Annotated in this window: 51 protein-coding genes (2 of these 51 cut by a window edge); 26 read left to right on the top strand and 25 right to left on the bottom strand. The window is 64.9% G+C overall.

All coding sequences use genetic code 11. The features are described 5' to 3' along the window. Both QM588_RS20770 and QM588_RS20765 read left to right on the top strand, forming a co-directional pair. On the top strand, positions 1-706 hold the 3' portion of the coding sequence (locus QM588_RS20770) for a HoxN/HupN/NixA family nickel/cobalt transporter (protein WP_283316176.1). Its footprint begins 416 nt before the window's first position; the window shows 706 of its 1,122 coding nt (coding positions 417-1,122); its start codon lies off the left edge, out of view; it ends in the stop codon at positions 704-706. 53 nt (positions 707-759) lie between these two features. Then, entirely contained in the window at positions 760-1,863 is a 1,104-nt protein-coding gene (locus QM588_RS20765; RefSeq protein WP_283316231.1) for a lipase family protein, read from the top strand. Here QM588_RS20765 and QM588_RS20760 read toward each other — a convergent pair. From QM588_RS20760 to QM588_RS20745, 4 genes are read right to left on the bottom strand one after another with little or no spacing between them, the layout of a single operon-like run. Next, positions 1,860-2,675 carry an SDR family oxidoreductase gene (locus QM588_RS20760; RefSeq protein WP_283316175.1) on the bottom strand — a complete coding sequence of 272 codons (816 nt, stop codon included), beginning with the start codon at positions 2,673-2,675 and terminating at the stop codon, positions 1,860-1,862. The genes QM588_RS20765 and QM588_RS20760 overlap by 4 nt on opposite strands. Next, positions 2,672-4,279, bottom strand: coding sequence for a bifunctional 3-(3-hydroxy-phenyl)propionate/3-hydroxycinnamic acid hydroxylase MhpA (gene mhpA, locus QM588_RS20755; protein ID WP_283316172.1), 1,608 nt, complete (start codon positions 4,277-4,279; stop codon positions 2,672-2,674). The genes QM588_RS20760 and mhpA overlap by 4 nt, the downstream gene beginning before the upstream one ends. After that, a complete protein-coding gene (locus tag QM588_RS20750; RefSeq protein WP_283316170.1) occupies positions 4,276-5,211 on the bottom strand; it encodes a fumarylacetoacetate hydrolase family protein in 936 nt (311 codons plus the stop codon). Before QM588_RS20750 ends, mhpA begins: the two co-directional genes overlap by 4 nt. Continuing rightward, the gene (locus tag QM588_RS20745; RefSeq protein ID WP_283316167.1) at positions 5,208-6,341 is read right to left on the bottom strand and encodes a VOC family protein; all 1,134 of its coding nucleotides are present in this window, start codon (positions 6,339-6,341) and stop codon (positions 5,208-5,210) included. Before QM588_RS20745 ends, QM588_RS20750 begins: the two co-directional genes overlap by 4 nt. Before the next feature lie 124 nt (positions 6,342-6,465). On the opposite strand from QM588_RS20745, the gene QM588_RS20740 reads away from it, so the two are divergent. Next, the gene (locus QM588_RS20740) at positions 6,466-7,110 is read left to right on the top strand and encodes a TetR/AcrR family transcriptional regulator (protein WP_283316164.1); all 645 of its coding nucleotides are present in this window, start codon (positions 6,466-6,468) and stop codon (positions 7,108-7,110) included. Positions 7,111-7,126: 16 nt separating this feature from the next. Here the strand turns inward: QM588_RS20740 and QM588_RS20735 are convergent, their stop codons facing one another. From QM588_RS20735 to QM588_RS20720, 4 genes are read right to left on the bottom strand one after another with little or no spacing between them, the layout of a single operon-like run. Next, on the bottom strand, positions 7,127-7,960 hold the full coding sequence (locus QM588_RS20735) for an SDR family NAD(P)-dependent oxidoreductase (RefSeq protein WP_283316161.1): 834 nt from the start codon (positions 7,958-7,960) through the stop codon (positions 7,127-7,129). Beyond that, entirely contained in the window at positions 7,957-9,480 is a 1,524-nt protein-coding gene (locus QM588_RS20730; protein ID WP_283316159.1) for a flavin-containing monooxygenase, read from the bottom strand. Before QM588_RS20730 ends, QM588_RS20735 begins: the two co-directional genes overlap by 4 nt. A 15-nt stretch (positions 9,481-9,495) precedes the next feature. Further along, positions 9,496-10,605, bottom strand: coding sequence for a PDR/VanB family oxidoreductase (locus QM588_RS20725; protein ID WP_283316158.1), 1,110 nt, complete (start codon positions 10,603-10,605; stop codon positions 9,496-9,498). Then, a complete protein-coding gene (locus QM588_RS20720) occupies positions 10,602-11,516 on the bottom strand; it encodes a metal-dependent hydrolase (RefSeq protein WP_283316156.1) in 915 nt (304 codons plus the stop codon). The genes QM588_RS20725 and QM588_RS20720 overlap by 4 nt, the downstream gene beginning before the upstream one ends. Before the next feature lie 102 nt (positions 11,517-11,618). Between QM588_RS20720 and QM588_RS20715 the strand changes: the two genes are divergently transcribed. The 3 genes from QM588_RS20715 to QM588_RS20705 are packed head-to-tail and all read left to right on the top strand — an operon-like array spanning position 11,619 to position 14,177. Continuing rightward, a complete protein-coding gene (locus tag QM588_RS20715; protein ID WP_032385878.1) occupies positions 11,619-12,203 on the top strand; it encodes a TetR/AcrR family transcriptional regulator in 585 nt (194 codons plus the stop codon). Between the two features lie 20 nt (positions 12,204-12,223). Next, the gene (locus QM588_RS20710) at positions 12,224-13,279 is read left to right on the top strand and encodes an ABC transporter substrate-binding protein (RefSeq protein ID WP_283316153.1); all 1,056 of its coding nucleotides are present in this window, start codon (positions 12,224-12,226) and stop codon (positions 13,277-13,279) included. A 10-nt stretch (positions 13,280-13,289) separates the two neighbouring features. Further along, on the top strand, positions 13,290-14,177 hold the full coding sequence (locus QM588_RS20705; protein WP_283316152.1) for a siderophore-interacting protein: 888 nt from the start codon (positions 13,290-13,292) through the stop codon (positions 14,175-14,177). A 15-nt stretch (positions 14,178-14,192) separates the two neighbouring features. Here the strand turns inward: QM588_RS20705 and QM588_RS20700 are convergent, their stop codons facing one another. Continuing rightward, positions 14,193-14,804 carry a TetR/AcrR family transcriptional regulator gene (locus QM588_RS20700; protein ID WP_283316151.1) on the bottom strand — a complete coding sequence of 204 codons (612 nt, stop codon included), beginning with the start codon at positions 14,802-14,804 and terminating at the stop codon, positions 14,193-14,195. 138 nt (positions 14,805-14,942) lie between these two features. On the opposite strand from QM588_RS20700, the gene QM588_RS20695 reads away from it, so the two are divergent. Genes QM588_RS20695 through QM588_RS20675 form a run of 5 tightly spaced genes read left to right on the top strand, consistent with a single transcriptional unit; the run spans position 14,943 to position 19,628 of the window. Beyond that, positions 14,943-16,370 (top strand): flavin monoamine oxidase family protein, encoded by a 1,428-nt coding sequence (locus QM588_RS20695; protein ID WP_283316149.1) that lies wholly within the window; start codon positions 14,943-14,945, stop codon positions 16,368-16,370. Next, a complete protein-coding gene (locus QM588_RS20690) occupies positions 16,352-16,831 on the top strand; it encodes an SRPBCC family protein (protein ID WP_222064988.1) in 480 nt (159 codons plus the stop codon). Before QM588_RS20695 ends, QM588_RS20690 begins: the two co-directional genes overlap by 19 nt. Continuing rightward, positions 16,828-17,763 carry a carbohydrate kinase family protein gene (locus QM588_RS20685; protein WP_032384200.1) on the top strand — a complete coding sequence of 312 codons (936 nt, stop codon included), beginning with the start codon at positions 16,828-16,830 and terminating at the stop codon, positions 17,761-17,763. The genes QM588_RS20690 and QM588_RS20685 overlap by 4 nt, the downstream gene beginning before the upstream one ends. Continuing rightward, positions 17,763-18,425: a class II aldolase/adducin family protein gene (locus tag QM588_RS20680; protein ID WP_283316147.1), complete on the top strand. Its 663-nt coding sequence runs from the start codon at positions 17,763-17,765 to the stop codon at positions 18,423-18,425. Before QM588_RS20685 ends, QM588_RS20680 begins: the two co-directional genes overlap by 1 nt. A gap of 3 nt (positions 18,426-18,428) precedes the next feature. Continuing rightward, positions 18,429-19,628 carry an MFS transporter gene (locus tag QM588_RS20675; protein ID WP_283316146.1) on the top strand — a complete coding sequence of 400 codons (1,200 nt, stop codon included), beginning with the start codon at positions 18,429-18,431 and terminating at the stop codon, positions 19,626-19,628. Here the strand turns inward: QM588_RS20675 and QM588_RS20670 are convergent, their stop codons facing one another. The 5 genes from QM588_RS20670 to QM588_RS20650 all read right to left on the bottom strand — a co-directional run bounded on the left by QM588_RS20670 (position 19,629) and on the right by QM588_RS20650 (position 26,227). Continuing rightward, positions 19,629-21,206, bottom strand: a complete 1,578-nt coding sequence (locus QM588_RS20670) for an acyl-CoA synthetase (RefSeq protein WP_283316144.1) — start codon at positions 21,204-21,206, stop codon at positions 19,629-19,631. A 134-nt stretch (positions 21,207-21,340) separates the two neighbouring features. Next, positions 21,341-21,970 carry a TetR/AcrR family transcriptional regulator gene (locus QM588_RS20665; protein WP_336620088.1) on the bottom strand — a complete coding sequence of 210 codons (630 nt, stop codon included), beginning with the start codon at positions 21,968-21,970 and terminating at the stop codon, positions 21,341-21,343. 28 nt (positions 21,971-21,998) lie between these two features. Further along, positions 21,999-24,173 (bottom strand): 3-hydroxyacyl-CoA dehydrogenase NAD-binding domain-containing protein, encoded by a 2,175-nt coding sequence (locus QM588_RS20660; protein WP_283316141.1) that lies wholly within the window; start codon positions 24,171-24,173, stop codon positions 21,999-22,001. 25 nt (positions 24,174-24,198) lie between these two features. Next, complete coding sequence (locus QM588_RS20655) at positions 24,199-25,356, bottom strand: acyl-CoA dehydrogenase family protein (RefSeq protein WP_283316139.1); 1,158 nt, start codon at positions 25,354-25,356, stop codon at positions 24,199-24,201. Positions 25,357-25,528: 172 nt separating this feature from the next. Then, entirely contained in the window at positions 25,529-26,227 is a 699-nt protein-coding gene (locus tag QM588_RS20650; RefSeq protein WP_283316137.1) for a FadR/GntR family transcriptional regulator, read from the bottom strand. Between the two features lie 192 nt (positions 26,228-26,419). On the opposite strand from QM588_RS20650, the gene QM588_RS20645 reads away from it, so the two are divergent. From QM588_RS20645 to QM588_RS20620, 6 genes are all read left to right on the top strand, one after another. Next, complete coding sequence (locus tag QM588_RS20645) at positions 26,420-27,790, top strand: SLC13 family permease (protein WP_283316135.1); 1,371 nt, start codon at positions 26,420-26,422, stop codon at positions 27,788-27,790. A gap of 142 nt (positions 27,791-27,932) precedes the next feature. Beyond that, positions 27,933-29,132, top strand: coding sequence for a CaiB/BaiF CoA transferase family protein (locus tag QM588_RS20640; RefSeq protein ID WP_283316132.1), 1,200 nt, complete (start codon positions 27,933-27,935; stop codon positions 29,130-29,132). After that, on the top strand, positions 29,129-30,631 hold the full coding sequence (locus tag QM588_RS20635) for a carboxyl transferase domain-containing protein (protein WP_283316131.1): 1,503 nt from the start codon (positions 29,129-29,131) through the stop codon (positions 30,629-30,631). The genes QM588_RS20640 and QM588_RS20635 overlap by 4 nt, the downstream gene beginning before the upstream one ends. 94 nt (positions 30,632-30,725) lie before the next feature. Continuing rightward, positions 30,726-31,475, top strand: coding sequence for an IclR family transcriptional regulator (locus tag QM588_RS20630; RefSeq protein ID WP_135044691.1), 750 nt, complete (start codon positions 30,726-30,728; stop codon positions 31,473-31,475). Positions 31,476-31,541: 66 nt separating this feature from the next. Beyond that, complete coding sequence (locus QM588_RS20625; RefSeq protein WP_135044689.1) at positions 31,542-32,717, top strand: 4-hydroxybenzoate 3-monooxygenase; 1,176 nt, start codon at positions 31,542-31,544, stop codon at positions 32,715-32,717. 111 nt (positions 32,718-32,828) lie between these two features. Continuing rightward, entirely contained in the window at positions 32,829-34,313 is a 1,485-nt protein-coding gene (locus tag QM588_RS20620) for an amidase (protein ID WP_135044687.1), read from the top strand. Between the two features lie 18 nt (positions 34,314-34,331). Here QM588_RS20620 and QM588_RS20615 read toward each other — a convergent pair whose 3' ends face one another. Then, positions 34,332-35,414, bottom strand: a complete 1,083-nt coding sequence (locus tag QM588_RS20615) for an NAD(P)H-binding protein (protein ID WP_283316124.1) — start codon at positions 35,412-35,414, stop codon at positions 34,332-34,334. A 56-nt stretch (positions 35,415-35,470) separates the two neighbouring features. Here QM588_RS20615 and QM588_RS20610 point away from each other — a divergent pair, with 56 nt between their 5' ends. Both QM588_RS20610 and QM588_RS20605 read left to right on the top strand, forming a co-directional pair. Then, on the top strand, positions 35,471-36,271 hold the full coding sequence (locus tag QM588_RS20610; protein WP_283316123.1) for an alpha/beta fold hydrolase: 801 nt from the start codon (positions 35,471-35,473) through the stop codon (positions 36,269-36,271). After that, complete coding sequence (locus QM588_RS20605; RefSeq protein WP_245154268.1) at positions 36,268-37,428, top strand: PP2C family protein-serine/threonine phosphatase; 1,161 nt, start codon at positions 36,268-36,270, stop codon at positions 37,426-37,428. The genes QM588_RS20610 and QM588_RS20605 overlap by 4 nt, the downstream gene beginning before the upstream one ends. Here the strand turns inward: QM588_RS20605 and QM588_RS20600 are convergent. From QM588_RS20600 to QM588_RS20580, 5 genes are all read right to left on the bottom strand, one after another. Continuing rightward, positions 37,405-37,764: an STAS domain-containing protein gene (locus QM588_RS20600; RefSeq protein WP_283316119.1), complete on the bottom strand. Its 360-nt coding sequence runs from the start codon at positions 37,762-37,764 to the stop codon at positions 37,405-37,407. The two genes, QM588_RS20605 and QM588_RS20600, sit on opposite strands and share 24 nt — an antisense overlap. A 67-nt stretch (positions 37,765-37,831) precedes the next feature. After that, entirely contained in the window at positions 37,832-39,163 is a 1,332-nt protein-coding gene (locus QM588_RS20595) for an MCE family protein (protein WP_283316118.1), read from the bottom strand. A 138-nt stretch (positions 39,164-39,301) separates the two neighbouring features. Beyond that, positions 39,302-39,757 carry a hypothetical protein gene (locus QM588_RS20590; protein ID WP_283316117.1) on the bottom strand — a complete coding sequence of 152 codons (456 nt, stop codon included), beginning with the start codon at positions 39,755-39,757 and terminating at the stop codon, positions 39,302-39,304. Positions 39,758-39,825: 68 nt separating this feature from the next. Beyond that, positions 39,826-41,073 carry a DUF6745 domain-containing protein gene (locus QM588_RS20585; protein WP_283316116.1) on the bottom strand — a complete coding sequence of 416 codons (1,248 nt, stop codon included), beginning with the start codon at positions 41,071-41,073 and terminating at the stop codon, positions 39,826-39,828. A gap of 142 nt (positions 41,074-41,215) precedes the next feature. Then, the gene (locus QM588_RS20580) at positions 41,216-42,196 is read right to left on the bottom strand and encodes a sugar-binding transcriptional regulator (RefSeq protein ID WP_027494675.1); all 981 of its coding nucleotides are present in this window, start codon (positions 42,194-42,196) and stop codon (positions 41,216-41,218) included. Between the two features lie 122 nt (positions 42,197-42,318). Between QM588_RS20580 and QM588_RS20575 the strand changes: the two genes are divergently transcribed. From QM588_RS20575 to QM588_RS20560, 4 genes are all read left to right on the top strand, one after another. Then, the gene (locus QM588_RS20575; RefSeq protein ID WP_027494674.1) at positions 42,319-43,173 is read left to right on the top strand and encodes an MIP/aquaporin family protein; all 855 of its coding nucleotides are present in this window, start codon (positions 42,319-42,321) and stop codon (positions 43,171-43,173) included. Next, a complete protein-coding gene (glpK, locus tag QM588_RS20570) occupies positions 43,170-44,687 on the top strand; it encodes a glycerol kinase GlpK (RefSeq protein ID WP_032367858.1) in 1,518 nt (505 codons plus the stop codon). The genes QM588_RS20575 and glpK overlap by 4 nt, the downstream gene beginning before the upstream one ends. Then, entirely contained in the window at positions 44,684-46,390 is a 1,707-nt protein-coding gene (locus QM588_RS20565; RefSeq protein WP_283316112.1) for a glycerol-3-phosphate dehydrogenase/oxidase, read from the top strand. Before glpK ends, QM588_RS20565 begins: the two co-directional genes overlap by 4 nt. Positions 46,391-46,558: 168 nt before the next feature. Further along, positions 46,559-48,073 (top strand): alkaline phosphatase D family protein, encoded by a 1,515-nt coding sequence (locus QM588_RS20560; RefSeq protein WP_283316228.1) that lies wholly within the window; start codon positions 46,559-46,561, stop codon positions 48,071-48,073. A gap of 17 nt (positions 48,074-48,090) precedes the next feature. Here the strand turns inward: QM588_RS20560 and QM588_RS20555 are convergent, their stop codons facing one another. Beyond that, entirely contained in the window at positions 48,091-48,648 is a 558-nt protein-coding gene (locus QM588_RS20555) for a TetR/AcrR family transcriptional regulator (protein WP_283316111.1), read from the bottom strand. Positions 48,649-48,751: 103 nt separating this feature from the next. Between QM588_RS20555 and QM588_RS20550 the strand changes: the two genes are divergently transcribed. After that, positions 48,752-50,218: an FAD-dependent oxidoreductase gene (locus tag QM588_RS20550; protein WP_283316109.1), complete on the top strand. Its 1,467-nt coding sequence runs from the start codon at positions 48,752-48,754 to the stop codon at positions 50,216-50,218. On the opposite strand, the gene glgX is transcribed toward QM588_RS20550, so the two are convergent. Further along, positions 50,149-52,191, bottom strand: coding sequence for a glycogen debranching protein GlgX (glgX, locus tag QM588_RS20545; RefSeq protein ID WP_283316107.1), 2,043 nt, complete (start codon positions 52,189-52,191; stop codon positions 50,149-50,151). The two genes, QM588_RS20550 and glgX, sit on opposite strands and share 70 nt — an antisense overlap. A gap of 122 nt (positions 52,192-52,313) precedes the next feature. Between glgX and QM588_RS20540 the strand changes: the two genes are divergently transcribed. Beyond that, complete coding sequence (locus QM588_RS20540) at positions 52,314-54,689, top strand: ATP-binding protein (protein WP_283316106.1); 2,376 nt, start codon at positions 52,314-52,316, stop codon at positions 54,687-54,689. A gap of 8 nt (positions 54,690-54,697) precedes the next feature. Here the strand turns inward: QM588_RS20540 and QM588_RS20535 are convergent, their stop codons facing one another. Both QM588_RS20535 and QM588_RS20530 read right to left on the bottom strand, forming a co-directional pair. Beyond that, positions 54,698-55,084, bottom strand: a complete 387-nt coding sequence (locus QM588_RS20535; RefSeq protein ID WP_032367853.1) for a DUF5313 family protein — start codon at positions 55,082-55,084, stop codon at positions 54,698-54,700. Next, positions 55,081-55,533, bottom strand: coding sequence for a MarR family winged helix-turn-helix transcriptional regulator (locus QM588_RS20530; RefSeq protein ID WP_027494667.1), 453 nt, complete (start codon positions 55,531-55,533; stop codon positions 55,081-55,083). Before QM588_RS20530 ends, QM588_RS20535 begins: the two co-directional genes overlap by 4 nt. A gap of 210 nt (positions 55,534-55,743) precedes the next feature. Between QM588_RS20530 and QM588_RS20525 the strand changes: the two genes are divergently transcribed. Further along, a complete protein-coding gene (locus QM588_RS20525; protein ID WP_032385902.1) occupies positions 55,744-56,730 on the top strand; it encodes an alpha/beta hydrolase in 987 nt (328 codons plus the stop codon). 4 nt (positions 56,731-56,734) lie between these two features. Here the strand turns inward: QM588_RS20525 and hglS are convergent, their stop codons facing one another. After that, positions 56,735-57,671 carry the 3' portion of a 2-oxoadipate dioxygenase/decarboxylase gene (gene hglS / locus QM588_RS20520; protein WP_283316102.1) on the bottom strand. It continues 449 nt past the right edge of the window, so 937 of the gene's 1,386 nt are visible here — the last part of the coding sequence; its start codon lies beyond the right edge, outside the window; its stop codon occupies positions 56,735-56,737.

Genomic DNA, 57,671 nt, shown 5'->3' with positions numbered 1-57,671 from the left:
CGGGGTCGGCGGCATCATCGGCACGTTGGTGTCGGGAACCTTCCTGTACCTGATCGCCGCGCTGAACATCGCGGTCCTCGCCGGCATCGTCGGAGTCTGGCGGCGTGCGAAACGCGGTGACGTCACCGAGGCCGGGCTCGACGAGCTGTTGGCCAAGCGCGGCTTGATGAATCGACTGTTCCGGGGCCGCTACGACAAGATGATCAACCATTCGTGGCAGATGTACCCACTCGGCCTGCTGTTCGGGCTCGGTTTCGATACCGCCACTCAGGTCGGTCTACTCGCGATTGCCGGCACCACCGCTATCGCCGGCGGGCTCCCACCGATGGCCATCATCGCGCTTCCGGTCCTGTTCGCGGCCGGCATGACGACGATGGACACCATCGACGGCATCTTCATGTCCAAGGCGTACGGCTGGGCGTTCGTGACGCCGGTCCGCAAGATCTACTACAACATGACGATGACGGGCCTGTCGGTCTTCGTTGCGTTGGTGATCGGGACGGTCCAGCTGCTGACGCTGCTTGCCGAGCAGTTCGAGCTGACCGGTGGCCTGTGGGACGCACTGGCCGTCATCGACCTCAACCTCGCCGGCCAACTCGTCGTCGGCACATTTTTCGTTGTCTGGATCGGCGCGGTCGTGTATTACAAGGTGGCGCGCATCGACGAACGCGGTGGCGCACACTCGAATGCAACGGAGAACCAGTGATCGCTCGTCGTCGGATCGGTGCCCTCGCAGTCGTCGCAGCACTCGCCTCCACCATGGCGAGTTCGACCTTGCTCGCGGCCCCGGCTTCCGCAGCACCGACGATCACCCAGAACATCGGCGACGTCGTCTCCAGTCGCGCTCTACCGCAGGAATTCTGGATCCCCGGCTCGTCCTCGGCCGAGGTGCTCACCTACGTCACCACCGACACGTTCGGCGAAAAGGCCCTGAGCACCGGCACCGTTTTCCTCCCGCAGGGCACTGCGCCCGAGGGTGGGTGGCCGGTGATCTCGTGGGCCCACGGCACCTCCGGGCTCGGCGACTCGTGTGCGCCGTCGGTCGCGGGACCGGCGTTGGCGCAGCGAGATCTGCCGTACCTCGGTAACTGGCTCGCGCAGGGATACGCCGTTGTGGCCAGTGACTATGCCGGCCTCGGCACCGAAGGATTGCAGGCATATCTGGACGGGCGGACCACGGCGCACAACGTGGTCGACATGGTGAAGGCGGGCCGCAACTACAGCGACCAACTCTCGCGCAAGTGGGTGACGGTCGGACAATCCCAGGGCGGCGGCGCAGCGATCTACACCGCGCGCTACGCAACCGAATTCGGTGGACCGGATCTGGACTATCGCGGCGCAGTGGGTACCGGAACTCCCGCGTACATCGAGAAGCTCGTCTCGATCGGCGGACCGGGGATGCCGCCGGTGGCGCTCCCGGCCGGTCTGACCGCGTACGTCGTGTACATCGCTGCGGCTCTTCGCTATTCGCACCCCGAGCTGGGCCTGGACGATATCCTCACCCCCGCCGGAAAGAAGTACGCGGATCTGGCCGAGACGGCCTGTGTCGCGGACCTCGAGGAGCAGCTCGAGGGCGTCAAGGTCGGTGATTTCTTCACTGCGCCGTTGACCAGCCTGCCGAATTTCACCGCAGTACTCGACGACTACATGGCCATGCCCGAGGCCGGCTTCGACAAGCCGTTCTTCATGGGTCACGGCCTACGGGACACCGATGTCCCGTTCCCGACCACCGCCGCCTACGTCGCCAGGCTCACCGCCAACGGTCAGCCGGTGACCTTCCGACCCTACGACGCCGATCACAGCGGAACGCTCGTGCAATCACAGGCCGACACGATTCCGTTCGTCGCAGGGCTGTTCCGCTAGGTCACGGGTCGCTCGCTGGGCAGTCCGTATGCCCGGGCGGTGAACTTTTCGAGCACGGTGCGCGGCAGCAGTCGCTGCGCCATGAACACTGCGGGAGCATTGCTGCCGACGGCGTAGAGGGGTCGAGTCCTCTTGTCCTCGACGGCTTTCAGGACCGTCTCGGCCACGGTGTCCGCCGAGATGCCTTGTGCCTCTTTGGCGTCGAGGTGCGAGATCACTGTCGTGAAATCGCGCAGATACGGCGAATGCGGTCCGCAGTACTTGGTGCGGCGGGCGGAGAGTCCGGTGGCGATGGAGCCGGGCTCGACCGTGGTGACGTCCACCCCGTAGGGCGCGAGCTCGAAGCGGGCCGCTGTCGAGAAGCCCTTGATCGCTGCCTTGGTCGCGGCGTAGGACGAGCGGTAGGCCAACGGGAAGCTGGCCAGCATCGAGCCGATGTTGACGACCTTGCCCCGACGGCGTTCGCGCATCCCCGGCAGTACGGCTTGCATGAGCTCGACGGCACCGAACACGTTGAGCTGGAACAGCCGGGTGACCGCCTCGATGGGGAGTTCCTCGACGGGGCCGCACTGGCTTTCGCCCGCATTGTTGATCAGAACATCGATCTCCACGTCGGCCAGTCCGTCGACGAACGTCCGGATGGAGTCCGGGTCGGTCAGATCGAGATCTCGGTACTCGACCCCGGGGATGGGGTCGACCACGGTGGAACAACTGCGGCTCGTACCGATGACGCGGTAGCCGCGAGCGAGCAGTAGTTCGGCGACGGCTTGGCCGATACCGGACGTGGCTCCGGTGACAAGTGCGGTATTCATCTGCGCCTCTTCGTTGCGGTGTTTCTGGTTCTCGGGGTGGCTACTGCCGCCGTGGGAGTGGTTCGATCGATTCGTCGCAACCTGGTGCTCGGAACTCGGGTGTGCAAGGCCGGCACCGACTTACCCGCCGCCATGACGGTTCGGTCCGGTCGTACGACAGCCGCTACCGCGTGACCGCGCCGCAACCACAGCCCGAGCTCGGAGGAGGCCGCGACCTCGACGACGACAGCGCCACGACGATCGATCTCGCGTCGCTGTTCGACGGTCAACGGGGTCGTCGAGACGAAGAGAAACTGTCCCGGCGCGATGCTGTCCAGTCGGGCGCCGTTGTCCAGGGAGCTGTTGGGGCACAGCGCGCCTATCACCGAACGGATCTGCGCTGCCGGACGCTGGACGAAATCGGAACGGGTGAGCGGGGGAGTGGCGCTGTCGGACACCTTCGCTCCGATGAGGGGCAGGTGGCCGAGAGCCGGTGCGAGCGTGGTGCGCAGAATTCCGGTCAGTCGGCTGCCACCGGTCATTGTCCAGCCCATGGCGACGGCCATCCGAATCATGGCCGTGGCATGAGTCTTTCGCTCGATTTCGTAACTGTCGAGTGCCGAATCGGAGACGTGCCCGTCGAGGGCCCCGGCGATCTTCCAGACCAGGTTGCGCGCATCGCGCAGACCCGCGCCCATTCCCTGTCCGATGAACGGTGGAGTCAAGTGCGCCGCGTCGCCGAGGACGAACACACGTCGATCTCGCCAACGGCCGGCGACCTGCGCCCGAAATGTGTACTCGGCGCTCCGAATCAGCTCCATGGCGGGGTCGTCGACGTGCCGCAGCCACGGCGCAATGAGCGGCCGGACGGCCGCGAGATCCCCGAACTCGTCGAGGGTTTCGCCGTCGAGCATCCGAAACTCCCAGCGGTAGCGGGTGGAGCCGATCCGCATGTACGTGGCGGATCGTTCGGAGTCGCACACCTGGTGAACGCCGTCCCACTGATCGAGCTCGGCATCGGTGGCGATATCGATGACCAACCACCGCTGCGCGAACCCGAGATCCTCCATCTTCGACCCGATGGACCGGCGCACGATGCTGTTGGCACCGTCGCAGCCCAGTACGTAATCCGCGGTCACCCAGTGTGGGGTTCCGTCCTCGGTGGATGTGTACGACACTCGGACGGCATCTTTCAGGTTCTGCACGTCGGTGATCTCGCATCCGCCGCGCATCTCGATCGTGTCGTATCGGGCGATGTGCGTGCGCATGAGGCGCTCGAGGTCCGGTTGATCGAACATGTTCGCCTGGGGATAGCCGTGCGGTCTGTCGTCGGGATCGCGTTCGAACTCTGCCAGGGTGCGCAGGTCCTTGGTGCACAGTCGCAGTCCGCGACCCGGGCGTGAGATGTCGGCGAAATCCTCTGCGACACCGATGTCGTGCAGAATCCGGTACACCTCGTCGTCGAGATGCACTGCGCGCGGCTGTGGATAGACGTCGGCCCAGCGGTCGAGTACCAGGCAGGAGATACCGTACTGCGCCAGCAGCAGAGCGGCCGTCATGCCCGTCGGACCGGATCCGACGATGACCACCGGGTGGTGCGTGCCGTCGGATCCGCGTTCGGTCATCGGTACGAGACCCGGGTGCGCTGCACTCCCAGGTCGAGGGAACCGTCGGGAGTCGAGCACGTCAGTTCGAGAACGTCGCCGTCCTGCAGGAAGTCGGGATTCTTGGCCTGCTTCTTGAAGAACACCTTCCATTTGAGCGCCGGCGGGATCAGAGATCCGATCATCTCGATCGGCTTGGCCGGAGCCTTCAGCGCAGTACCACCGGGAGTGCCGGTGAGCAGCAGGTCGCCCGCGTCCAACCGCTGGAAATTGCTCAGCGCCTTCAGCGATTCGACCGGCCGGTAGATCATGTCCGCGACCGTACTGTCTTGTCGCACAGTCCCGTTGACGCGTAGCGTCAGAGTCAGCTCGCCGAACCGGTCGAATTCTCCGGCCTCGAGAAGAAGTAGTCGTGGGCCGACCGGCGTGAACGTGGGGTACGACTTACCTTCGTAGAACTGGGTTTTCGGTAACTGGACGTCTCGCGCAGACACGTCGTTGGTGATGACGAGTCCGGCGACGTACTCGGCCACGTTGCTGGCGTCGATCTTGGTGCCGACGGTCAGCGTCTTGCCGAACACGAGGCCGATCTCGATTTCGTAGTCGAGGAGTTTCACGTGCGTCGGCTTGACGATGTCGTCGGTGGGGCCGCTGATCGAACCGGACGTCTTCCGAAAGAACGTCAGTGGCACCGTGTCGGGGTTCATTCCCGAGTCCTTGACGTGTGAGACGAAATTGGTCATGTTCGCCACCACGCGGCACGGTGCGGTGACCGGGGAGACGAGCGAAAGAGTCTCCACTGCAACCACATCGGTGCCGGTACGGGCCGCATTCACAGCGGCGCGATCGGCGAGAAGCTCGGCGGTCGTGGTTGCCGACGTGTCGATGCGCGACGCCCCGGCCGGGGTCTCGACCCACCAGGCGTCGGCGGTGCGTAGTACAGCGATGCTCATGAGGAAGCCACTTTCATCAGGCCGCGAAGGCGTTCGGTGTCGAACTCGTTGTCGGTGCGTAGGGAGGACAGGATCGATTTGAGTTCGTGCAGAGAGGCTTTGCTCGGGGCGATACCGAGAAAGTCCTTGGATGCCGGTGGGCCCCATTGGGCGAGGCCGGATGCCGTCATCGGCGCCCAGCCGGGTTCGAGCGAGCTGTCGAACATGTCGCCGTCGCTGAAATGCTCCACCAGGAAACCGTCGGGATCGCGCCAGTAGTCGAAGATCTGACTGCCCTGGATGTGTCTGCCGATGCCCCAGGAGTGCTTGTACCCACGCTCGGTGAGGAATTCCCCACCGGCGGCGATGGCGTCGATGTCGGTCACCTGGTAGGCCGAGTGCACGTAGCGATTCGACGGGCCGAGAGTCATGGCGAGCGTGTGGTGATCGGACGGGATGCTGCCCCGATCGCAGCGGATGAAGCTCATCACCGGCCCACGGTCGCGTTGGCCGTCGTAGTAGAGGAAATCGCTGACGATCAGACCCAGGTGGTGCAGGTACCAGTTCAGGTTCTCCAGATAGTCCACTCGCTGCAGCACCACGTGCCCGAGCCGTTGGACGCGCGCCGGCTGACGCGGTGGTCGCTGGGTGGCGTTGATCCGGTTACGTGGATCGCCGAAGTTGTAGGTGTGCGCGTCCTGGCCCGGCAGTTCGGGATGTTCGGTGTAGCCCGACACGATCTGTACTGGCTGTCCGCCCGGATCGGTCAGAGTGACGGCGATGCCGCCGAGAGTGTCGGGCAGTCGGTGCACGCGCTGCCCCGTGGCATCGGCGAGGCGAACGACGTCGGCGTCCTCGGCGGCAGCGAAGGCTGCGCCGACGAACCGCGTTCGCTTGCCGCGGCGAATTATCACGCACGGTGAACCGACGTGCGTGCCGCGCAGGTGAATCTCTTCGGACGTGCGCAGTGAGACGGTGAAACCGAATGCGACCGCGAATGCCTCGGCCTTGGCCAGGTCGGGTTTGCGGAACTCGAGCCAGGCGATGTCGCGCACCTTGATGATCGGATCGGTGGCTTTGCCCGGGTGTTCGCCTGGAAGCGCGCCCTGATCCACATGCATGTTCTTGTGGCCGTCGACGTCGTGTCCCATCAGCCCTCCCTCGTTGGTGACACTATCGTCACCTATGACTAATCGGTCAGTCAAGAGTGTTGACAAATTCGTCAGCGGTGAGGAAGGGTCAAGGCGGCGACAAGTGCACTCAGGAGTAGGGACCATGACCGAAACCCCGAATCGCCTCGAGCGACGTAAAGCACGCACGCGCGGTGCCCTCATCTCTGCGGCGCAGAGCTTCATTGCCCGCGGGGAGTTGCACGTACCGATTGCCGAGATCACTCAGGCTGCAGACGTCGGCATGGGGTCGTTCTACAACCATTTCGAGAGCCGAGAGCAGCTGTTCCAGGCCGCGGTCGACGGTGCCCTCGAGCTGTTGGGCATCTACCTGGACTCGCTGAGCGACACCGAGGACGATCCTGCGGAGGCATTCACCCGGTCGTTCCGCATCGCCGGCCGACTGTTCCGGCAACAACCGGATCTGAGCCGAGTGCTCATCCACTCCGGGCCGGAGTTGATCACCTCGAAGCACGGCCTCGGCCCGCGGGCCTCGCGTGACATCGAAGCCGGAGTACTGAGCGGGCACTTCCGCGTCCAGGACACCCAGCTGGCTCTGGCTCTGGCAGCGGGGGCACTGCTGGGCATGGGGCAACTACTGCTCGAACAGCCGGAACGCAGCGACGTCGATGCCGTCGACAACATGGCGCACAGTGTGCTGCTCGCCCTCGGAATGTCCGACGCGGATGCACGCGGGCTGTGTGCGCGGACCCTGCCTCCGCTGGACGCGGTTCCGAGCGTCGACGCGTAACGGGCCCGTCCGGGTGTCAGTGCGCCCGGCTGTGTTCGAGGTCGCGAATGATATCGCCGACTGCGTTGTCACGCAGTAGCTTCCACTCCAGGATCGGGTCGAGGATCCCACGGAACCAGAAGTACGGTGCCCACACTGCAGGGGCGATCAGCCGTGCTCGACGCGTACGGACCGCGTCGACCAGGAGGTCCGCCGCCCGTGGGGACGGGAGTCGACGGCTCAACGGCCAGGGGAGAAATGCACCGATCCGCTGCCCCATCGGATCGTTGTCGAGGGTGTGGCGCGCCAGATCGGTGTCGACCACCCCGAAGTACGCCAGACCGGCCGATGCGCCGACCGCTGCGAGTTCGATGCGTAGCGCGCGGCCCAGTTGTTCCACGGCTGCCTTGCTGACCATGTAGGCAGACCCGCCCATGCCTGGAGTGAATGCAGCACAAGACGATACGAGCAAAATGTGTCCACCGCTGGTCACGATCTCGTCCGCCGCGGCGCGGACGATGGTGAGCACACCGCCGAAGTTGACCGCCATGACGGAGTCGAATACCGCGCGGTCGACGGTCCTGATGGTGGCAGGCGGCGGTGTGATGCCGGCGTTGGCGATCACGATGTCGATCCCGCCGAAGGCGCGCACCGTTGCCTGCACGCACTCCGTCATCGCCTCCGGATCCGTGACGTCCCCGGTCAACAGCAACACCCGTGCAGAGCGCGCCGCGTCGGTCGGGAAGTGAAGATCCACCACGGCCACGGACGCACCGGCGCCCACCAGTTTTGCTACGGTCGCGGCACCGATGCCGCGTGCACCGCCGGTCACCAGTGCGACCTTGCCGGTGAGATCCATGTGGTGCTTCATGCGGACTCCTTGGTGACGGCGAGTGTGCCCGGCACATCGACAGTGGCACTGCGGCAGCAATAGTGGTCGAGTTCGATGGTCGACATACGACGGGTGAAGTTGCGTACCGAACCCGGCCAGTAGGTGACGTTGCGGCCCGATGGGCTCAGGTAGTAGCTGCTGCACCCACCCGAGTTCCACACCGAACCGGCCAACCGTTCGTCCGTATAGTCCGCGAATTCCGTTTGTGCAGTGCGGGTGACGTCGATTGCGGCCAAGCGCTTGTCGTCCATCGCCCGAAGTGCTGCAAGAACGTAGTTCACCTGTGCTTCGATGGTGACGACCTGCGAGGTGTACACCACGGCGTTGGGGCCGAGCACCATGAAGAAGTTCGGAAAACCGTGCACCGTCGTCCCTCGATACGACGACATCTCCCCGTCGGGCCAGGTCTGCGCCAACGACCGACCGCCTCGACCGACGATGCGCCGGAAGCCCGAATGCCCGGCGACGGTGAAACCTGTTCCGAGAACGATGGTGTCGACCTCGTGGACGGTTCCGTCGGTCGTGACGACGCCCTCGGGCACGACGCGAGAGATGGCGGTGGTCTCGACGGTGACGTTGTCGCGGCACAGGGCGGGGTAGAACTTGTTCGAGAACGTCGGCCGTTTGCAGCCGAATGTGTAGGTGGGAGTGAGCTTCTCGCGGAGTACGGGATCCTTCACCTGTCTGCGTAGGTGAGCCCGGCCCAGTGCAGTCAACGGCGTCAGCAGGCCGCGGTGCCGAATCAGGCCGGGCACCAGAGCTTCCTGGAACAGATCGAACGTACGACGCATGGCGCGCTGAGCCGCCGGAAACTTCCTGAGCGCGGATCTGCCGGACTCGGAGATGGGCCGGTCCGGGTGGGGAAGGATCCACGTGGGCGTGCGTTGAAAAATCGTCAGATGTGCGGCCGACGGAGCGAGTCGGGGTACGAACTGCACCGCCGATGCGCCGGTGCCGATGACGGCGAGACGCTTACCCTCGGCCGAATGGTCATGGTTCCATCGGGCCGAATGAAAGACGTTGCCTCCGAACGATTCCAGACCGTCGATACTCGGAGTGGCGGGTTCACTGAACGGGCCGAGGGCTCCGATCAGAATCCGAGAAGTCCATGTTCCGCCGCTCGTTCGCACGATCCAACGCGCCCGGTCGTCGTCCCACGTCGCGTCGAGCACCTCGTGTCCGAATCGGATTCGATCCCGGATACCGAACCGGTCGGTGCAGTCGTTGAGGTACTGCTCGATCTCGGGCTGCAGCGGATACAGGCGGGTCCAGTCCGGGTTGGGTGCGAACGAGAACGAATACAGCGCCGAGGGAATGTCGCACTGGGCGCCGGGATAGGTGTTCACGTGCCACGTCCCGCCGACCGCGCTGTCACGCTCGAAGATCAGAAAGTTGCCGCGGCCTTCCTGTTCGAGCCTGATCGCAGCTCCGAGACCGCCGAAGCCGGCACCGATGATGGCGACGTCGATGTGCGGCGCGGCAGAGTCGTTGTCGGTCATGATGTGTGGCTCCTTCTACAGATCGAGAACGACGACGTCGCCGTCGACCGCGGCGCGTGAGACGCACAGGGTGAGTGAGTTCTCGCGTTCGGTGCGGCTCAGCACGCGATCGCGATGGTCGACGCGTCCGCCGGTGAGGCCGACGACGCAGGCACCGCAGAAACCCTGGCGGCACGAGAACGGCTGATCGGGACGAACTCGTCGGAGGGCGTCGAGGGCGGTGTCCTGTGCGCCGACTTCGACGGTGTCGCCGGACCGTGCGAGCTTCAGCACGAACGGACGGCCGTCGACCACGGGGGCGGGCGCGAACAGCTCGGTGTGGAACTCTCGAACCGCGGTACTTCGGGCGGCCTCCTCGCGCAGCCGGCGCGAGAGTGCCGCGGGGCCGCAGACGTACAGGGCCGAGGATCCCGTCCCGAGATCGACGATGTCCGACGGACTCGGAAGTCCGTCCACATCATCGGTTTTGATGATCACGTGACCGCGGGAGGTGAGAGCCGACTGCTGCAGTTCGGCGACGAACGGCAGACTCGCACGAGATCTGCCGTGGTAGTAGAGGGTCCACCGTGTGCCGTCGGCGACGGCTCGCTCGATCATGGACCGAATGGGCGTGATGCCGATGCCGGCCGCGACGAACAAGTAGTGCTCGGCGGCGGCCATGGGAAATGCGTTGCGGGGTCCGCGGACTCGGAGGGTGTCTCCGGGAACGAGACCGTGGATTTCGGTCGAGGCCGTGCCGCCGGGGATCCTGCGGACACCGATGCGATATCGATCTCCTCCGGCCGGCCGACCTGCGAGCGAATACTGCCGAACCGAGCCTGCCGGTGTGGTGACGTCGATGTGTGCACCGGGCAACCAGGTCGGCAATGCGCTTCCGTCGCTGCGAAGCAGTAGAAGTGAGCGCACGTCCTCGGCCTCGTCGACGATCTCGTCGATGGTGGTCTCGAATTCGTAGCCGACGCATCTGCGCGGGCGCGCCGGGGACAAGGCGGTCACGACGGACGAGTCGGTGACCAGTCTTGCGTACACCCGAGACGCCGCAGCGATGGCTCGGAGACCACGGCCGGGGTCGGTCACCGTGATCTCACCCAGATGGCTGTGCCTCGAGGCTGTTTCGGTGGTCACTGCTGGGCCGCCAGTGCTGCAGGTGACGTCGCGAGATAGCGCACCGCCTTGTCGATATCGCCCATCTTCGACGGGTGAAAACCCGGTCGGATGTACAGGGCGAGTTGGACGAACAGAAACGACAGGCCCGGTATCAGTTGCTTGCGGGATGCTCGTGCGAAGGCGAGGGGCCAGGGGGTGCGAAGTCGGCGCTTCCCGGTGCGCGGGGTGGCCACCGCGTTCTTGTACAGGTACGCGGCGGTGCTGAACCAGAGCACGGCCAACCCCGCGCTGGCTATCACCGCGGTGCGGGCGCGGCGAAATCCACCCCCGTCGACGTAATGGAAGGCGTCGAACGCCACGTTGCGGTGTTCGAGTTCCTCGGCCCCGTGCCAGCGGAGCAGGTCGAGCATCGTCGGGTCGACGCCGAGGCGGTCGAATTCGGTGTTGTCCAAGAGCCATTCGCCCACTACTGCGGTGAAGTGCTCGGCTGCGGCATAGATGCCGAGACGCTCGTTCATCCACGCTTTGCCTGCGCGGCCGATGAGTCCGTGATCGCCGAACACGACGCCCACTGCAAATCGAATGCGCTGCAAGATCGGCTCGATGTCGACTCCGTGCGCGACGAGGTACGTACGAAAGCTCTCGTGCGAGGACGCGTGCGTGGCTTCTTGTCCGACGAATCCGACGACCTCCTCGTGCAGTCTGCGGTCGTCGATGTACGGAAGCGCGAGTGCGAACACGTCTGCCATCGCCCGTTCGCCCTCGGGCAAAACCAGATGCATGACGTTCCAGAAGTGCGTGGCGTACCACTCGTGCGGAATGTACTGCAGCGGAACGCCGGTCCAGTCGAACGTCACCGCGCGAGCCACGATCGCGTAGGACTCGTCCAGGTGGCGCGCGTTCGGGTCGATCGCTCTGTCACGAGACATTCGAGCTCCATTCGTCGAAATGCTGATGCGGTGATGCTACATAGCAACAGATAGTGTTGCAATGTTGCATTCAGTCATCGAGGGTGCCGTTAAGATCGGACGATGCATCCAGACGGTGACGACGGGCCGATCCTCGATGCCGCGTTGGAGTTGTTCGGCGAGGTCGGCATCCCCAGAACGACCATCGGGGACGTGGCCAAGCGCGCCAAGATCAACCGGGTGACTGTTTATCGCCGCATCGGATCCAAGGACGAGCTGGTACGGGCGGTCATGGCCCGTGAGTCGACGAGACTGTTCGTCGCGGTGGCGGCAGCGGCGGCCGAACAATCGTCACGGGCGGATCGTGCCGCACACGGATTCGCGACGACGATCGAGTCGGTGCGAACCAACCCCGTCCTGCTCAAGATGTTCGACTCCGAGAGTGCGCTGGTACTCGAACAGTTGACGACCAATGCGTCGACCCTGCTCGCGTCCGCAATAGACGCTGCCGCCCAGATCGCCCGGGGAGGGCTGGACTCGGACAGTTTCGCAGTACCCGACGCCCCGGAAATCGTGGTCCGCGTCGTACATTCGATTCTGCTGACTCCGGCAGCCGGCGCTGCACTCGAGACGTACGACGATCTGCTGGCCTTCGCGCACCGCAGCATCGTGCCGTTGCTGGTCAGCGGTGACCACCGCAGCACGTAGTTAGGCTAGGCTGCCCAGTCATGCCTCGATTCTTCGCGTTCCACGGCCGCGCGACCGGCCCGTCCAGACGTTCCGCCGGTGCGCGGCTGTACACGCTCGGCGGCGCTCTTTCCCTGGCCGCGATCGCTCTGGTCGGGTGCTCGACCGCCACCACGGAACCGTCGAGTCCAGGCGAGACTGCGAGCACCAGAACTGTGCAGGACTACTTCGGCCCGGTCGAGGTTCCCGACCGACCCGCCCGGGTCGTCGCCGCCGATCCCATCTCGCTGGCCTTGATGCTGTCGCTCGATGTGAATCCCGTGGCCGCGTCCTTCAACCCGCTGGCGCTACCCGCGCACGTCGACGAGCGCATCGGCGACATCGCGAACATTGCGGGTGAGGGTGGCGGCTTCGATCCCAACGTCGAGGGAATTCTGGCTCAGGACCCCGACCTGATCGTGGTGGTCGCCGGGTACGACGGCGAAGGCGAGAAGGCCTGGAACAAGGAGATCTACGACAAGCTCGCGGCCAGCGGAGTGCCGACCTACGGCTTCGCCTACAACGACGGGGTGTCGCTCGAGGATGTCTCGCACGGGGTAGCGGCCGTAGGGGATGCGCTCGGAAAGCAGAGCCAGGCAACGGACCTCATGCAGGGGCTGACCGATCGCATGGCCGCGCTGAAGCAGCGGGTTGCCGACGCGGGCCTGGCCGACAAGCCGGTCTCCGCTGTTCGATTGAGCGAGCGCGGGGAGTACTCGATTCGCGTCGGCACGGGTGAGAGCATCGCCTTCCGCGGTGTGGGCATGGCGCAGCCCGAGGGCCAGCAGGATCCCAGTGTGTTCCGTATCGACATCACCGACGAGACGCTGAACATTCTGAACTCCGCCGACACCCTGTTCGTGTACACCGACCAGGGTGCCGACAGTGAACGGGACGCGATCAGTGCTGCACCGCTGTGGTCGACACTGCCTGCGGTGCAGCAGAATCGGGTGCACTGGGTCTCGGCGAGCGTGTGGAATTCGTCGGACCCGATCGGCCTGAACAGGATCATGGACGACATCGAAACGATGTTCGTCGAGCCGGCAGAGCAGAGCTGAACGCCCTGTCATGGCCGGTCGACGTGACGAGGGTGGATATCTCACCGCACGGGTAGTCCAATCGAAACGATTGTCACCGTCGCTGATTCGCGTCGTGTTCGATGCTTCCGCTGCACGCGGGTTCGAGTCGAGCGGAGTGCCCGACGAAATCGTGCACCTGTGCTTTCCGGCCGACGGAGAGGACGTACCGCCCGAGATGACCCGACGCGACGGCGTTCTCGCGCACCATGACGACGTGGTTCGTGAATGCCGCAATTACACCGTCCGGTGCTGGGACGAGAACCGGATCACGATCGACTTCGTGGACCACGTCGGCGGCGTGGCCGCGGACTGGGCTCGATCGGCCGAACCGGGTACGGCGCTGGGGATGTGGGGAACACGGTCGTGGTACGAGCCGCCCGCCGACACGGAGTGGATGTTGTTGATCGCCGATCTACCGGGGCTACCCGCTCTGTGCCGTGCTCTCGAGCAGCTGCCTGCCGGACTGCGCGCGCATGCGATCGTCGAGGTGGCTCACGACGACGACGTGTTGGACGTTCGATCGGCAGCCTCGGTGACGATGGACTGGAGGGTAGCCGGAAACGGGCGCGCACCATCGCAACTCGTCGATGCTGTGCGCACGTTCCGAGTTCCGGCAGGAAACGGGTACGTCTGGTTCGGCGGGGAGGCGTCGGTGGGTAGAGGCGTACGGAAGTACTTCCGCAGTGAGGTCGGCTTACCTGCTAGCCGCATGGCCATCGTCGGCTACTGGCGAGACGACAAGGAAGCATGGATCGAACGCTATGAGAGAGTGGCCGATTCACTGATCGACGACTACGAGCGAATGGCGGCCACCGGCATGGGAGAGGCCGAGGCCGAGATCCACTGGGACGAGATCCTCGAGCGCGCTGGTTTGTAGCAACGCGGGCTGTGGTCAGGGTGCCCGATCGTACGAATCCAGAACCCGAAAAAGTGCGTCTCGCAACGCAGTTCGATTGCCACCCGGTGTCGGCCTTGCGATCTCGTGCAGGGTGTAGCCGTCGATCAAAGCCAGGAAATGCCGAGCCGGTAGATGTGGTTCCGGGATGCCGAATGCTCCGAGCGCCGCCTCGGCCGCTTCCTCGATCATCCGCATGATTCGGTGTACCGAATCCGTCAGCTCGGGTCGTCTGCGTACGGCGAGGTATGCCTCGAACTGGACGAGGGAGTCGTCGTCCTCGGGGGAGGACAGCATCGAGACGAGGTCCATGATCGCGTCGGCGAGATCGTCGCGAGTGAGCCCGCCGGTGTGCGCGACGTCGAGTAGAGCCGTCACTTTCGCTGTCACGTTCTCGGCGATTCGAGTGATCGCGGCATCGATGAGTTCGCCGACCGAGCCGAAGAAATAGCTGGTGGTCGACGGCGGAAAGCCGGCGGCGTCGGCCACGGACCGAAACGAGACACGTTCGAGTCCACGCGTTCCGATCACGCCGATGGCAGCGTCGACCAGCGCGTCGCGGCGCTCCTGGCCACGTGCGTATCGAGTCTTTCGGCGCTCGTCGGTCATCGATACAACGTAGCCGGGGCGCTGTCGTATACCCCCATCGCAGTGCTTTCCAGCAGGCGCTTTCGATCAATCCTGGCCGAATGGCCAATATTGAGCTACTGTCGCCGCTACATCGAACAGCCCTGACAAGGAGCACCCATGACCGACATTCCGGAAGCCTCGCGTGTGGACGTAGTGGTCGTCGGCGCAGGACTCGCGGGTCTGACCGCCGCCAGGGAACTGACGGCCGCGGGGTTGATCGTCCAGGTCCTCGAGGCCAGAGACCGGGTGGGCGGGCGGACGGTCAACTATCCACTCGGTGAGAACGCGGTGGTCGAGACCGGCGGACAGTTCGTCGGTCCGACGCAGGACCACATCCTCCGCTTGGCCGCGTCGGTGGGCGTCGGGACGTTCCCCGCGTACGACATCGGATCGAGCATGTACGTCAAGAACGGACGCGCCCGACGCTTCGACGGCGGGGTCCCGCCGGACCTGGCGGCACTTCCGGACGTCGGGATGCTGGTGGCGCGAATCGATCGGGCCGCCGGGCAGATTCCCGTGGGCAGACCGTGGGCTGCACCGCGTGCGACCGAGTGGGACACCCAGACTCTCGCCACCTGGGCCCGGAGGCACGCGGCCACCGACGGTGGAGTGGAGCTACTCGACATCCTGCTCGGTTCGGTGTTCGGTGGCACATCCGCCGACGTGTCGGCGCTCTTCGGCCTGGCGTACATCGCCGGGGCGGGCAACGAGTACACCCCCGGCACCGTCGACCGGTTGATGAGTGTCGCTGGGGGAGCGCAGCAGTGGCGATTTCTCGGTGGCTCGCAGGCGATCTGCATCGAAATGGCGTCGCAACTCGGTGATTCGGTCCGCCTCGATACTCCCGTGCGCCGCGTGGAGCAGTATCCGGATCGTGTGGTGGTGCACAGTGATACCGAATCGTGGGTGGCCCGATCGGTCGTTGTTGCGATTCCGCCCGCTCTGGCTGCCCGAATCGACTGGAGCCCAGCGCTGCCCGCACCTCAAGACGCACTGTTCCAGCGGATGAACTTCGGCGGATTGGCCAAGTGTGAGGCCGTGTATCCCGAACCGTTCTGGCGCGCGAGCGGGCTCTCCGGCCAGGCACTCTTTCGCGACAGCGACGTACCGGTGTCCTCGATGTTCGACAACTCGCCTCCCGACGGAAGCCACGGAGTGCTGATGGGGTTCGTCGGCACCTGGGGCGCAGCCTGTCGAGGAGGTCGAAACTGGTCCGAGGGCAACGAATCCGAGCGACGTGGTGAGGTTCTTCGGGCATTCGCCTCCGCGGTGGGGCCGCGCGCACTGGAACCGACCGAATGGATAGAACTGGACTGGACCCGCGAGCAATGGACCCGTGGTGGTCCCACCGCGGTGTTGACGCCCGGCGTCTCGACCGGACTGGGCCGGTGGCGCGACACCGCGTTCGGTCGGGTGCGGTGGGCCGGTGCCGAACACTCCGACTATTGGAACGGATACATGGACGGTGCTGTGCGATCGGGTGAAAAGGCGGCAGCAGAAATACTTTCGACCGAAGGAGAACTCTCGTGGAACAACGCTTCGTAGTCTCGGCCCATCGCACCCTGTCGGTGAGCCCGGAGGAAGTGTGGGCACTGACCAGTGACACCAGACGCTACGCGGAATGGGTCACCGACGTTCGGGCCGTCACCACGCATCACGGCAGCGCGCGCACCGGCGGTGTCTACACCGAGGAGGTGGCGACGCTCGGTCGCTTCACCAGTCACGCCACATGGACGGTTCGGCACCTGGAACCGAACCGACTGCGGATCGATTCGGGAGAAGGATTCGCGCCGCTGACCAACGTGGCCAACGTATTTCGCTTCGCACCGCTCAGTGACGCAACCTCCACCGCAATGACCTTCGAGTTCTGGTTCGATGTGGCTCCGGGCTGGCTGGGACGTATTGTGCGGCCGATCGCGACCGCCGGGATGTCCGCACGATTCGACGTCTCGATGTGCAACCTCGAGGCGCTGATCCTCTCCGAGCGAACCGCGTCGATCCGATGAGAGAACCGGCGGAAGTCCTCACTCTCGGGGTGCACGTACTCGACACTCTGGTTCGTCCGGTGACCGAGATACCCGACGGTCAGCAGGCCGTACTGGCGGAGCAGATCGCGCTATCGGCCGCGGGCACCGCCGCGGGAACGGCGCTGGTGCTGTCCCGACTGGGTGCCGCGGTACACACCGCAGGAGTTGTCGGTAATGATTCGGCAGGCGCGTTTCTCCTGCAGCTTCTCGCCGATGACGGGGTGGACGTCTCCCTCGTTCATCGCATGGACGGGGTGCAGACCTCGGCGTCGGTGTTGCCGATCAGGCCGGACGGATCCCGGCCGGCTCTGCACGTGATCGGAGCCAACGGCTATCTGGCTCGACATGTTCCGTGGAACATGTTTCACAACGTCGACTTCCTTCACCTCGGCGGACCCGAGTTCTTCGGACCGGACACCGCGTGCGACATCGCACGCCGCGCCCGCGAGGACGGCGTCGTCGTCACTGTCGACAGCCTGGCACCGTCCGTTCCGGAAGGACTCGGTGCGTTCGCCGCCGCGCTGCCCCACGTGGACTACCTGCTGCCCAACGACGAGCAGGTCCTCGGCTGGACCGGCTGCGCCTCTGTCGAGGACGGGTGTCGTCGACTGCTCGAGCTCGGAGCGTCCTGCGTGGTGGCCACCGCGGGGGCGTCGCCCACTCTCGTCGTCACGGCCGACGGGGCCGTCGAGGTCCCCGCATACTCCGTGGACGTGGTGGACACCAGCGGATGCGGAGATGCGTTCTCGGCCGGGTTCGTTCGTGGACTGTCCCTGAATCTGAACATCGTCGAGTCGGCCGAACTGGGCAATGCGACCGCCGCGCAGGTGGCTCAGGGCCTCGGTACCGACTTCGGCACCTACGACCTCGACTTCGTCCGAAAGTTCGCACGTACCTGCAGGACCATCTGATGCCGGCCGACGTGGACGAGCTACGGCAGTCCGTCGCCGAGACCGCCCGGCAACTGGGCCGACGGGGCCTGGTTCTCGGCACCGCAGGCAATGTCAGCGCACGCGCGGGTGATGTGGTGGCGGTGACGGCGACCGGACTGGTGTTGGCGAACGCCACGGTCGAGGACGTCACGCTCGTCGGTATGGACGCAGTCGTACGTGCAGGTGCGTGCGAGCCGACCTCGGAACTCGGCCTGCACCTCGGCATATACGCGTCGTCCGAGGTGCAGGCGGTGGTGCATGCGCATTCTTCTGCAGCCGTTGCTCTTTCGCTCGTCGCGGACGCACTGCCGCCCGTGCACTACGCGCAGCTGGCCCTCGGCGGCAGGGTCCCGGTGGTGCCGTTCGCGCCGTTCGGTACGGCCGAGCTCGCCGACGCGGTGGTGGCGGCGATGCGTTCGAGGTCGGCGGTGATCATGGCCCATCACGGATCGGTGGCCACCGGTCACGATCTCGGGGCCGCGCTGTCGAACATCGAACTGCTCGAATGGCTCTGCGGGGTATATCTATCGGCCGCGTCGGTGGCCCGCCCACGTGCTCTCACCGACGCACAACTGGCGGCAACTCTGGACGAGGTGGTGCGTCGGGCCTACGGAACAGCAGCACCCGTGCGAAGAGACTGACCGATGGCCACCCGGGTGCGCCCGCTCTGGATTGCCGTGTTCTCCATGGCGTGGCTGGGCTATTGGATGGCCGATCTGGTTCCGCTGCAGCTGCTTCTACCCGAGCGGTTGCAGGAGATCGATCCGCAATCGAAGGTGTTCGACTTCGCCGTGATCAACGCGGTCTCTGCCGTGGTGCTTCTGATCGGTCTGCCTGTGTGCGGGTCGCTGTGCGATCGCACTCGCAGCAGGTTGGGGCGACGGCGCGTCTGGTTCGGCGGCGGTGTCCTGTTCTTCGCCGGTGCGTTGGTGGTCACCGGGCTGCAGAACACCGTCTTCGGAATCGGGGCGGCGTGGTCGGTAGCGATGCTCGGATTGAGTGCTGCAACAGCAGGGTTGACGGCCGTGGTGGCCGACCGTGTGCCGGACGAGCAGCGTGGAACGGTGTCGAGTGCGATCTATGCGCCACAGGCACTGGGCGTGGTGGCGGGCCTGGCCCTGGTGTCCACGCTCGCCCTATCGGTACTGGGCGGGTACCTCTGCGTGGCGATCGCCCTGGTGATCTGCGCGGTGCCGTTTCTGCTGTCGTATCGCGAAACCGACTCACCGACAACGCTGTTGAGCCTACGCAGCATCGTGGCCTCGCTGCTCGATTCGTTGCGTCACCGCGACTTCGCGTGGGCCTTCGGGGGTCGAATCCTGGTCAACGTGGCGAACTCCCTCGGCACCTGCTACTTGCTGTTCTTCCTCAGCGACGGCCTTCGAGTCGCCGATCCGACGGCATCGCTGCTCGAGGTCACCGTCGTCTATCTGTTCGCCTGTGTGCTGTGCACGTTCACCTTCGGTCCGTTGTCGGACAGGATGCGTCGCCGAAAGATCTTCGTGGCGGTTGCGGCATCGATGCAGGCCGTTGCCGGCTTCGTCCTGGCGGTACATCCCACGATGGACGCGACGTTCGTCTCGGCTGCGTTGCTGGGCGGCGGATTCGGCGCGTACATGGCCGTCGATCAGGCACTGGTGACCGGGGTTCTTCCGTCCGCCGACAGTCGGGCGACCGATCTCGGCGTGATGAACATCGGGGCGATCGTTCCACCTGCCATGGCTCCGCTGATCGCGAGCGTGTTCCTCTCCACCGTCGGTGGGTACCCGGCTCTGTTCGCGGCAGTGGGGGTACTGGCCGCACTCGGGGCAGCCGTGACATGGCAGGTGAAATCGGTTCGGTGATCACAGAGTTCGTGTCGTGCCCGGGCGCGAATCCGTCGCGGTTCCGAGCGCTTCCTTCGCGACGTAGGCGTCACGCAGGTCGCGCTTGAGGATTTTGCCTGCCCCGCTCATGGGAAGAGCCGTGACGAACTCGATGGTGCGCGGAGTCTTGTATCCGGCAACGTAGGTGCGGGTGTGCTCGCGCAGTTCGGTCGTAGTGGGTGAGGGTCCCTCGGCCAGAACGACACACGCATGGACACGCTCGCCCCATTCCTCGTCCGGAACGCCGATCACAGCGCAGGCCAGAACGGCGGGATGACGACTGAGCGCACTCTCCACCTCGGCGCTGTAGACGTTCTCACCTCCGGTGATGATCATGTCCTTCAGGCGGTCGACGACGAACAGGAATCCGTCGGAGTCGAGGTAACCCACGTCGCCGGTGTGCATCCAGCCGTCTCGAACGGCAGCCGCTGTCTCCTCCGGCTTGTTCCAGTAGCCCAGCATCACGTGTCCACCGCGGACACAGATCTCGCCGACCGAGCCGGTGGGCATCTGCTCGTTGTCGGGTCCGAGAATCTCGATCTCGGAGTGCGGGGCCGCGCGACCGGCCGATCCGATGCGTTCTCCCACATGATGTTCCGGCCACAAAAGAGATGCGACCGGCGCAAGCTCGGTCATGCCGTAGGCCTGCGTGAGGCGGGCCTGCGGAAGCCTGGCCAGGGTCCGCTCGAGAACGCCGGCGGAGATGGGCGATCCTCCGTACAGGACGCGGCTCAGCGACGAGGTGTCGAACTCGCTCAACGTGGGGTGGTCGACGAGCAGCTGAATCATGGTCGGCACCAGCAACACGTCGGTGACGGAGTGCCGCGCAATTGCGCCGAGGACGGCGGTCGGCTCGAAGAACGGAACCATGACATGGGTGCCACCGAGCATGACCTGACCCACCCATGCGGCCAGATCGGCGAGATGGAACATCGGGGCGGCATGGAGAAGAACCGAGGCGTCGTCGAGCAGCTGTCCGGTGGCCACCGTCCCCAGGCCGGAGGTCACCAGATTCGCGTGCGAGAGCATGACGCCTTTGGGGAATCCTGTGGTGCCGCCGGTGTAGAAGAGGCCGGCCAAGGCGTCACCACTGCGCCGTACATCGGGAACGGGATCGTGGGATGCCACCAGACCCACGTACGACACCATGCCGTCAGGGGTGGAGCCGTCACCGCAGTAGACGACGGTGGCCAAGTCGGGACATGACGCGCGTAGAGCCGGAACCATCGCGCCGAAGGTGTCGTCGACGATCAGAACCTTCGTCCGAGAGTCGTTGAGCGCATAGGCGACTTCGACGGGGGACCACCGGATGTTGACGGGATTGAGGACGGCATCGGCCCACGGGACCGCGAGCAGGTATTCCGAGTATCGGTCGCTGTTGAAGGCGAGCATTGCCACTCGATCGCCGCTCTCGACGCCGACGGAATGCAGGCCGGCCGCCAATCTCGCCACACGATCGATCTGTTCCGAGAAGGTGCGCACACGATCGCCGAACACCGTTGCTGCGCGATCGGGCGTGGTGGACGCGGATCGATGGAGGCCTTGAGTGAGATACATGGCGAGGTCCCTTGTGCGAGAGGGGGCGACATGCGCCCGAGTGAATACGGTCACAGTTCCACCTTGTTGGCACGGTGTCAATAGTAACGGCATGGAAGGACGCCTGGCCGTATACATCGAAAAGAATTGCCCGGCTAACGATCTGGGGCGTCGTCGAGAGACTGTGCAGTCGCGAGAACGGTGACGAGTACGTCCGTCAGTAGTACTTCCACCTGGTCCCGGGTCAGCGTGCCACGCACCAGCCACTCGCGGCCCGCTGCCTTCACCATGCCACCGAACGCCCGCACCGCCGACGTTGCGATGCGTCTGTCGCCGCGGCGTGTCTCGAAAGCCGTTGCATCCAGCACACGTTCGGCAGCAAGGTCGTCGGCCTCGTCCAGAATGTGCGCCACCTGCTCGTCGACGCCCGAGCCGCTCGCCACCGACACCCATGCAGTGCCGTGCGTTTCTATGACGCCCACCAGCCAGTGCACACTCCCGCGGGCCCTCTCCTCGACCGAGCCCGTGGGCAAGTGCACGTCCTCGATCGGTGGCACGGTGACCAGGAAACGAACACACTCGAGGTACAGATCGCGTTTGCTGCCGATGTAGTGGTGGATGAGCCCGCGTGCAACACCCGCAGCCGCAGCCACGTCGGCCATCGAGACCTCGGCGTACGGCTTGTCACCGAACAATCGAACGGCGGCGGCCAGAATCTGCGTCCGGCGCTCGTCCGGTTCCAGTCGGTTCCACTTGGGTGTACTTGCAGCCGGCATGGTTGTCATGATCGCACCGAACCGAGCGAGCGCGATCTCAGAGGTACCGCTCGGTGCGTGAACGCAGCGACCTCGGTACGACGAACCTGTCGCCGTACCGCGCCTGCAGCTCGTCGGCTCGGTGCACGAATCCCGGGAGTCCGCCGTCGAACTGATTGACGAACTGCAGCACACCGCCGGTCCAGGCGGGGAAGCCGATACCCAGAATGGAACCGATATTGGCATCGGCGACGGTTCGGAGAACGCCCTCGTCGAGACACGCGACCGAATCCAGTGATTGGGCGACGAGCATGCGATCCATCATGTCCTCGAACGGAATTCCGTGATCGGGGCGGTGGTAGTGCTCCACGAGGCCCGGCCAGAGCCGGACCTTGGTGCCGTCCTCGGCGTACTCGTAGAACCCGCGCCCCACCTTGCGGCCTGGACGGTCGAACTCGTCGACGAGGCGATCGACCAGGGCGTACGAATTCGAGACGATCCAGGGGCGACCGTCGGCGCGAGCGGCCTCGGCCATGCCCTCGCGGATGTGCCGCGACAGGGTCAGCGAAATCTCGTCCATCAGAGCCAGTGCGCCGGACGGGTAGCCGGCCTGGAGCGCAGCCTGCTCGACGGTGGCCGGGTGCACGCCCTCGGCGACCAGGGAAATCGCCTCGTCCATGAATCGGCCGATGACGCGGGTGGTGAAGAAGCCGTGACTGTCGCCGACGACGATGGGTGTCTTGCCGATGAGACGTACGAAGTCGAATGCGCGGGCAAGAGCGGAGTCGCTGGTGTGTTCTCCCACCACTATTTCCACCAACGGCATCTTGTCGACGGGGGAGAAGAAGTGGGTACCGATGAAGTCGGTGGTTCGCGAAACAGACTGGGAGAGTCCGGTGATGGGGAGGGTGGAAGTGTTCGAGCACAGCAGCGCGTCGGCGGTCGAATACTTGTCGACGTCCTCGAACGCACGCTGTTTGACGGCGGCATCCTCGAACACTGCCTCGACGACCAGATCGCACCCCTCGGCGTCGGCCGCGTCGGAACTGGGCGTGATGAGCGCGAGCACCGCATCGGCGTCGGCCTGGGTTGTGTGTCCCTTCGCGACGGCCTTTCCGAGAATCGAACGCGCATAATCTTTCCCGCGCTCGGCAGATTCGATCGAGACATCGCGGAGGATCACCGGAACCTGCGCCGAGGCGACGACGTAGGCGATGGCGGCACCCATCATTCCGGCCCCGATCACCAGCACTTTCTCGGGGACTCGATGTGGTTCGGCCGGAGGGCGGGAAGCGCCTTTGGTGATGGAGCCGAGATCGAAGAACATCGACTGGATGAGGTTGCCCGAGATCGGCCCACACGCGAGCGACGTGCAGTAGCGGGTTTCTACGATCGATGCCGATTCGAAGTCGAGCCCCGATCCTTCCACTGCCGCGGCCACGACCGCGATGGGGGCGGGCATCGGCGCGTCCTTGACCTGTGTACGCACTGTTGCCGTGAGTGCCGGCAGCTGCGCGGCCACAGCCGGTGCTGCCGCTGTACCGCCAGGGATCGCGAATCCCTCTCTGTCCCAGGGCTGTAGGGCCCCGGGGTTGGCGGTGATCCAGGAACGTGCCTGCGTCATCATGTGTTCGTGGGTGTCGACGACCTCGTCGATGAGTCCGAGTTCGAGTGCCTGCACCGGCCGATACCGCTGGCCTTGGCCCACCACCTGTGTCAGAGCCTTGACGATGCCGAACATGCGGACCGTCCTGGTGACTCCACCGGCCCCGGGAAGCAATCCGAGCGTCACCTCGGGCAGCCCGAATCGAGCCTTGCTGTTGTTCAGGGCAATTCGATGATGGCAGGCCAGGGCGATCTCGAAGCCGCCGCCGAGCGCGGTGCCGCCCAGTGCGGCCACGACCGGCTTGCCGAGCGTCTCGAGACGCCGGAACTTGTCCTTGGTGAAATCGAGGGCGTCGGCGATCGCCGTGTGGTCGTTGGGTCCGGCGTCGCGCAGCAGTTCGAGGTCGCCACCGGAGAAGAACGAATCCTTGCCCGACGTGACGATGATGCCGTCGTACGCATCGAGTTCGGTCTCGAGCCAGTCGACGGTCTGCTCGAGCGATTCACCGAAAGCCGCGTTCATGGTGTTCGTGGAATGCGCTGGATCGTCGATCGTCAGAACGACGATACGGTCGATACCGATCTCGCCGGTGATGGTGGAAGTCTGCAGTGCAGCTGGGCTGTTCATCGAAATCCTCGGGTCGGTGCGAGTGCTACAGGGAGCGCGAGATGAGGTCTTTCATGACTTCGTTGGCACCGGCGTAGATGCGGGCGATGCGGCCGTCGACGAACATGCGGGCGATGGGGTATTCCTCCATGTAGCCGTAGCCGCCGAAGAGCTGCAGACAACGGTCGACCACTTCGAACTGTCGGTCGGTGGTCCAGTACTTGACCATCGCAGCCGTCGTCACGTCGAGTGATCCCGAAATGTGCTTGGCCACTGCGTCGTCGACGAAGGTGCGGACGACGCGACCGATGGTCGCGCATTCGGCGAGCTCGAACTTGGTGTTCTGCAGGTCGAACAGTGTCTTGCCGAAAGCGTTGCGCGACTTGGTGTAATCGACGGTCTGTGCGACGGCCGCGTCGATCATCGCGGCCGCAGCGATACCGCAGATCAGCCGTTCCTGGGGGAGCTGCTGCATCAACTGCGCGAAGCCGCGACCCTCTTCACCGAGCAGATTGGCGGCGGGAATTCGAAGGCCGTCGAAGCTCAGTTCTGCAGTGTCCTGGCCCTTCTGGCCGATCTTGTGCAGTACCCGTCCGCGGTGGAAACCTTCGGTTTCGTCGGAGACCTCGGCGACGAGCAGTGACAGCCCTCGTGCTCCGGCGGAGGGATCGGTCTTGGCGGCGATGATGATCAGATCGCAGTGAGCTCCGTTGGAGATGAACGTCTTTCCGCCGGTCACGACGTAGTCGTCGCCGTCACGCACCGCGCGGGTGGTGATGCCCTGCAGATCCGAGCCGGTGCCCGGTTCGGTCATGGCGATGGCACCGATCCACTCTCCCGAACACAGCTTCGGCAGCCAGCGCTGCTTCTTCTCCTCGGACGCGTACGCGAGGATGTAATGCGGCACGATGCCACTGTGCACGCCGAGCTGCATGGACGAGTCCCCTGCGCGAACCTGCTCGGAGAACAGCACCGCCTCGTGGCGAAAGTCGCCGCCACCGCCGCCGTACTGCTCGGGTACCGACATGCCGAGCAGCCCGTGGTTGCCCGCACTCCGATAGACCTCACGGCTGGGGCGTCCGGCCGTCGCGAATTCTTCGCGGAGCGGCGCGACCTCCTTCTCGAAGAAGCCGCGGGCGAGCTGTCGTACGTCGTCGAGCTCGGTCACGAGGTCATCACTGGTGCGGTCTGCGAGTGCAGTCATGGTGGGTCCTTGGGTCGAAGCGCACCACGCGTTGTTGGCGCTGTGCCAATAACGATGCACCGAGCTACCCACGGATGTCAACCATTGCTGTGTCCTACCCCGACGAACTCGACGTTATGGACGGATTCGCATCGGAATGCATCCGTAACGTCGAGTTCGACGGGTGAGTGGTCTAGCTGTCCGCCGAGCGCAGCAGTGCGACGTCCGAGACGAGGCGAATGTGCTCGGCCATCGCACGCCCGGCCTCGGCCGGATCCTGTTGTCGCACAGCTTCGGCAATGCGGCGGTGGTGTTCCAACGAGGTCTGCGGGCGGTTCGACTGCGACAGGGATTCGATTCGAGTTTCGCGAATCAGGCCGGCGATTTCGCCCATCAGTCGGGCGAGTAGCGGCGAGTGCGCGGCCTCGGTGATGGCGTGATGGAACAGCTCGTCGCCGGAGTCGCCGCGATTTCCGTCGGTGATCTCCGAGGCCATCACCGACAGGGCGTGATCGATTGCCGCCATTTCGGCGTCGCTGCGGCGGGCTGCGGCGAGCTCGGCGAGTTTGACCTCCAGTGCCTCACGGGCTTCGATCACCTCGGGCAGGCGATCGGCGTGCTCGCGCAGGGCGCGAATGGCCATGTCTCCCACCGGCCGTCGCACGAGTACCGCTCCGTCGCCGTGGCGGACGGCCAGAATGCCCTGTACTTCGAGTGCAACAAGGGCCTGGCTCAGTGAGGCTCTGCTGACGCCGAGGTGACCCGCCAGTTCACGCTCGGGCGGGAGTCGATCGCCGGGCTTCATGTCGCGATCGGCGATGTGTTTGCACAGCTGCTCCACGATGACCTCGTACAGCCGTGGTCGGGTCACCGGGCGGATTTGCTCAGCCACTGTGTCACTCGCTCTCTGCTCCTCTGGACCCCCACCTTAACCGTCGGGGTGTCGGTGACCCTGGTCATAGCAAGTGTTGACAAGTGATCCAGCTCACTGGTTGAGTCGATACAGACTCAGTGGCTAGTCCAATTGGCCACCGAACCCGGGCATCCGCTCGGGGGGCGATCACACACGAACCGGAGACCTTCGATGTCGACCGAGCTGATACCCATCATTGCCCTAGTCGTCATGTTCCTCGCTGCGACCGTGTTCCCGGTGAACATGGGCGCGCTGGGGTTCGTGGCGGCGTTCTTCGTCGGAACCATCGCCGTGGGCATGGGCACCGACGACATCATCGCCGGCTTTCCCAGCAGCTTGTTCCTGACGCTGGTCGGTATCACCTACCTCTTCGCGATCGCCCAGAACAACGGCACGGTCGACCTCCTGGTTCGCGGTGCGGTGCGGCTGGTCGGTGGCCGGGTCGCCCTGATTCCGTGGGTCATGTTCGGTATCACCGGCGTGTTGACCTCCATCGGCGCACTGGGTCCGGCAGCGGTGGCCATCGTCGCACCGATCGCACTCGGCTTCGCGGCGCGGTACAAGATCAACGCCCTGCTCATGGGCATGATGGTGATTCACGGTGCGCAGGCAGGTGGGTTCTCGCCGATCAGCATCTACGGCGTGACCGTCAACAACATCGCTCAGAAGGCCGGTCTGGTCAACAGCCCGCTCACCCTGTTCCTGGGCAGCATGCTCTTCAACGCGGCAATCGGTGCGTTGCTGTTCATGTTCCTCGGCGGACGTGCACTTCTCGGACGTAGCGTGCACGACGAGGACGGCACCCGCCCCGAGGGAGATTCGGGAGGAGTAGGCGGGGGTGGCTCGAGGACCGTGATGCGCGGCTTCGGATCGTCGACGCCCACGCCGTCCGGTCAGACGGTCACGGTCGAGAACGCCCCACCGCTGGCCACCGCCGTCAAGGCCATCACGTTCGATCAGATCCTCACGCTCGTCGGGCTGGCCTCGCTGGCGGTGTTCTCCCTCGTCCTCGATCTCGACGTCGGCTTCGTGTCGATGACGGTCGCCGTGGTGCTCGCCCTGGCGTCGCCCAAGGCTCAGAAGGGTGCGATCAACCAGATCAGCTGGTCGACAGTATTGCTCATCGGTGGCGTGTTGACGTTCGTCGGTGTCCTGCAGGAGGCCGGCACCGTCGAGTACGTCGGTGATGCCGTCGCCGGCATCGGTATTCCGCTGCTCGTGGCTCTGTTGCTCTGCTACATCGGTGCCATCGTCTCGGCGTTCGCGTCGTCGACCGCCATTCTCGGCGTCACCATCCCGCTGGCCGTCCCGTTCCTGCTCGCCGGCGAGGTCGGTGCCATCGGCGTCATCGTGGCCCTGTCCATCGCCTCGACGATCGTCGACGTCAGTCCCTTCTCCACCAACGGTGCCCTGGTTCTTGCCAACGCCCAGGACATCGATCGGGACGTCTTCTACAAGCAGATCCTGAAATACAGCGCGTTGGTCGTCGTCATCGGTCCGTTGATCGCCTGGGCGGTACTGGTCGTGCCCGGCTGGCTCTAGCTCTCGAGCTGCGCGGACGTCCGAGAACTCGGTCTTGACTTCCTCTCGGATCGCTGGTCCAATGAAATTGGCTAGGCCACTGACTCAATGGGCCACACTGGCGATCCACCCCCTCATCGCTTTCGACGTAAGGATCAATTCGATGCCCCTCAACACGACAGGCAGAACCGGACCGCTCGACGGCACCGTGGTGGTGGATCTGACGCGCGCCCTGGCCGGCCCGCACGCGGCGATGATGCTCGGAGATCTCGGCGCGGACATCATCAAGGTCGAGACCCCCAAGGGCGGCGACGACACCCGGGTGTGGGGCCCGCCGTTCGTCACCCCGCGTGACGCGGAGCGCGAATCGACGTACTTCCTCTCGGCCAACCGCAACAAGCGGTCCATCGCGCTCGACCTCAAGACCGACGACGGCCGAGAAGCGTTGGAGCGCATGATCGAGCGAGCGGACGTTCTACTCGAGAACTTCCGCACGGGAGTGCTCGATCGGCTCGGATTCTCGCCCGAGCGCATCGCGGAGATCAACCCGCGCACGGTCGTGCTGTCGATCAGCGGATTCGGCCACGACGGCCCCGAGGGCGGCCGATCCGGCTACGACCAGATCGCTCAGGGCGAGGCCGGGGTGATGTCGTTCACCGGCTCCGGTCCCGACGATGTTCAGCGCGTGGGGGTTCCGATCGCGGACCTGCTCGCCGGAATGTACGGAGCGTTTGGTGTTCTCGCTGCGCTGCGCGAGCGCGACCGCACCGGCCGAGGCAAGGTGGTTCGAACGTCGTTGCTGGCCAGCGTCGTCGGGGTGCACGCCTTCCAAGGCACCAAATGGACCGTGGCAGGCGAGATCGGTGAGGCGCAGGGCAATCATCACCCGTCGATCTGCCCGTACGGCCTCTTTCCCACTTCCGATGGAGCCGTGCAGATCTCGGTGGGCAGTGAAGGACTGTGGCACCGCTTCTGTGAAGGCTTCGGTATCGATCCCGACCTCGAGGGCATGGCGACGAACCCGCAACGCGTCGACAGTCGCGACGACGTCGTCGAGCTCGTGTCCAAGATCTTCCGCACCTACGAGACCGAGCCGTTGTTGGCGCTTCTCGACGAAATAGGCGTTCCTGCAGGCAAAGTGCGCAACGTGCAAGAAGTGTACGAGTGGGAGCAGACCAAGTCTCAGGGCCTGCTCATCGACGTCGAGCACGAGACTCTCGGCACGGTGACCCTGCCCGGGCCGCCGCTGCGATTCTTCGAATCCGACGGCACGGAGGTCACCGAGAACCGACATCTGGCGCCGCCGGTCCTGGGAGCCGACGACGAACTCGTCCGCGACTGGTTGAAAGAAGCGATCCGATGACGAGGATGACCGCGCTCGAACTCCTGGATCTGGTGATCGATCCCGGAAGTTTCGAGTCGTGGGACAGCCCGGCTGCCGACTACGTCATCGACGACGAGTACGCGAACGAACTGGCTGCGGCGCGTGAGAAGACCGGACTCGACGAGTCCGTTCTCACCGGATCGGCCACCATCCGCGGCCGCAAGGTGGCAATCCTGCTGGGCGAGTTCGCCTTTCTGGCCGGTTCCATCGGGGTGGCCGCGGGTGAACGCTTGGTCAGCGCGGTGCACCGATCCACCGCCGAGGCAATGCCGCTGCTCGCGTTGCCCACCTCGGGTGGAACCCGCATGCAGGAGGGCACCGTCGCGTTTCTGCAGATGGTCAAGATCACCGCGGCGATCACCGCGCACAAGGCGGCGAATCTGCCGTACATCGTCTATCTGCGGCACCCCACCACCGGCGGCGTCTTCGCATCCTGGGGATCGCTCGGTCACGTCACCGTTGCCGAGCCCGGTGCGCTCGTCGGATTCCTCGGGCCCCGCGTGTACGAGGCTCTGTACGACGCGAAGTTCCCCGCCGGTGTGCAGACCTCGGAAAATCTGCAAGCGCACGGTCTCATCGACGCCATCCGTCCGCCCGAGCAACTCGGTGAGATCGTCGACCGTGCACTACGCATCATGACCGATGTGCCGTCGTGTCGCGTCCGGCATTCCGATGCTCTGGAGTGGGAGATCGAGGACGTGCCGGCATGGACCTCCATTCTGGCCTCGCGTAGGAACGATCGGCCGGGGGTGCGCGAGTTGCTGTTCAATACAGCTGCAGACGTGTTGCCGCTCAACGGGACCGGCCAGGGCGAGTCCGACCCGGGGTTGATTCTGGCGCTCGTACGGTTCGGCGATATGCCGTGCGTTCTGCTCGGCCAGGACCGCAGGAGTCAGACGACGAAGACGCCACTCGGCCCCGCGGCTCTGCGGGAGGCTCGACGCGGCATGCGGCTGGCGCAGGATTTGAAGCTTCCCCTCGTCACCGTCATCGATACTGCAGGCGCAGCGCTGTCGAAGGAGGCGGAGGAAGGCGGCCTGGCCGGCGAGATAGCACGGTGCATCGCAGACATGGTCGACCTCGAAACCCCTACGCTCTCTTTGCTGTTGGGTCAGGGAACCGGCGGCGGTGCGCTGGCGCTGGTACCTGCGGATCGAGTGCTCGCCGCTCAGCATGCCTGGCTCTCGCCGTTGCCGCCCGAGGGTGCCTCGGCCATCGTGTACCGAGACACCACTCACGCCGCCGAGATGGCGACCAAGCAGGGAGTGCGCTCGCTCGATCTCTTCCGGGCCGGTGTAGTCGACATCATCGTTCCCGAGTTGCCCGACGCCGCAGACGAATCACAGCAATTCTGTGATCGAGTGGGCGCAGTACTGCACCGAGAACTTGCCGAGCTGATCGCCCAGGACCCCTCGATGCGCATGATCGCCCGCGACAAGCGTTTCAATCGAATCGGCTTTGCGGCTGCCGCTGTGTGATTCCCGACGAACTCGACGTTATGGACGGATTCGAGGCCGTTTTCATCCATAACTTCGAGTTCGGCGGCGAGTGGGGGCGGCTATCGTCCTTGGGGTGGCTGGCAATGCTCGAGACCCCGGAGTCTCGGTGGCTGCGCGCCTGCTGGCCCTACTCGGTGTGTTCGACGAGAAGGCGCCGTCGCTGACCTTGACCGACTTGGCCGCCGGTGCCGACCTACCCATCGCCACTGCGCATCGGCTGGTGCGGGAACTGGTGGAGTGGGGCGCATTGGTCCGGGGCGACGACGGGCGCTACGTCGTCGGCAGGCGGTTGTGGAAACTGGGCTTGCTCGCACCCGATCAGTCCGATCTTCGCGACATCGCATCACCGTTTCTGCACGACATCTACGGAGCGACACTCGCGACGGTGCACCTGGCCATCCGCGACGGGGGCGAAGTGCTCTATCTCGACCGGTTGGCCGGCCACGCATCGGTTCCCGCGGTCAGTCGCGTCGGCGCTCGGCTGCCGCTGCACGCCACCGGCGTCGGCAAGGTGCTGTTGGCGTATGCGCCGCGGGAGGTGCAGCAGCAGGTGCTGTGCTCTCTGGACCGCATCACCCCGTACACGGTGACGCATCCCGGGCAGCTGGAGAACGAGCTGCGCCGAGTGCGTCGCGAGGGCTTCGCGCAGACGGTCGAGGAGATGACACTCGGTGCGTGTTCGGTGGCTGTGCCGGTGCGTGCCGGCGACAGTGTGGTCGCCGCATTGGGAATCGTGGTTCCCAAGCTGGGCCGCGATCGAGTGAGACTGGTTGCCGCGCTTCAGGTTGCGGCTCAGGGGATCGGACGAAGTCTCGGCGGGTAGTCGGCCGTTTTCACTCAGTGGAAGCACGGTCTTGTTCGGGTCGAGATCCCGGGGTCTACTGCATGCATGCGTACACAGGTTGCCATCATCGGTGCAGGGCCCGCGGGTCTGCTGCTGTCCCACCTGCTCGACGAGCAGGGGATCGACTCCATTCTGATCGAGTCACGTACTCAGGAATACGTGCTCTCGCGAATCCGGGCCGGAGTCCTCGAACACTCCACGGTCCAGTTGCTCGACGAACACGGACTCGGTGAGCGCCTGCACCGCGAGGGCGACGAGCACCGCGGTGTGTACCTGCAGTGGCCGGAAGAGCGGCACCACATCGACTTTCGTGATCTGGTCGACCGGAGTGTCTGGGTGTACGGACAAACGGAGGTCACCAAGGACCTCGTGGTGGCACGCGAGAAGGCCGGCCAACAGATCTACTACGACGTCTCGGATACGGCATTGCACGACGTCGAATCCGACGCCCCCTACGTCACCTTCACCGACGCGTCGGGCAACGCGGTGCGAATCGACGCGACAGTCGTTGCGGGCTGCGACGGTTCCTTCGGGCCGAGCCGGGCGGCCATGCCCGATTCGGTGCGCAACACCTGGGAAAGGGTCTACCCCTACTCCTGGCTCGGTGTGCTCGCCGATGTCGCCCCCTCGACCGACGAACTGATCTACGCCTGGCACCAGGACGGCTTCGCGATGCACTCCATGCGCTCGTCGACGGTCAGCCGGCTGTATCTGCAGGTGCCGAACGGAACCGATATCGACACGTGGTCCGACGACCGCATCTGGGATGCGTTGGCGACCAGGCTCGGTCACGGTCAGGACGGGTGGACACTCAATCCCGGTCCCATCACCGAGAAGAGTGTGCTACCGATGCGCAGCTACGTGCAGACACCGATGCGACACGGCAACCTGTTCCTGGCCGGCGACGCCGCACACATCGTGCCGCCCACCGGGGCGAAGGGTCTCAATCTCGCGGTAGCCGACGTGGCTCTGCTCGCGCCGGCCTTGGCGCAGAAGCTGAAGGGGAACGATTCGCGCGCCGCCGACAGCTACAGCGACGACGCACTTCGACGCGTCTGGCGCTGCACCCACTTCTCGTGGTGGATGACGACGATGCTGCATACCGGCGACGACCCCTTCGATGCGCAATTGCAACTCTCGCAACTGAAATGGGTGGCGTCCAGTGAGGCGGGTGCCATGGGACTGGCGGAGAACTACGCCGGATTGCCGATCGGTTTCTGACGGTTCGCGTCGAGTTCGCAGTTATGTGGCTGTTTCGGCCCCGAATGCCTGCACAACTGCGATCTCGTCGAGTTCGTGCCTCCGGCGGCAACTGACATCTACAGTGACTTCATGCGCATCGACGAGTATCGGACGTACGACGGCCTCGGGCTGGCCGAGTTGGTCTCCACAGGTGATGTCACTCCGCGTGAACTTCTCGATTGCGCACTGGAGCAGGCGAAGTCGGTGAACCCGGGGCTCAACGCAATCGTCCGCCCGATGCGCGAGGAGGCCGAGCAGCGGCTGGCCGGAACGCTGGAGGGCCCGTTCGCCGGGGTGCCGTTTCTGATCAAGGACTTGTCCCAGGACTACGCGGGGCTGCCCACGTCCAGTGGTTCACGTGCACTCACCGAGCTGCCGATGCCCGAACACGCCACGGTGGTGCAGCGCTGGCTCGACGCAGGCCTGGTCATCTTCGGTAAGACGAACACCCCGGAGTTCGGCGCCAAGGGAATCACCGAGCCGACAGTGTTCGGACCGGCTCGAAACCCGTGGGACCGCAGCAGAACTCCCGGTGGCTCGTCCGGTGGCTCTGCTGCGGCGGTCGCGGCCGGAATCGCGCCGGTGGCGGGAGCGAACGACGGCGGCGGCTCGATTCGCATTCCGGCGGCGTGCTGTGGATTGGTCGGGCTCAAGCCCGGCCGTGGACTGGTGCCGTCGGGACCGACTTTCGGCGAGCCGATGCACGGGGCCGCAGTGCAGGGCGTGGTGTCGCGGTCGGTCCGCGACACCGCCGCGATGCTCGATATCCTCGCCGGTGGTGAGCCGACGTCGGGATACTCGTCCACACCGCCGCCCGACGGCTTCCTGTCCCGGATGGACACCGACCCGCGGCCGTTACGGATCGGCATGTACGCCGCGACCTCGGTGAATCCGTCGCCGGCCCCGGAGGCGATCGCTGCGATGGAATCGGCGGCGACAACGCTCGGCGAACTGGGCCATACCGTCGAACTGCTCGAGGCCCCGCCGTTCGACGACGCAGCGCTCAATCGCGAATTCCTGCTCGCCTGGTTCACGTACCTCGCGTGGGAAATGGAAGAAGTCAAGCGCAGAACCGGCTGCGGTGACGACGCATTCGAGCGGGACACTCGAATCATGGCCGCTCTCGGCCGATCCGCAAGCGGAATCGATTACCTCGACGCGGTGGAAGGCCGTCACCTGCACGTCCGGGCCCTGGCCACCTACTTCGAGACGTACGACTTGTTGCTGACGCCGACTCTGGCCGAGCTGCCGCCCAAGATCGGGGCGTTCGAACTCGCGAAGCCGTTGCAGCTGGCATCGGACTTGTTGCTGCGCAGCCGAACTGCGGGAATGCTCAAGTACACCGGCATCGTCGATCAGATGATCGACGAGAACATCTCGTGGATTCCGTACACCCAGACCGCCAATGTCACCGGGCGTCCGGCCCTGTCGGTTCCGCTGCACTGGACGGGCACCGGTCTGCCCATGGGCGCACACTTTCTCGCGCCGCTGGGCGGGGAGGGGCTGCTCGTCCAACTCGCGGCGCAGTTGGAACGAGCAGTGCCCTGGGCCCATCGCTACAGCGACATCGGCTGACAGCTACAGCGACATCGGCTATCGGGTCGCGCCGAGCTGGACCTTGCCGGCGATGCCGGACGGACGCTGTCGCACGGTGCCGTCGACGATGTCGACGACTCCGCCTGCCCAGTCGGGATCGGTGTCGGCTGCGGCCTGAGGATCGGCGTGTGCGTCCGTACCTTCCTCGGCTGCCACGGTGATGGAGCGTTCCAAGGCCTCCCGAACGCTGAGCAACGTCGTATCCGGTTCTGCGAACACTTCCGTCGCGGCATTACCGCGTCGCACGACCATGTCGTGGGTGAGGCTCTCCACCAACGAGATCACGGTGCCGGGCGGCATCGCGGTGATGACTGCGACCGCGCGGCCCACCAACCCCGTCGGCAGCAGTGGCACCGGAATTTGTGCCCGGCGCAGACCGGCGACGCTGCCGTACGCCTGCAGCAGTTCCGGGTAGCTCATCGTCTCGGTGCCCCCGATGTCGAACGATCCGGGGCGGGATGTGTCGCCGAGGGCGCGGGCGATGATGGCAACGACGTCCACGACGGCGATCGGCTGCACCTGCCTCCGCATCCACGTCGGGATCGGCGTCACCGGCAGTCGCTCGGTCATGCGTCGCACCAACTCGAAGGACGTCGATCCGGAGCCGAGGATGATGGCCGCCCGTAGGACGGTGGCATCGACAGAACTGTCGAGGAACGCTTCCTCGACCTGCAGCCGGGAGCGCAGGTGGTCCGACAGCGGAGTGCCGTCGTCGGGAATCAGTCCGGACAGATACACGATTCGCTGCAGACCGTTGCGTTCCGCAGCGGCCGCCATGGACTGCGCGGCATGGCGATCCTTCTCGACGAAATCGCCCTCGTCCATCGAATGCACCAGGTAGACGACCGCGTCGACGTTCTCGGTGGCAGAGTCGAAGCTGTCGTGGTCGTCGAGGTCGAAGTGCACTGCCGTCACATGCGCACCCCAGGCGAAACGCGACTTCTTCTTCGGATCACGCATCGCGGCGTGCACCTCGTGGCCCTGTTCGAGAAGCACGGGGATCAGCCGAGATCCGATGTATCCGGTTGCGCCGGTGACCAGCACTCGCATGAGATTCTCGTTTCTGTAGACAGGGGTCATACCCCGTCCAGGCGGTCTCACTCCCCGCTGCCGGTGCCGGATGACACACTGTGCGGGTGAGTGCACGTATCAGGAACAACGTGAAAGTCGTCGGAGCTGCCGACGGCCCGGTCGTGATGCTGGCACACGGCTTCGGCTGCGACCAGACGCTGTGGCGTGGCGTCACCGAAATCCTGGCTTCGCGGTTCCGGATCGTTCTGTTCGACCATGTGGGGGCCGGGGCATCGGACCCGGCGGCCTGGGACGCCGAGCGATACGCCCACATGAGCACGTACGCCGCCGACATCGTCGAGATAGCGCAGGAACTCGACCTGACCGACGTCACGTTGGTCGGTCACTCGGTGGCGTCGATGATGGGGGTGCTCGCCGCAACCGCTGCGCCCGATCGATTCACCAAGTTGATTCTGCTGACTCCGTCTCCCCGGTACATCGACGACGGCGACTATCGCGGCGGGTTCAGTTCCGAGGACATCGACGAGCTGCTCGAATCGCTGGACAGCAACTACCTCGGCTGGTCCGCATCGATGGCATCGGTGGTCGTGAACGCACCCGATCGACCCGACCTCGAGAACATGTGGACCGCGAGCGTGTGCCGAACCGATCCGGCGTGCGCACGGGTGTTCGCCCGCACCACCTTTCTGTCCGACAATCGGGCGGATCTGCCTGGAGTACCGGTGCCGACGTTGATCATCGACAGTGCGCGCGACTCGCTCGCACCGCCTCAGGTCGGCCGGTTCGTGCACGAACAGATCCCGGGGAGCGTCCGCATCACGCTCGACGTCAGTGGCCATTGCCCGCAGATCACCGCACCCGAACTGACGGCCGAGACCATCGCGGACTTCGTGAGACCGTCGTGATCGATGACCTCGACGTCGAGGACCTGTACGAGAATGCGCCATGCGGGTACCTGTCCGTGCGCCCCGACATGCGTATCGCGCGACTGAACTCGACGCTGGCAACCTGGCTGGGCTTCGAGGTCGACGCGCTGGTCGACACCGACTTCGGGGAGCTGCTCACCGTCGGTGGACGCATTCACTACGAGACCCACTTCGGGCCGATGCTGTTGATGAACGGCAAGCTCGACGGCATCGCACTGGACCTGGTGACGGCAGATCGTCGACGGTTGCCGGTGTTCATCACGGCGAACGTGAAGATCGACGCAGCGGGCCGGCCGGTACTGATCCGCATCACCGCGCTCGACGCTCGCGATCGCCGCACCTACGAGCGTGAACTGGTCCAATCACGCACGCGAGCAGAATTGTTGGCCAAGACGTTGCAGCGGTCGCTGTTGCCGCCTGCACTGCTACCGCCGTCGGGGATGACCGCGGCAGCGCACTACCGGGCGGCGTCGCGCGACGAGGTGGGCGGCGACTTCTACGACTTGTTTCCGTTGTCCGACGACTGTTGGGGGTTCTTTCTCGGCGACGTCTGTGGCAAGGGTGCAGCGGCGGCCGCTGTGACGTCGCTGACGCGGTACACCCTGCGTGCGGCGGCGGTGTACGACGAGAACCCTGTTGCGGTGCTGCAGAATCTGGATTCTGTTCTACGACAAGAGTTCCGGGATGCCAACGCGCAGTTCTGCACCGCGGTCTTCGGCATTCTGAGCCGGACGGACACGGGATTCGAGGTTTCGATGGCCAGTGGCGGGCACCCCCCACCGCTGGTCCTTCGGGCCGACGGCACCGCCCACTACGTGCCGATGACGGGCGGCCAGCTCATCGGAATTCTTCGGCACGCTCGCTTCGTTCCGGCGACTGTCACGCTCGAAGCAGGGGACACCCTGATGCTCTACAGCGACGGACTCACCGAAGCACGAGTCGGCCGGGGCCGATACGACGACGACGGTGCTCTCCTGGAATTCGCGACGGCACACGCTCCGGCGACTCCGGCAGCCATCGTCGACGATCTGCGGTTGCTGCTGCGCAGTTTCGGCGACGGTCTGGCCGACGACGCCGCCGTGATGGCACTCGGCGTATCCCCGGCCCCCGACTCAGCCGAGAGCAGCGAGGGCTGACGGCAGGTCGGCGTGCAGGGTGAATTCCTGATCCAAGCCCATCAGCTTGATCGGCCGGCTGGTGGTCGGCCCGTCGGCCACGACCGAGAACGACAGGGACTCGCCGTGCTCCTGTTGCGTCGTCGCGAGAACTGTCATGGCCGCCGAGGCCAGAAACGACACTCCGCTCAGATCGACGATCAGTGCAGCCGGGCCGGTCGCGGTCTGTGCGGCAATGGCCTCGGACAGTGCCGGTGCCGTGGTGACGTCGAGCTCGCCGGCTACCGAGATGACGGCCGCGCGCCCGTCGTTGGAGGACTGGATCGAGAATCCTGCGGCGTTCGTGTCGACTGGCATCTGTACTCCTGAATCGTTACCCGCCGCGCTCGTCGACGGGGGATGCGGACCATTCAATCAGGCGGTGTCAGCGGAGCGTGACCTGAGTTCCTCGAAGCGCAGGCGCGCCCACCGTCGTGGTCCAGGAGGGGACGGCCTCCGGTGCGATTCCGGTGGCACCGCCGTAGATGACGGCCAGGGTCTGCTGCTCGGTGACCGAGCCCGCATACGAGGCGGGTACGGAGGAGAGCTGTGGAGCCGAGAGCACCGGGATGTTCTGCTCGCCCGGGTTTCTGGTGGGTACCTGGTACGAGCCGTCGTTGGGCGAGCCGCCCGGGTACTGCGGGAAGTACTCGCCCGCATTGCGGTCGAGGGGGGTGTAGCAGCTCGGTCCGCGGGTCTGCTCGAACAGCCGTGGCTCGTCCTGGTTCGGCAGGTACCGACCCTTGGGGTTGACGAACGGCATCGAGACGTTGATGCCCGGATACTCGTCGCCGACGCCGGTGACGATCCTGCCGCGACGTGCCCCTTCGGCGAACTGTGCGACCGTGCAGCCCAGGGCGGGCGAGAACTCGGCCAGCACTTCGAGAGCCTCGCGTGAATTCGCGGCGAGACCGATCAGCTGCGTCGAGTTCGCCTCGAGAAAGCCGGCCGTCGTGTTCGAGGCGGACGTCACCGACGTGTACAGCGTCGCGAGTGCGGATTGCTTCTCGACGACGGTGTTGCCGGTCGTCCGCAGATTGTCGAGGGCGCTGATCAGCTCGGGAGCTGCGTCGGCGTAGGTCTCGGAGAAGTCGGCCAATCCGCGTAGGTCCTGCTGGATTGCGGGGAGTTCGGTGTTCAGTCCGGAGAAGATGTTCTCCAGTCGATCGATCGTCGAGCCCAGCTGTTCCCCGCGCCCGCTCAACCCCTGTGCCAGCGCGCCGAGGGTGTTCGAGAGATCCTGCGGCGGCACGGCTTGGAGCAGCGGCAGTAGGCCGTCGAGCACTTGCCCTACCTCGATGGCATTTCCGCTGCGATCCTGCTTCAGCACGGTGCCCTCGGTGATGGGCGAACCGGGCTTGCCGTCCGGCAGGATCAGCGCGACGTACCGCTCGCCGAACAGTGTTTTGGGCAGCAGTCGGGCCGTGACGTTCGAGGGGATCATCGCAGCCTTGTCCGGTTCGATCGCCAGTTCCGAGGTGACGACGCCGTCCGTGGTCGTGGCGGATCGGACCTCGCCGACGATCATGCCGCGCACCTTGACGTCGGCATTGCGGGGCAGCGCGTTGCCGACGCTGTCGGTCTCGAGGGAGACGGTCACGACGTCGACGAACGTCTTGTTGTACGAGGTGACACTCCACCCGACGAACACGACGATGAGCACGACGAGGGCGATTCCGAGGAGACGGTTCTGCACCGGCGAAGGGGCGCCGGTCATGCGACGGTCTGTGCGACAACAGCAGTCATGACGCGAACCTTAGTGCTACATCGAGTCACACTTACTGCTCCGACGCCCTTCTGAGATGCACCTATCAGTGCCCGGTTGATGCGATACAGATCACACGGAGTCGGCGCGTCAGTCGGCGATCAGTTGCGTCGACGAGAACCAGCCGTCTCCGCCGCGTTCGCGCTGACGACCGATGACGTATCGGCCGGGTGCAATTCCGGTGGCTCCGTGTTCGGGGTGAATGAGGTAGGCGGTCTCCGAGTTGCTCAGGATGCCCAGAGCGAGGCGTCGAACGTCGTGCACCGGACTCGACCAGGTGCACCCGCGGCCGTCGGCGACGAGGCTGTGCGGATTGCCGCCTGCCGCACTGCGGAGTAGTTCGATCCCGGACAACGGCACGGTCTCGTGTCGGGTCCGTTCGGTGGTGACGACGATGCCGTCGAGTACGGCGAGTGGGACGACGATCAGATCTCCCTGGGCCTGCGATCCGTTGACGATGGGCACCGAGATCTCCTTGTCGAGGTAGTCGAAGACATCCAGACCGGTGCGGTCGGTGAGAGTGGACAGCGTGATGTTCGAGTTCATGGGGTCACCTGTGGTTGGTCGTTGGGGTGGGTAGTTGTGGGGTGGGTATCGATGGAGGTCGTGCGGAGTCACGTACGGCGGAGGAGCCGGGAATAGTCGGCTCCGGCCAGACCGTAGGTCCAGCCTGCCGCGTCGACGGCGGAGGTGAAGGCAGCGGGGACCCGCAGCCCGTAGCGGCGTCGTCGACCGTCGCGTTCACGAGAACCATTGACGGCGAGCAGAATTCGTCCCCCGTCCTGCCAGCCCTCCGGTGCTGCGTACAGCTCCAGGGTGCAGCCCGGGTTCCCCGGATCCTGGCCGGTGTCGACAAGACGTAGGCCTGCCTGCTCCAGATAGGTGTCCCAGCCGATTCGTTCGATGGCGCTTCGTCGGACTTCGACGTTGCGTTCGACGGTGATGCGGTCGACCGTCGGGTCGCGGATGACCCAGCTCGGAACGACGGTGCCGCTCAGTACGTGGACCGCGCTGCCGTCGGCGAACTCCACGGCCGGCCCGTCCGAATTATGCAGTCGCACTTCACCGTGCGGCGAATCGGGCAACGGTTCGACGTGTACGGCGGTGGGCCGATCGGCCATCACTGCGATGTTCTCGAACGCCCACCACCACCCCGTCGACTCGATGAGGGCGGTTTGGACGTCGAGTAGTTCGACGTCCTCGAAAGAGAAGCGTGCGAGGCCGTGGCGACGGAAAGCGTCGTAGTAGGCGACGCGATGGGCTTCTTGTTGGCCGTACCAGGTGATGGAGCCGAACGGGCGGGGAGTGGTCGTGCGGATGGCAGTGGCAATTCCGTCGAACAGGCTGGTGTGCAACGATGTACGGACGGTCCGGTCGATGATGGGATCCGGGCTGATCCCGGCGAGGGCCGCCTCGATCGGGGTACCGCGGGCGATGACACCGCGGACTCGAAAGTCGTTGCTGCCGTTGATTGTGCTCCAACGGTGTTCCCGCGGCCATTCGATGTGGCGGCGCTCGATGATGCGGTCCATGCGGCGCCGGGAGTCGGACAACATGGTCGCGATCTCGGCGTCCACCTCGGTACCGGCGGTGGATATCGACGGTGTTCTCGCCAAGTGTCTGCCGGCGATGAAGGTCGCTGCAGCCTGTGGTGACGTTACCCAATGGAACTCGGGTTCATCGAACCCGGCTGATCGATACAGTTGTGCCACAGCATGTTCCGCGACAGATCTGTCGGCTGGGCCGGCTTTCAGTCCGTAATCGAGCCACCGGTCCCGTTGTGCACAGACCGCGCGAATGTCTTCGGCGTAGGAATCGGGATCTTCGGAGAATGTGCCTCGACGGGGGAGTGTCGACGGCATCGGCACGGCGCTCACTTCGGTGAGGCGGTGTCCGCCTTTCCTGTTGTCATGAATCAAGAGTGACACGAGATTCGGTCGAGCGCAAGAGGTGGCCCATGTGCGCGAAAGTTCGTAGCAGGGGTCGAGTTTCCACTCACATGGGTCAGCGCGAGCGCAACACCAATTTCGCAGCGCTGATGTCGTCGATCACCAGATCGGTGATCAGGCCACCGCGCAGTGCGGCGGTGAGGGCGTCGAGTTTGGACTCTCCGGCCACGATGGCGACTCTGCGCGGGACGGCCTTGAGTCGATCGAGGCTGGGCCCACTCGATCTGTCGTTCAACGCAATTCGGTTGTAGCTGCCGTCGGATCGGAGGAACACTGTGGCGATGTCGCCGACGACGCCGTCACGTTGCAGCTCGGCTCTGTCCTCGCGTTCGAGATAGCCGGCGCTGTAGACGTGACTCGGAACGGCACCACTCATGACGCCGATGCTGAAGACGGCGAGGTTCATGCGATCCTGAAGTTCGAGCACGCGCCTGATGCTGCGCTCGCGCCACAGGTGCTGTCTCGTTTCCGGGTAGTCGAAGAATGCGGGGACCGGGAATCCCTGTGCCGCAGCCCCGTACGCGTCGGCGAACGTCCGGATGATGTCGGTGGCATACGAGACCCCCGTGGTGCGCATGTTGGCCGCCCCGTTCAGTTGCACCACGCTCGAGTTGTGGGTTCGTTTGGGGGCGAGCTTGCGGCTGACGGCGCTGACGGTGGTTCCCCAGGCGACGCCCATCACCATGTCCGACTCGAAGAAGGACGTCAGCAGTCGGCCGGCGAAGGTCGCGACCCGATCGAGACGCTGCAGTTCGTCGACCGTCTCCGCGACCGGCACCACGTGTGCACGAATGTCGTACAGATCGGCGAATGCACGCTCGATCCGCGGTGCCTGACCGAGTGGGGTGGAGATCTTGATTTCCACCAGTCCCGACGCCCGCGCGAACGTGATGAGTCGTGAGACTGTCGAACGAGATACGCCCAGCTCACGGCCGATGGCCGCCATCGTCATGTCCTGGAAGTAGTACAGCCGCGCCGCCTGGGTGGCGTGGCCGGTCCGCAGGTCGGATTCGGGAGTGATGCCGGTGTCCGTCACCGGCACCAGTGTACGACCGAATTGCACATATGTGCATCAGCTGTGAAACGCAGTGCAGGCCGTCTACCGTGGCAAATGGCACGCAATGTGGCGTGTATCACTGACTGTGTGGAGGCTGAAAGATGGCACGTAAGGAACCGGAATGGGGGCTACCGGCGCATATGGCCGCGGAGTTCGCCGGAACCATGATTCTCATTCTGTTCGGTGTCGGCGTCGTCGCTCAGGTGGTCTCGGGTGGTGAGTCCGGCAGCCTCGGCGGTCACGACTCGATCGCCTGGGCGTGGGGGCTGGGCGTGATGTTCGGTATATATGTCGCGGGCCGTATCACCGGCGCGCACCTCAATCCCGCGGTGACCATCACGTTCGCACTCTTCCGCGGATTCAGCTGGAAGATGGTTGCGCCGTACATTCTCGCGCAGACCGCAGGTGCCTTCGTGGCCGCGCTGCTGGTGCGCTGGAACTACAACGACATGATCAATGCGGTCGACCCAGGGCACACCACCGCCACCCAGACCATCTTCTCGACACTGCCCGGTAACGGGACACTGCCGGTGAGTGTGTCCTCGGCGCTGATCGACCAGATCATCGGTACCGCCATTCTGCTGTTCCTCATCGTGGCCGTGACCGATTCGCTCGGAACCGCACCGATGGCCAACATGGCTCCCCTGATCGTGGGCCTCATCGTCGTCGCCATCGGATTCGCCTGGGCCACCAACGCCGGCTACGCGATCAACCCGGCTCGAGATTTCGGACCTCGCCTGGCGTCGTACATCACGGGCTACGGTGGAGCGTGGCGAGATCAATACGGCGGCCTGTACTTCTGGGTGCCGATCGTCGGACCTCTCGTAGGTGGACCGATAGGAGTGTTCCTGTACGACCTGTTGATCGGGAAGAACCTACGCAAACAAGAAGGTTCGACGCCCGAGCCGCCATCACGACTCCCAGCAGACACCCAGACCACAGGAGAGAAGCCATGACCGAGTTCGCAGGAAAGTACGTCGCCGCGATCGATCAGGGAACCACGTCTTCACGCTGCATGATCTTCGATCACGCGGGCACCGTCGTCGCTGTCGATCAGAAGGAACACCAGCAGATCTTCCCGCAGGCCGGTTGGGTCGAGCACGACGCATCGGAAATCTGGGACAACGTGCGCGCCGTCGCTGCCGGTGCCATGGCCGCAGCGGATCTGACGCGCGAGGACATCGCCGCAGTCGGTATCACCAACCAGCGTGAGACGGCACTGGTGTGGGATCGCGAAACGGGCAAGCCGATCTACAACGCCATCGTCTGGCAGGACACCCGTACCGATCGCATCGCGACCGCACTCGGCGGCGGCGATGCCAACAAGTACACCGCCAAGACCGGTCTGCCGTTGGCCACCTACTTCTCCGGGCCGAAGATCAAGTGGATTCTCGACAACGTCGACGGTGCACGGGCCAAAGCCGAAGCGGGAGAGCTGTGTTTCGGCAACATGGACACCTGGGTGCTGTGGAACATGACCGGCGGAACCGACGGCGGATTGCACTACACCGATCCGACCAACGCCTCGCGCACGCTGCTGATGGATCTCGACACCCTGCAGTGGGACGAGGGCATCTGCGCCGACATGGGCATTCCGATGTCGATGCTGCCCGAGATCAGGTCGAGTTCCGAGGTGTACGGCACGGGCCGTGAACGCGGACCGTTCCGCGGCGTGCCGATCTCCGGAATCCTGGGCGACCAGCAGGCGGCCACGTTCGGGCAGGCCTGCTTGTCTCCCGGTGAGGCCAAGAACACCTACGGCACAGGCAATTTCGTGCTGCTCAACACCGGCACCGAGAAGGTCATGAGCAAGAACGGCCTGCTCACCACCGTCTGCTACAAGATCGGCGACCAGCCCACGGTGTACGCGCTCGAAGGCTCGATCGCGGTGACGGGTTCGCTCGTGCAGTGGCTGCGGGACAACCTCGGCATGATCTCCTCGGCTGCGGACATCGAGACCGATGCCCGGTCGGTGGACGACAACGGCGGCGCGTATTTCGTGCCCGCGTTCTCGGGTCTGTTCGCTCCGCACTGGCGCGCCGATGCGCGTGGTGCCATCGTGGGATTGACGCGGTTCGTCAACAAGGGGCACCTGGCCCGCGCCGTACTCGAAGCCACTGCGTACCAGACGCGTGAGGTCATCGAGGCCATGAACGCCGACTCCGGCGTCGACCTCGAGGTGCTCAAGGTCGACGGCGGAATGGTCGTCAACGAACTGTTGATGCAGTTCCAGTCCGACATCCTGAACGTCGACGTGGTGCGGCCCGTCGTAGCCGAAACCACCGCGCTCGGAGCGGCATACGCGGCAGGCCTCGCCGTCGGGTACTGGGCGAGCGAGGACGACATTCGCCAGAACTGGGCCGAGGACAAGACATGGACGCCGTCCATGGACGAAGACCAGCGGGCAAAGCTGTACGCCGGCTGGAAGAAAGCAGTGACACGTACTCTCGATTGGGTTGATGAAGAATGAGTTCCACCACAACGGCTTTGAGTCCAACCGCGCGCGCCGAGGCGATCGCACGGATGGAAGCCGAAGAGCTGGACATCCTGGTGATCGGCGGCGGCGTCGTCGGCGCGGGAACGGCTCTCGACGCGGTGACACGTGGTCTGAAGGTCGGACTGCTCGAAGCACGCGACTATGCTGCCGGCACGTCCAGTCGCTCGAGCAAGCTGTTCCACGGCGGTCTGCGGTACCTCGAACAGTTCAACTTCTCGCTGGTGTTCGAGGCCCTCAAAGAGCGCTCGCTCGTGCTGAACACGTTGTGCCCGCACCTCGCTCGGCCGGTCCCGTTCATCTATCCGCTCGAAAAGGTGATCGACCGTCCGTACGTGGGGCTCGGCATCGGCGTGTACGACGTCATGGGTGCCGGACGTGGCGTACCGAGTCATCACAAGCATCTCGGTAAGAAGAAGACGCTCGAATCCTTCCCCTCCGGCAAGCGGTCGGCGATTCGCGGTGCGGTGAAGTTCTACGAGGGCCAGGTCGACGACGCTCGGCACACGATGATGATTGCGCGGACCGCAGCCGCCTATGGTGCTTTGTGCGCCAACAGCACTCGCGTCACGGGCTTCCTTCGCGAGGACGACAAGGTCGTCGGAGTCGTGGCGAGCGATCTGGAAACGGGTCGTTCGTTCGAGGTGCGTGCCAAGCAGGTCATCAACGCCGCGGGTGTCTGGACCGACGAGGTCCAGCAGATGGTCGGCGGGCGTGGGCAGTTCCAGGTTCGCGCATCCAAGGGCGTGCACCTGGTGGTGCCCCGCAACCGCATCAACAGCGCCACGGGCATCATCACGCGCACCGAGAAGAGCCTGCTCTTCGTCATCCCGTGGGGAAGCCATTGGATCATCGGCACCACCGATACCGACTGGAAACTCGATCTCGCTCACCCGGCCGCGAGCCAGAGCGACATCGACTACATCCTGGGGCACGTGAACAAGCTGCTGGCCGATCCACTGGACCGCGCCGACGTCGTCGGGGTCTACGCAGGTCTGCGGCCGTTGCTGTTCGGGGAATCCGACTCCACCAGCACGCTCTCCCGCGAGCATGCGGTATCCAGCCCGGTGCGAGGACTGACCGTCATCGCCGGTGGCAAGTACACCACCTACCGCGTGATGGCCAAGGACGCAGTGGATGCCGCGGTGCACGGACTCGAACGCACAGTGCCCAAGTGTGTCACCGAGAACATCCCACTCGTCGGGGCCGACGGCTACCTCGGGGCGTACAACTCCCGCAATCTGACGGCCGAACGCAACGGCATGCGGGTCTCGCGCGTCGAGCATCTGTTGGGTCGGTACGGCACCCTGATGGGTGAGGTGCTGGATCTGATCGACGCCGATCCCGAACTCGGGAAGCCTCTCGACAGCGCACCGGAGTACCTCAAGGCAGAGGTCGTGTACGCCGCGAGTCACGAAGGCGCGCAGCATCTCGAGGACATCCTGACTCGGCGTACCCGCATCTCCATCGAGGTTCCCGATCGTGGTGAAGCAGCAGCCGAGGAAGTGGCTCGGCTGGTGGCTCCGATTCTCGGATGGGACGATCAGCATAGGGCCGAGGAGATCGAGCACTACCGTCTTCGTGTTCTGGCAGAACGGGATTCACAGCAACAGCCCGATGACGAGACTGCCGATGCGGCCAGGCTCGGGGCACCGGACGTACGCGCCGGGGTGAGCTGACCCCTCACAGCGGTTCGGTGAGGTAGCGCCGCAGGGTCGGGATCGGTGGTTGTGTCTTCCGATCCTGCGGCCGCGTTCCTCGTCGCACGGCGCGACGAGCTGCAGTGGAACTCGTCTGTCTTCCTGGGCGCTACGAGCCGTTCATGTCGATGCTGGACGGTGAAGGGCATGCAGCTCACCCGTCGATCCCTCCTCAGATATGCCGCTCTCGGTGCCGCTGCCACGCCTGTGCTGGCGTGCAGCCCGGCGTTGGTTCGCACCCGGCCGGTGCTGACACACGGTGTCGCCAGCGGTGATGTGCGTGCCGACGGAGCGCTGGTGTGGGCACGTTCGGATACTCCGGCGACGATGATCGTCGACACGTCCGCGACGGACTCGTTCTCCTCCGTGACGACGATGCGGGGGCCACTGCTGACTCCGCAGTCGGACGGCACGGGGGTGCTGCGCCTGACCGGATTGCCTGCGGGACAGAAGGTTCACTATCGCGTCACGCTCGAGGGCGAGGACGGTGCAACGTCGGAGCCCGTCACCGGAATGTTCTCCACAGCTCCTGACGGCCCATCCGACATTCGCCTGTTGTGGGGTGGCGACACCGCAGGCCAGGGCTACGGCATCAACCCCGACATCGGCGGTATGACCATCTTCTCGGCGATGGCCGACAGGCAGCCGGATCTGTTCCTGCACAGCGGCGACGTCATCTATGCGGACGGCCCGCTCGAGGAGCGCGTGACACTTCCCGACGGCCGCATCTGGCGAAACACCATGAGCGAGGCCAAGTCCAAGGTCGCCGAGACGCTCGACGAGTACCGCGGCCAATACGCCTACAATCTCACCGACGACAACTACCGCCGCTTCAATTCGTCTGTCGCCCAGATGGTCCAGTGGGACGATCACGAAACCGTCAACAACTGGTACCCCGGTGAGATCCTCGACCTGGAGCAATACACGGTGAAGGATGTGGACCTGCTGTCGCAGAGGGCGTTGCAGGCGTTTCACGAGTGGTTGCCCATCGCGCCCACTGAAGCCGTCGACGGCCGGGTGTACCGCAAGATCTCCTACGGGCCGCTGCTCGACGTCTTCGTCCTCGACATGCGCACGTACAAGGACGCGAACGGTGCGAACACCGCTGCGTCAGGGGAGATGCTCGGCTCGGCGCAGCGTCAGTGGTTGATCGACGAGCTGTCCCGCTCCACCGCGACGTGGAAGATCATCGCGAACGACCTGCCCCTCGGACTCGTCGTGCCTGATGGGAACGACGCGCAGGAAGGCGTCGGCAACGGCGACCCCGGTGCGCCGCTGGGCCGTGAGACCGACATCGCGCAGGTGCTCACCGCGATCGACCGGAACGACGTCACCGGCACCGTCTGGCTCACCGCCGACGTGCATTACACAGCAGCGCATCACTATTCGCCGGAGCGCGCGGCCTACCAGGAATTTCGCGAGTTCTGGGAATTCGTCAGCGGGCCGCTCAACGCCGGCGCATTCGGCCCCAACGTCTTGGACGGCACGTTCGGCCCGGAGGCAGTGTTCGTGCACGCGCCACCGGAGCCGAATGCGTCGCCGCTCGACGCGTTTCAGCATTTCGGTGAGGTGCTCATCGACGGGGACTCGCGCGATCTCACCGTCAACCTGTGCGACGCGACCGGGGCTGTGCTGTTCACGAAGGTACTGCCTGCCGCCTGATCGGTCGGGTCCGTCGGTTACAGAGGTTCGGTGAGATAGCGCCGGAGAGTAGGCCCCACCCACCGAACCAGCTGATCGTGGCTCATGTCGACCAGTGGTGGAATGGTCAGCACGTAGCGAGCAAAGACCAGACCGAGTATCTGAGATCCGACGAGCGCCGCGCGCTCGTCGTGCCGGTCCACCGCGATCGAGGCCAGAGCGGGCGCTACCTGCGTGGCGAACACCTGTTGCATCGTCGACGCTGCCGCCGCGTTCGTGGCCGCAGCGCGCATCAGGGCGAGGAAGGTTCCGTCCTCCTCCCAGACCTGGAAGAACCTGGGCATCAACGCTTCTGCAAAGTCATCGGGCGCGATTTCGGTCAGTTCCGGAAGGTCGAGCTCGAAGGTTGCGGCCTCGGCGAACAGTGCCTCCTTGGTTCGGAAATAGCGGACGACCATCGCCGCGTCGACGCCCGCGACGGCGGCTACCGATCGCATCGTCGTGCGGTCGTAGCCATCGGCAGCGAACTGCGCGCGGGCCGCGTCGAGGATGCGGGTGCGCGTGGCGGTTGCGGATCGGACGGGTCGGTCGGCCATGTACGTACTCTAAGTCAACGACCGTTGACCGCGGTGCTGGACGGGTCTATCGACGTAAGTCAACAGCTGTTGACCGCCGAATCGAGAGCCTCGGGAGCGCGCTATGAACCAGTCGGATGTCCTCGTCGTCGGAGCCGGGCCTGCGGGTTGCATGCTGGCCGGTGAACTGGCACGGGCCGGTCGGTCGGTGACGGTGTTGGAGAAGCATGCCGCGCTCTCGCCGTTGTCCCGAGCGTTCGGCGTGCACGCACGCACCCTCGAGATCCTCGACAGCCGTGGGTTGGCGGATGCGTTGCTGGCGAGGGGAACTCGTGCCTCGGGCCTGAAGCTCTGGAACGGACTGGAGCTCGATCTCGGTGTGCTCCCGTCGTCGTTCCCCTTCCTCCTGGTCACACCTCAGAGTCACGTCGACGGTGTGCTCGAATCGTATGCACGTGATCACGGTGCCCGCATCCTGCGCGGGGTGACGGTGAGCGGCCTGGTGCAGAGCAGCGACGGTGTGACCGTGCAGGGCCGGGACGCAGACGGGCGCGAACAGCAGTGGGCGGCCCGGTACGTGGTGGGTGCCGACGGAGTGCACAGCACCGTGCGCACCGCAATCGGTATGGACTTTCCCGGCAGGAAATTGCTTCGCTCCATCATGCTGGCGGACGTGCGGCTGATGGACCCGCCCAAAGGTCTGATCAATGTCGACGCAGGTAGGGATTGTTTTGCATTCGTGGCACCGTTCGGAGACAGGTGGTTCCGCGTCATAGCCTGGGATCGCACGGACGACGCCGCGGAAAGCGATCCGGTCGACGAATCGATGCTGCGCGGAGTCCTGCACCGTGCATTCGGCACCGACTACGGCTGGAGCGAGATTCGCTGGAGCTCGCGATTCTCCTGCGACGAACGGCAGGTGGCGCGATATCGAGAGGGGCGGGTTTTCCTGGTCGGCGATGCGGCGCATGTACATTCACCTGCCGGCGGGCAGGGAATGAACACCGGTATCCAGGACGCGATGAACCTCGGCTGGAAACTGGCGGCCGTTCTGAACGGTGCCGACGAGTCACTCCTCGACACCTACCACGACGAACGTCATCCGGTGGGGCGGATGGTCGTGCGCAGCAGCGGCGCGACAATCCGAATGTTGCTGCTGCGCTCGGCGATTGCGCGCACGGTCCGCAATACGATTTCGGCTCGAGCGCTTCGGCGACCACGGGCCGTCGGCAAAATTGCCGGCATGTTCTCCGGCATCGGGATCTCGTACGGTCACCGGCGCGGCGAGCACCCGTTGGTGGGCACCCGCGGCGTGCAGATTCCGCTGACCGAGGGCACGATCACCGGTGCGCTGCGCGAGGCTTCGTTCCTGATCATCGGCGAAAACGACTGCAAGCGAACGGGCATCGTCCGCCGTACCGACAGCGGCCCCGCCGTCCTCGTCCGGCCCGACGGATACATCGCGTGGGCCGGACGCTCCGAATCGGAGGAGTGGCTACAGATTCTCGAACAATGGACCGATCAGCCCTGCAGCAACGTGAACGAATGCTCGCGAATCAGAATGGACGGTCCGCCCGCCTCGTACGCCTGATCCGGATCACTCGACGTCGACTGAGTCCACTTGCCCTCCGGCAGCGTGAATTCGACTGTCGCAGGTGAGGCGTTGACCATCCAGGCGAACGCAGCGTCTTTCTCGCCCGCACGCATCAGGATGAGAATGCTGTGTGCGTTGCCGTCGGACCAATCCTCGTCGACCATCTTTTGACCGTCGGCGCGGTAGAAGTCGACCGTATCGGGTCCTGCCCCGTCCTCCTCGGAATCGCTGTCGTGCCGGAACCAGGTGGGACGCAACGCCGGATGCTCGTCGCGCAGCGAGATCAGGTGGGTGGTGAAGTCGACGAGATCCTGATCGACCGTGCTCCAGTCGAACCAGGAGACCTCGTTGTCCTGGCAGTATGCGTTGTTGTTGCCGTTCTGTGTTCGGCCCAGTTCGTCGCCGCCGAGGATCATCGGGACGCCGGCCGAAAGGAGCAGTGTGGCAAGGTGATTACGCTGCTGGCGGGCGCGGAGTGCGTTGACGCCCTCGTCGTCGGTCGGGCCCTCGGCACCACATCCCCACGAACGGTTGTCGGATTCGCCGTCCTGGCTGTCCTCGCCGTTCTCCTCGTTGTGCTTCTCGTCGTACGAATTGAGGTCTGCCAGAGTGAAGCCGTCGTGGGCGGTGATGAAGTTGACGCTCGCCAGCGTCGGGCGCCGGGTGCTCTCGTACACGTCTGGGCTGCCGGTGACACGTTGCGCCAGAGCGGACAACGCGCCGTCCTCGCCGCGCCAGAAGTCACGAACATCGTCGCGGAACTTACCGTTCCACTCCGACCACCGGGCCGGGAACCCGCCCACCTGGTAGCCCTGGGTGTCCCAGGGCTCGGCGATGAGTTTGACGGGTGCGAGCGTCGGATCCTGGTGTACGAGATCGAGGAACGCGCTGTGGACGTCGAGGCCGGAGTCCTGACGGGTCAGGGTGCTCGCGAGGTCGAAACGGAAACCGTCGACGTGCATCTCCGAAACCCAGTACCGCAGCGAGTCCATGATCAGGCCCAGCGCCGCGGGATGTCCGACGTTGAGGCTGTTACCGGTGCCCGTGGTGTCGTAGTACGCGCTTCGGTCGTCGTCGACGAGTCGGTAGTGCGAGCCGTTGTCGATTCCTTTGAGAGACAACGTCGGTCCCAGGTGATTGCCTTCGGCGGTGTGGTTGTAGACGACGTCGAGGATGACCTCGATACCGGCCTCGTGCATCGCCTTGACCAGTGCCTTGAATTCGTCCACCTGGCCGCCGGTATCGCCGGTGCTGGAGTACTCGTTGTGCGGGGCGAAGAAGCCGATGGAGTTGTAGCCCCAGTAGTTTCGGCGTCCCTCTTCGAGCAGATGCGAATCCTGGACGAACTGATGAATGGGCAGCAGCTCCACTGCGGTGACGCCGATACGCTTCAGGTGCGCGATCGCGGCGGGGTGGGCCAGCCCGGCGTATGTTCCTCGAATGTCCTCGGGAACATCGGGATTGGTGGCGGTGAAGCCCTTCACGTGGACCTCGTAGACGACGGTCCGGTCCAGCGGAGTTCGCGGTGCCTCGTCGCCGGACCAGTCGAAGTGCGATTGCACCGCAACGGAATACGGCATGTGCGGCGCGGAGTCCTCGTCGTTGCGGGTCTCCGGCTCGGCATGCAGATGCGAGAACACCGACTCGTTCCAGTCGACCTGGCCGGTGATGGCCGTGGCGTACGGGTCGAGCAGTAGCTTCGCCGGGTTGTGACGCAGTCCCGAGGCGGGATCCCACGGGCCGTCTACGCGGAGGCCATATCGCGTTCCCGGGGTGACGTCGGGCACCAGATCGTGGAAGACGTGGCCGGTGCGAAGCGTCAACGGCGTTGTACTGCGCTCTGTTCCGTCTTCGTTCATCACGACGACGGACACCGAGTCGGCTGTTTCGGAGTAGACGGCGAGGTTGGCACCGTCGTCGGACAGACGCGAGACGCCCAGGGGGTACGGGAGACTGGATGAGGTGGGCATGAGCGGCCGATTACCCCCGGCGCAGGTGAGCGAAACGCTTGCCCACCTGGCGCTCGGATAGAATCGACGAGGAGATTGCGCCCGTCCTTGACCTACGGCCGCATGTGACTAAGGACGAGGCCATGAATCCCGCAGTACCCGATCCCGGTTCGGCTCGGCTCGACGAGCTGTTTCCCGGTGACAATGCCACCGAGGCTCGCTTTCGCGAGCTGGATTGGAGCTCCACGGAGCTGGGACCGGTGGAGCAATGGCCGTACGAACTGATCGCGGCCATCCGCACGGTCATGCCGTCGACCATCCCGATGTTGATCTGGTGGGGGCCGCACCTGGTCCAGATCTTCAACCACTCGTACACCGATTTTCTCGGTGACAAGTTTCCCGCCGCCGCAGCTCAGACGGCCGGGGACTGCTGGGCAGAGATCTGGGACGAGATCGGCGCGTTGGCTCATCAGGTGGTCGACGGCGGCACTGCGGTGCACGGTGCTCGCCAACGGTTCATGATGAATCGGTACGGGTTCCTCGAAGAGACGTACTGGACCTTCTCGTACAGTCCGATTCACGGGCCCGAGCAGGCGGTTCTCGGCGTGTTCGTCGCGACGTCGGAGGTCACCCAACAGCTACTCGGCGAACGCCGCATGCAGGCGTTGCTGAGCCTGGGCACGCTGACGGGCAACGACACCGACGGTGCCGTGGACATCTGCCGTGCGGCAGTGGGCGTGCTCGCGGCCGAAGCGGCGGAGTTCCCCCTCGTCGCCGGTTACCTCCGCGAAGATCTGACTGCGGACGGCCCGGTGGAGTCTGTCGTGACCGGGGGCGACGCCGGGTACGAGCTTTCGAAGTGGGAGTGCGCCGACATCACTCGAGTTGCCGACGGTACGGTCGCCTGCGCGACTGTGCAGGTGGACGGCAACGTTCCGCAGGCCGTCGTCGTGCCGTTGACGATGGCAGGTCGGGTACAGCCGGTCGGGGCGCTGTTGATCGGAGTGAGCAGCCATCGGGTGATCGACGATGCCTTCACCTCGTTCTGCGTCGTCGTCGCCGAACGCCTGTCCACCGCACTGACGGCTTCACACGCGTTCGAGATGGAGCGCAGCCGGGTGGCGGCCTTGGCCGACGCCGATGCTGCGAAGACTCGGCTGCTCGAAAACGTCGGGCACGAATTCCGCACCCCGCTGACGTTGCTGACGGGCCCGTTGGACTCGGTCCGCGAGAACGCTGCTTCGGTGTTGGACGCGAACGACCGCGAATCACTCGACGTCGTTCATCGTGCGTCGATGCGGCTGCGCAGGTTGGTGGACGATCTACTCGACATCGTCAATGCCGAGGCCGGCCGACTCGTCCCTCGACCCGAGCCGGTGAACCTCGGCTCGGTGACACGCGATTGCGCGACGATGTTCTCGGCCGTCGCATCGGCGCAGGGGCTCGAGCTCGTCGTGGACGCGGCCGAGGATGTCGTGGTGCTGACCGACGCCGAAATGTGGTCGAAGGTCGTGTTCAACCTCGTCGCCAATGCCGTCAAGTACACCCCGGCCGGACGGGTGTCGGTTCGTCTGGTCGCGGACGAGGACACCGTCCGGCTCGTGGTCACAGACACCGGACTGGGAATTCCGGCCGAGGACCTCCCTCGAATCTTCGACCGGTTCCACCGCGTCGAACGAGAAGGCGCGCACAGCATCGAAGGGTCCGGAATCGGGCTTGCCCTGGTGACGGACCTGCTGACAGCTCTGAACGGACGCATCGACGTCGACAGCGACGTGGGCCGGGGAAGTACTTTCACCGTGCAGGTGCCCCGGTTGCCCGCAGAAGCTGCCGCTGTCGATCGACCCGGCGCTCCGGCCGATCCGATCTCGGCGATCTTCCCCTCGATCGAGCCCGTTCCCGAGACGACCGATCGCGCCGACGTCCTGCTCGTCGAGGACAACGTCGACATGCGCAACTACCTCGCGCGCCTGCTGACCGACGAAGGGTGGTCCGTCTCGACAGCGGGGGACATCGAGACCGCTCTCGATCGTGCCCGGACGATGCTGCCGGGGCTCGTGCTCTCGGACGTCATGCTGCCGGGGCGCAGTGGTCTGGATCTGGTGGACGACATCCGCGGCGACGCCGACTTGAGGCGAGTACCGGTCATCTTGCTGACCGCTCGTGCGGGAACCGACTTTGTGCTCGACGGACTCGGACGCGGTGCCGACGATTACATCGTCAAGCCGTTCCACGACCGAGAACTCGTCGCGCGCGTTCGCGTGCACCTCGAACTGTCACGGATGCGCGAGCAGCTGATCGCGGAGAGCGGCAATCAGGCCGCGACACTGCGTACGGCGCTCGAGACCCGCGGCACGATCGGCCGAGCCGTCGGCATCCTCATGTCGGTGTACCACATCGACGCGGACGCCGCGTTCACGCAATTGACCGAACTCTCACAGAACACCAACCGCAAGACGCGGGATCTGGCCGTCATGATCGCCGACGACTTCACCGCAGGCCTCGCCCGCGAGCACTGACCGGCCGGTCAGTGGTTGCGGCGGTAGTTCTCGCGTTCGCGTTCGAGTTCCGCCGTTTTCTTCTCGCTCTTCAGATCGGCGGGCAGTCCGTGAATCTCGAGACGACGGGCGCGGTTCTGGTCCATGTATGCGGCGGTGTAGAACAGCGCGAGCAGCAGGGCCAACAGGACCATCGAGGCACGTAACCAGATCGCGCCGGGAAAGAGCACGAAGAACCCGATGAAGATGGGCAGGAACGGGATCATCGAGCGCAGGATGTGACGCGGTGTCGCGCCGGGGCCGACGAGGTCGCGTCGAACCCAATCCTGCATCGAGTCGGGAAGTTTGCGGCCCAGGACGGCGTAGCCCAACCATTGGCCGGCGTTCGGACGGGTGCGCTGGGGTCGTGCGCTCATGTCAGTGCTCCTGCTGCGATCGCCGCGTCGTTGACGCGAGTGAGGACGCGGCGCAACTGCTCCAGTTCGTCGAGTGACGCACCGAGTCTCGCCACGACCGCGGATGGAATCTTTTCGGCCTCGGCGCGGAGAGCGGCTCCGGCGGGGGTGAGGGATACGAGCAGAATGCGCTCGTCTTCCGTGCTGCGTGTGCGGGTGAGCAGGCCCATCGATTCCAGACGCTTCAGCAGCGGAGACAGGGTGGGCGAGTCGAGTTGCAGCGCTGAGCCGATCGCTTTGACCGACATCGGCGACTCGCCCCACAAGGCCAACATCACCAGATACTGCGGATGGGTCAGGCCCATCGGTTCGAGCAAAGGCCGATACACCGACAGCACAGCCCGGTTGGTGACGGCCAGGGCGAAGCAGACCTGGCGATCGAGCGCGAGTGGATCCTCGGTGGTGGTCACGCTGGCCAGAGTAGCAGAATTGATTAGTGCACGAATTGTTCGTGTACGACTCGAATGGTGAAAAAGGGCGGAGGTTCAGGTTCGCCACCTCGATCGGGTATCGAGTCTGCGGCAGTGGTGAAAGTTTGCCCACAACGTGTTACCGGGCGCGCAATTGTGCAATGCTGCACCTCGATTCACCCTTACCGTGATAATCCCGAGAGGATCGCCATGCGTCGCCGACGCATCTCCACCACTGTCTTCGTCGCAGCGTTGTCCCTGTCGATCGCCTCGGGAGGTGTCGCATCCGCCGAGCCGGCTGCCCCCTCCGCCCGCATCGTCGACACCGTCCTGGCATCCGACACGCTGCGCACGCTGAAGGTCGACTCGCCCGCTATGGGGGCCGTCGTCGAAGTGCAGGTGCTCACACCCGCGGCGAAAAGCGGACCGCGTCCGACGCTGTACATGCTCAGCGGCATCGGCGAAGAGGATCCGCACAACAGCATGTGGTTGCGCAAGGGGCAGGCAGCGGAGTTCTTCGCCGACAAGAACGTCAACGTCGTCCTGCCGTTGGCCGGGCCAGGAAGCTTCTACACCGACTGGCAGCGCGACGACCCGAAACTCGGCCGCTACCAGTGGGAAACGTTTCTCACCGAGGAACTGCCTCCGCTGATCGACGCCGCCGTGGATGGCAACGGCCGCAACGCGATCGCCGGCCTGTCGATGGGCGCACAATCGGCGATGATGCTCGCCGCACGTAACCCGGATGTGTACTCCGGCGTGGCGTCGTACAGCGGCTGCTTCGCATCCGCCGAGCCGTTGGGCCAGGCCAGTATTCGAGCCATAGTCGGGGCATTCGGCGGCAATGCCGACAACATGTGGGGCGGACCCTTCGATCCTGCGTGGGCCGAACATGATTCGGTGGCCAATGCCGAAAGTCTGCGCGGTACCGATGTCTACGTGTCGGTGGGAACCGGCGCTCCCGGACGTCACGAAAGCTTCGACACTGCAGCGGGATGGGACAGGGTGGTGGTCGGTGGCCTCATCGAGGTCGGATCGAACTACTGCACACACCGACTCGCGGATCGGCTCGGCCAGTTGAACATCCCCGCAACGTTCGACTTCACCGAGACCGGAACGCACTCGTGGCCGTACTGGGTGGAGCAGCTACCGAAGAGCTGGCCGACCCTCGCCGGGTCCCTCGGTATTTCGGGCTGATCTTTCAGCGGGTCCATGGGCAGTCGAGGGGCTCCGTCAGGCCGAGGTGCTTCTCGACTCGCGTCACCGACTCGTCTCGGAGACGGCCGTAGATCCGGTACGGGTCGTGCAAGGTCCGTCCCAGAACGCTTTCCATCGCCTCCGCATCGAAGGCTGCCGCGGTGTTGTCGGAATTGCGGGTGCCGTCGGATTCGAGATTGGATCTGAAGATGCCCGCCGCCGACTTGGGCAGGAAGTCCTCGTACACGATCGGGTCGGCCGCGAGAACACCCGACCTGACCAGATCGACGAGGCCACCGTCCCGGTCTGCAGCGGACGGGTTCGTGCCGGTGACTCGAAAGGTGAAGTAGGCGAGGTCTTCTGCCAACCACCGGGCCTCGTCGTCCGGTACCAGCGACGACCACAGAGCGGACGCGTTCTCGGGTTCCTCGGTATCGAGTCGATCCAGATACGTGTCGTAGCGACGTCGGCCGAGTGCAGTAGCTGCCGCGCCCCTGGCCTCGACCTCGCCGAACCGCACCCGTAGATGGTCGGGTTCGACGTTGCCGTTCTCGTCGAGAAACATCCGCTGCTCGTCCAGCGCTCGGAACGACGTCTGGCGCAACAACAATCCGGGACCGGACGTACGAGGAGGGCCCTGGATGGTGTCGATCATTGCCACCCCGCGCTCTCCCATTCGGCGATGCAGAAGATCGATGTCCAGAACCCTCGGTGTCAGATGATTGATGTGGGTGGAGGAGACGCCACCGATGTCGGCGGCCACCGCCGAGACTGCCTCGAGTTCGCGGTACCACGCTCTGTCGACAGGGTCGGTCGACAACGCGAACGCCGCCGTCGCGAGGTCCAGAAAGGTAGCGGACTCCTCCGCTGCGAGGCCGTTGTCCCTCTCGCACGTGGCTGCCAGCTCGAGCAGTAGCGGAGGGAACAGTGTTCGGCGATCG

The sequence above is a fragment of the Rhodococcus sp. IEGM 1354 genome (assembly GCF_030056855.1).
GTDB lineage: Bacteria > Actinomycetota > Actinomycetes > Mycobacteriales > Mycobacteriaceae > Rhodococcoides.
Note: the sequence above shows the minus strand (reverse complement) of the source record. Positions and strands in the feature narration are given on the sequence as shown.

Bases quoted from the DNA above. Each gene is read 5' to 3' on its own strand.
- QM588_RS20615 (WP_283316124.1), bottom strand. From the start codon at position 35,414: ATGACCCCTGTCTACAGAAACGAGAATCTCATGCGAGTGCTGGTCACC.
- QM588_RS20550 (WP_283316109.1), top strand. From the start codon at position 48,752: ATGAACCAGTCGGATGTCCTCGTCGTCGGAGCCGGGCCTGCGGGTTGC.
- QM588_RS20625 (WP_135044689.1), top strand. From the start codon at position 31,542: ATGCGTACACAGGTTGCCATCATCGGTGCAGGGCCCGCGGGTCTGCTG.
- QM588_RS20740 (WP_283316164.1), top strand. From the start codon at position 6,466: ATGACCGAAACCCCGAATCGCCTCGAGCGACGTAAAGCACGCACGCGC.
- QM588_RS20720 (WP_283316156.1), bottom strand. From the start codon at position 11,516: ATGTCTCGTGACAGAGCGATCGACCCGAACGCGCGCCACCTGGACGAG.
- QM588_RS20660 (WP_283316141.1), bottom strand. From the start codon at position 24,173: ATGAACAGCCCAGCTGCACTGCAGACTTCCACCATCACCGGCGAGATC.
- QM588_RS20640 (WP_283316132.1), top strand. From the start codon at position 27,933: ATGCCCCTCAACACGACAGGCAGAACCGGACCGCTCGACGGCACCGTG.
- QM588_RS20665 (WP_336620088.1), bottom strand. From the start codon at position 21,970: ATGACAACCATGCCGGCTGCAAGTACACCCAAGTGGAACCGACTGGAA.
- QM588_RS20680 (WP_283316147.1), top strand. From the start codon at position 17,763: ATGCCGGCCGACGTGGACGAGCTACGGCAGTCCGTCGCCGAGACCGCC.
- QM588_RS20655 (WP_283316139.1), bottom strand. From the start codon at position 25,356: ATGACTGCACTCGCAGACCGCACCAGTGATGACCTCGTGACCGAGCTC.
- QM588_RS20600 (WP_283316119.1), bottom strand. From the start codon at position 37,764: ATGCCAGTCGACACGAACGCCGCAGGATTCTCGATCCAGTCCTCCAAC.
- QM588_RS20540 (WP_283316106.1), top strand. From the start codon at position 52,314: ATGAATCCCGCAGTACCCGATCCCGGTTCGGCTCGGCTCGACGAGCTG.
- QM588_RS20700 (WP_283316151.1), bottom strand. From the start codon at position 14,804: ATGACCGACGAGCGCCGAAAGACTCGATACGCACGTGGCCAGGAGCGC.
- QM588_RS20705 (WP_283316152.1), top strand. From the start codon at position 13,290: ATGGCCGGTCGACGTGACGAGGGTGGATATCTCACCGCACGGGTAGTC.
- glgX (WP_283316107.1), bottom strand. From the start codon at position 52,191: ATGCCCACCTCATCCAGTCTCCCGTACCCCCTGGGCGTCTCGCGTCTG.
- QM588_RS20685 (WP_032384200.1), top strand. From the start codon at position 16,828: ATGAGAGAACCGGCGGAAGTCCTCACTCTCGGGGTGCACGTACTCGAC.
- QM588_RS20760 (WP_283316175.1), bottom strand. From the start codon at position 2,675: ATGAATACCGCACTTGTCACCGGAGCCACGTCCGGTATCGGCCAAGCC.
- QM588_RS20645 (WP_283316135.1), top strand. From the start codon at position 26,420: ATGTCGACCGAGCTGATACCCATCATTGCCCTAGTCGTCATGTTCCTC.
- QM588_RS20695 (WP_283316149.1), top strand. From the start codon at position 14,943: ATGACCGACATTCCGGAAGCCTCGCGTGTGGACGTAGTGGTCGTCGGC.
- QM588_RS20590 (WP_283316117.1), bottom strand. From the start codon at position 39,757: ATGAACTCGAACATCACGCTGTCCACTCTCACCGACCGCACCGGTCTG.
- QM588_RS20715 (WP_032385878.1), top strand. From the start codon at position 11,619: ATGCATCCAGACGGTGACGACGGGCCGATCCTCGATGCCGCGTTGGAG.
- QM588_RS20565 (WP_283316112.1), top strand. From the start codon at position 44,684: ATGAGTTCCACCACAACGGCTTTGAGTCCAACCGCGCGCGCCGAGGCG.
- QM588_RS20560 (WP_283316228.1), top strand. From the start codon at position 46,559: ATGCAGCTCACCCGTCGATCCCTCCTCAGATATGCCGCTCTCGGTGCC.
- QM588_RS20525 (WP_032385902.1), top strand. From the start codon at position 55,744: ATGCGTCGCCGACGCATCTCCACCACTGTCTTCGTCGCAGCGTTGTCC.
- QM588_RS20710 (WP_283316153.1), top strand. From the start codon at position 12,224: ATGCCTCGATTCTTCGCGTTCCACGGCCGCGCGACCGGCCCGTCCAGA.
- QM588_RS20745 (WP_283316167.1), bottom strand. From the start codon at position 6,341: ATGGGACACGACGTCGACGGCCACAAGAACATGCATGTGGATCAGGGC.
- QM588_RS20750 (WP_283316170.1), bottom strand. From the start codon at position 5,211: ATGAGCATCGCTGTACTACGCACCGCCGACGCCTGGTGGGTCGAGACC.
- QM588_RS20620 (WP_135044687.1), top strand. From the start codon at position 32,829: ATGCGCATCGACGAGTATCGGACGTACGACGGCCTCGGGCTGGCCGAG.
- QM588_RS20535 (WP_032367853.1), bottom strand. From the start codon at position 55,084: ATGAGCGCACGACCCCAGCGCACCCGTCCGAACGCCGGCCAATGGTTG.
- mhpA (WP_283316172.1), bottom strand. From the start codon at position 4,279: ATGACCGAACGCGGATCCGACGGCACGCACCACCCGGTGGTCATCGTC.
- QM588_RS20585 (WP_283316116.1), bottom strand. From the start codon at position 41,073: ATGCCGTCGACACTCCCCCGTCGAGGCACATTCTCCGAAGATCCCGAT.
- QM588_RS20730 (WP_283316159.1), bottom strand. From the start codon at position 9,480: ATGACCGACAACGACTCTGCCGCGCCGCACATCGACGTCGCCATCATC.
- QM588_RS20575 (WP_027494674.1), top strand. From the start codon at position 42,319: ATGGCACGTAAGGAACCGGAATGGGGGCTACCGGCGCATATGGCCGCG.
- QM588_RS20595 (WP_283316118.1), bottom strand. From the start codon at position 39,163: ATGACCGGCGCCCCTTCGCCGGTGCAGAACCGTCTCCTCGGAATCGCC.
- QM588_RS20675 (WP_283316146.1), top strand. From the start codon at position 18,429: ATGGCCACCCGGGTGCGCCCGCTCTGGATTGCCGTGTTCTCCATGGCG.
- QM588_RS20670 (WP_283316144.1), bottom strand. From the start codon at position 21,206: ATGTATCTCACTCAAGGCCTCCATCGATCCGCGTCCACCACGCCCGAT.
- QM588_RS20635 (WP_283316131.1), top strand. From the start codon at position 29,129: ATGACGAGGATGACCGCGCTCGAACTCCTGGATCTGGTGATCGATCCC.
- QM588_RS20765 (WP_283316231.1), top strand. From the start codon at position 760: ATGGCGAGTTCGACCTTGCTCGCGGCCCCGGCTTCCGCAGCACCGACG.
- QM588_RS20555 (WP_283316111.1), bottom strand. From the start codon at position 48,648: ATGGCCGACCGACCCGTCCGATCCGCAACCGCCACGCGCACCCGCATC.
- QM588_RS20735 (WP_283316161.1), bottom strand. From the start codon at position 7,960: ATGAAGCACCACATGGATCTCACCGGCAAGGTCGCACTGGTGACCGGC.
- glpK (WP_032367858.1), top strand. From the start codon at position 43,170: ATGACCGAGTTCGCAGGAAAGTACGTCGCCGCGATCGATCAGGGAACC.